The organism is Pseudophaeobacter leonis (assembly GCF_002087335.1).
Classification (GTDB): Bacteria; Pseudomonadota; Alphaproteobacteria; order Rhodobacterales; family Rhodobacteraceae; genus Pseudophaeobacter; species Pseudophaeobacter leonis.
Window position 1 is genome coordinate 1 of sequence record NZ_MWVJ01000054.1, and the last position, 57,401, is coordinate 57,401.

Annotated in this window: 50 protein-coding genes and 6 pseudogenes (1 of these 56 running past the window's edge); 22 read left to right on the forward strand and 34 right to left on the reverse strand. The window is 58.2% G+C overall.

Annotation, left to right across the window (positions count from 1 at the left end):
• Positions 1–998, reverse strand: a 998-nt coding sequence (locus B4968_RS12735; RefSeq protein ID WP_083099486.1) for a M48 family metallopeptidase, incomplete at its 3' end; no start/stop codon positions are given.
• Here B4968_RS12735 and B4968_RS12740 point away from each other — a divergent pair.
• The 3 genes and pseudogenes from B4968_RS12740 (at position 997) to B4968_RS12750 (ending at position 6,265) form a co-directional block, all read left to right on the forward strand.
• A pseudogene (locus B4968_RS12740) lies at positions 997–2,141 on the forward strand (pyridoxal phosphate-dependent aminotransferase). The gene B4968_RS12735 and the pseudogene B4968_RS12740 sit on opposite strands and share 2 nt — an antisense overlap.
• A gap of 158 nt (positions 2,142–2,299) precedes the next feature.
• On the forward strand, positions 2,300–3,538 hold the full coding sequence (locus B4968_RS12745; protein WP_083099488.1) for an N-acetylmuramoyl-L-alanine amidase: 1,239 nt from the start codon (positions 2,300–2,302) through the stop codon (positions 3,536–3,538).
• 221 nt (positions 3,539–3,759) lie between these two features.
• A pseudogene (locus B4968_RS12750) lies at positions 3,760–6,265 on the forward strand (penicillin-binding protein 1A).
• Positions 6,266–6,343: 78 nt separating this feature from the next.
• On the opposite strand, the gene B4968_RS12755 reads toward B4968_RS12750, so the two are convergent.
• A complete protein-coding gene (locus B4968_RS12755) occupies positions 6,344–8,122 on the reverse strand; it encodes a Hint domain-containing protein (RefSeq protein WP_083099489.1) in 1,779 nt (592 codons plus the stop codon).
• A 290-nt stretch (positions 8,123–8,412) separates the two neighbouring features.
• Between B4968_RS12755 and prfB the strand changes: the two genes are divergently transcribed.
• From prfB to B4968_RS12770, 3 genes are all read left to right on the forward strand, one after another.
• Positions 8,413–9,538, forward strand: a protein-coding gene (gene prfB, locus B4968_RS12760; protein ID WP_139792800.1) for a peptide chain release factor 2 whose coding sequence is annotated in 2 segments (ribosomal slippage) — positions 8,413–9,198 and positions 9,200–9,538 — 1,125 coding nt in all. Because the reading frame shifts where the segments join, the coding sequence is not laid out codon by codon here.
• A gap of 248 nt (positions 9,539–9,786) precedes the next feature.
• Entirely contained in the window at positions 9,787–11,184 is a 1,398-nt protein-coding gene (locus B4968_RS12765) for an amidase (protein ID WP_083099491.1), read from the forward strand.
• Between the two features lie 83 nt (positions 11,185–11,267).
• Positions 11,268–12,032, forward strand: coding sequence for a DUF2189 domain-containing protein (locus B4968_RS12770; RefSeq protein WP_083099493.1), 765 nt, complete (start codon positions 11,268–11,270; stop codon positions 12,030–12,032).
• Between the two features lie 68 nt (positions 12,033–12,100).
• Here the strand turns inward: B4968_RS12770 and B4968_RS12775 are convergent, their stop codons facing one another.
• Positions 12,101–12,859, reverse strand: a complete 759-nt coding sequence (locus B4968_RS12775) for a helix-turn-helix domain-containing protein (RefSeq protein WP_083099567.1) — start codon at positions 12,857–12,859, stop codon at positions 12,101–12,103.
• 272 nt (positions 12,860–13,131) lie between these two features.
• Between B4968_RS12775 and B4968_RS12780 the strand changes: the two genes are divergently transcribed.
• Entirely contained in the window at positions 13,132–13,629 is a 498-nt protein-coding gene (locus B4968_RS12780) for a hypothetical protein (RefSeq protein WP_083099494.1), read from the forward strand.
• Between the two features lie 201 nt (positions 13,630–13,830).
• Here B4968_RS12780 and ilvN read toward each other — a convergent pair whose 3' ends face one another.
• From ilvN to B4968_RS12800, 4 genes and pseudogenes are all read right to left on the reverse strand, one after another.
• Entirely contained in the window at positions 13,831–14,391 is a 561-nt protein-coding gene (gene ilvN / locus B4968_RS12785; protein ID WP_083099496.1) for an acetolactate synthase small subunit, read from the reverse strand.
• Between the two features lie 78 nt (positions 14,392–14,469).
• A pseudogene (locus tag B4968_RS12790) lies at positions 14,470–16,219 on the reverse strand (acetolactate synthase 3 large subunit).
• 419 nt (positions 16,220–16,638) lie between these two features.
• Complete coding sequence (locus B4968_RS12795) at positions 16,639–17,283, reverse strand: response regulator transcription factor (protein WP_083099498.1); 645 nt, start codon at positions 17,281–17,283, stop codon at positions 16,639–16,641.
• 59 nt (positions 17,284–17,342) lie between these two features.
• Positions 17,343–18,779 (reverse strand): cache domain-containing protein, encoded by a 1,437-nt coding sequence (locus B4968_RS12800; RefSeq protein WP_083099500.1) that lies wholly within the window; start codon positions 18,777–18,779, stop codon positions 17,343–17,345.
• Between the two features lie 248 nt (positions 18,780–19,027).
• On the opposite strand from B4968_RS12800, the gene B4968_RS12805 reads away from it, so the two are divergent.
• From B4968_RS12805 to B4968_RS12815, 3 genes and pseudogenes are all read left to right on the forward strand, one after another.
• Entirely contained in the window at positions 19,028–20,110 is a 1,083-nt protein-coding gene (locus tag B4968_RS12805; RefSeq protein ID WP_083099502.1) for a TRAP transporter substrate-binding protein, read from the forward strand.
• A gap of 154 nt (positions 20,111–20,264) precedes the next feature.
• The gene (locus B4968_RS12810; RefSeq protein WP_083099504.1) at positions 20,265–21,191 is read left to right on the forward strand and encodes a TRAP transporter small permease subunit; all 927 of its coding nucleotides are present in this window, start codon (positions 20,265–20,267) and stop codon (positions 21,189–21,191) included.
• A 17-nt stretch (positions 21,192–21,208) separates the two neighbouring features.
• Positions 21,209–23,562 (forward strand): annotated as a pseudogene (locus B4968_RS12815) (TRAP transporter large permease).
• 488 nt (positions 23,563–24,050) lie between these two features.
• Here B4968_RS12815 and B4968_RS12820 read toward each other — a convergent pair.
• The 17 genes from B4968_RS12820 to B4968_RS12900 form a co-directional block, all read right to left on the reverse strand.
• Positions 24,051–24,875, reverse strand: coding sequence for an arginyltransferase (locus tag B4968_RS12820; RefSeq protein WP_083099506.1), 825 nt, complete (start codon positions 24,873–24,875; stop codon positions 24,051–24,053).
• A 203-nt stretch (positions 24,876–25,078) separates the two neighbouring features.
• On the reverse strand, positions 25,079–25,510 hold the full coding sequence (locus tag B4968_RS12825; RefSeq protein WP_083099508.1) for an RDD family protein: 432 nt from the start codon (positions 25,508–25,510) through the stop codon (positions 25,079–25,081).
• A gap of 90 nt (positions 25,511–25,600) precedes the next feature.
• On the reverse strand, positions 25,601–26,047 hold the full coding sequence (locus B4968_RS12830) for a DUF2852 domain-containing protein (protein ID WP_083099509.1): 447 nt from the start codon (positions 26,045–26,047) through the stop codon (positions 25,601–25,603).
• 551 nt (positions 26,048–26,598) lie between these two features.
• The gene (locus tag B4968_RS12835) at positions 26,599–27,405 is read right to left on the reverse strand and encodes a hypothetical protein (RefSeq protein ID WP_083099511.1); all 807 of its coding nucleotides are present in this window, start codon (positions 27,403–27,405) and stop codon (positions 26,599–26,601) included.
• Between the two features lie 240 nt (positions 27,406–27,645).
• Positions 27,646–28,428 (reverse strand): DNA cytosine methyltransferase, encoded by a 783-nt coding sequence (locus B4968_RS12840; protein ID WP_241525728.1) that lies wholly within the window; start codon positions 28,426–28,428, stop codon positions 27,646–27,648.
• An 89-nt stretch (positions 28,429–28,517) separates the two neighbouring features.
• Positions 28,518–28,733 carry a Com family DNA-binding transcriptional regulator gene (locus tag B4968_RS26155; protein WP_083099513.1) on the reverse strand — a complete coding sequence of 72 codons (216 nt, stop codon included), beginning with the start codon at positions 28,731–28,733 and terminating at the stop codon, positions 28,518–28,520.
• A 142-nt stretch (positions 28,734–28,875) separates the two neighbouring features.
• On the reverse strand, positions 28,876–29,391 hold the full coding sequence (locus B4968_RS12850; protein ID WP_083099514.1) for a hypothetical protein: 516 nt from the start codon (positions 29,389–29,391) through the stop codon (positions 28,876–28,878).
• A 71-nt stretch (positions 29,392–29,462) separates the two neighbouring features.
• A complete protein-coding gene (locus B4968_RS12855; protein ID WP_083099516.1) occupies positions 29,463–29,906 on the reverse strand; it encodes a discoidin domain-containing protein in 444 nt (147 codons plus the stop codon).
• Complete coding sequence (locus B4968_RS12860; RefSeq protein WP_083099517.1) at positions 29,903–30,499, reverse strand: hypothetical protein; 597 nt, start codon at positions 30,497–30,499, stop codon at positions 29,903–29,905. The genes B4968_RS12855 and B4968_RS12860 overlap by 4 nt, the downstream gene beginning before the upstream one ends.
• Positions 30,496–31,032, reverse strand: a complete 537-nt coding sequence (locus B4968_RS12865; RefSeq protein ID WP_083099518.1) for a hypothetical protein — start codon at positions 31,030–31,032, stop codon at positions 30,496–30,498. The genes B4968_RS12860 and B4968_RS12865 overlap by 4 nt, the downstream gene beginning before the upstream one ends.
• 70 nt (positions 31,033–31,102) lie before the next feature.
• Positions 31,103–31,531, reverse strand: coding sequence for a tail fiber assembly protein (locus tag B4968_RS12870; protein WP_206601100.1), 429 nt, complete (start codon positions 31,529–31,531; stop codon positions 31,103–31,105).
• Entirely contained in the window at positions 31,528–32,355 is an 828-nt protein-coding gene (locus B4968_RS12875; RefSeq protein WP_083099520.1) for a phage tail tip fiber protein, read from the reverse strand. The genes B4968_RS12870 and B4968_RS12875 overlap by 4 nt, the downstream gene beginning before the upstream one ends.
• A gap of 29 nt (positions 32,356–32,384) precedes the next feature.
• Positions 32,385–33,158, reverse strand: coding sequence for a capsid protein (locus B4968_RS12880; protein ID WP_139792804.1), 774 nt, complete (start codon positions 33,156–33,158; stop codon positions 32,385–32,387).
• Positions 33,159–33,177: 19 nt separating this feature from the next.
• Positions 33,178–33,558, reverse strand: a complete 381-nt coding sequence (locus B4968_RS12885; protein ID WP_083099523.1) for a capsid cement protein — start codon at positions 33,556–33,558, stop codon at positions 33,178–33,180.
• Entirely contained in the window at positions 33,555–33,812 is a 258-nt protein-coding gene (locus B4968_RS12890; RefSeq protein WP_083099525.1) for a hypothetical protein, read from the reverse strand. The genes B4968_RS12885 and B4968_RS12890 overlap by 4 nt, the downstream gene beginning before the upstream one ends.
• Positions 33,809–34,417 carry a phage protease gene (locus B4968_RS12895; protein WP_241525726.1) on the reverse strand — a complete coding sequence of 203 codons (609 nt, stop codon included), beginning with the start codon at positions 34,415–34,417 and terminating at the stop codon, positions 33,809–33,811. Before B4968_RS12895 ends, B4968_RS12890 begins: the two co-directional genes overlap by 4 nt.
• Before the next feature lie 430 nt (positions 34,418–34,847).
• Complete coding sequence (locus B4968_RS12900; RefSeq protein ID WP_083099528.1) at positions 34,848–35,096, reverse strand: hypothetical protein; 249 nt, start codon at positions 35,094–35,096, stop codon at positions 34,848–34,850.
• A gap of 12 nt (positions 35,097–35,108) precedes the next feature.
• On the opposite strand from B4968_RS12900, the gene B4968_RS26160 reads away from it, so the two are divergent.
• The gene (locus B4968_RS26160; protein ID WP_083099530.1) at positions 35,109–35,288 is read left to right on the forward strand and encodes an AtuA-related protein; all 180 of its coding nucleotides are present in this window, start codon (positions 35,109–35,111) and stop codon (positions 35,286–35,288) included.
• A 113-nt stretch (positions 35,289–35,401) separates the two neighbouring features.
• Here the strand turns inward: B4968_RS26160 and B4968_RS12910 are convergent, their stop codons facing one another.
• The 6 genes and pseudogenes from B4968_RS12910 to B4968_RS12930 form a co-directional block, all read right to left on the reverse strand.
• Complete coding sequence (locus tag B4968_RS12910; protein ID WP_083099531.1) at positions 35,402–35,584, reverse strand: helix-turn-helix domain-containing protein; 183 nt, start codon at positions 35,582–35,584, stop codon at positions 35,402–35,404.
• Positions 35,585–35,986: 402 nt separating this feature from the next.
• Positions 35,987–36,913, reverse strand: coding sequence for a DUF1097 domain-containing protein (locus B4968_RS24495; protein WP_241525727.1), 927 nt, complete (start codon positions 36,911–36,913; stop codon positions 35,987–35,989).
• Positions 36,914–37,483: 570 nt separating this feature from the next.
• Positions 37,484–37,657 (reverse strand): hypothetical protein, encoded by a 174-nt coding sequence (locus B4968_RS23520; RefSeq protein WP_161492587.1) that lies wholly within the window; start codon positions 37,655–37,657, stop codon positions 37,484–37,486.
• A complete protein-coding gene (locus tag B4968_RS26165; RefSeq protein WP_083099575.1) occupies positions 37,617–38,054 on the reverse strand; it encodes a calcium-binding protein in 438 nt (145 codons plus the stop codon). The genes B4968_RS23520 and B4968_RS26165 overlap by 41 nt, the downstream gene beginning before the upstream one ends.
• 38 nt (positions 38,055–38,092) lie before the next feature.
• Positions 38,093–38,383, reverse strand: a pseudogene (locus B4968_RS26170) (calcium-binding protein); the annotation flags it as partial.
• 230 nt (positions 38,384–38,613) lie between these two features.
• Complete coding sequence (locus B4968_RS12930) at positions 38,614–41,118, reverse strand: DUF4347 domain-containing protein (RefSeq protein ID WP_083099534.1); 2,505 nt, start codon at positions 41,116–41,118, stop codon at positions 38,614–38,616.
• A gap of 543 nt (positions 41,119–41,661) precedes the next feature.
• Here B4968_RS12930 and B4968_RS12935 point away from each other — a divergent pair.
• Complete coding sequence (locus B4968_RS12935; RefSeq protein ID WP_083099535.1) at positions 41,662–43,614, forward strand: TonB-dependent receptor plug domain-containing protein; 1,953 nt, start codon at positions 41,662–41,664, stop codon at positions 43,612–43,614.
• A gap of 39 nt (positions 43,615–43,653) precedes the next feature.
• Here B4968_RS12935 and B4968_RS12940 read toward each other — a convergent pair whose 3' ends face one another.
• Positions 43,654–44,133, reverse strand: a complete 480-nt coding sequence (locus B4968_RS12940) for a MarR family winged helix-turn-helix transcriptional regulator (protein WP_083099537.1) — start codon at positions 44,131–44,133, stop codon at positions 43,654–43,656.
• Between the two features lie 122 nt (positions 44,134–44,255).
• On the opposite strand from B4968_RS12940, the gene B4968_RS12945 reads away from it, so the two are divergent.
• The 6 genes from B4968_RS12945 to B4968_RS12970 all read left to right on the forward strand — a co-directional run bounded on the left by B4968_RS12945 (position 44,256) and on the right by B4968_RS12970 (position 49,336).
• On the forward strand, positions 44,256–44,549 hold the full coding sequence (locus B4968_RS12945; RefSeq protein ID WP_161492588.1) for a DUF2218 domain-containing protein: 294 nt from the start codon (positions 44,256–44,258) through the stop codon (positions 44,547–44,549).
• A gap of 121 nt (positions 44,550–44,670) precedes the next feature.
• Positions 44,671–45,582, forward strand: a complete 912-nt coding sequence (locus B4968_RS12950) for a siderophore ABC transporter substrate-binding protein (RefSeq protein ID WP_083099577.1) — start codon at positions 44,671–44,673, stop codon at positions 45,580–45,582.
• 3 nt (positions 45,583–45,585) lie between these two features.
• Positions 45,586–46,542, forward strand: a complete 957-nt coding sequence (locus B4968_RS12955; protein WP_083099540.1) for an ABC transporter permease — start codon at positions 45,586–45,588, stop codon at positions 46,540–46,542.
• Positions 46,535–47,479: an iron chelate uptake ABC transporter family permease subunit gene (locus B4968_RS12960; protein WP_083099542.1), complete on the forward strand. Its 945-nt coding sequence runs from the start codon at positions 46,535–46,537 to the stop codon at positions 47,477–47,479. Before B4968_RS12955 ends, B4968_RS12960 begins: the two co-directional genes overlap by 8 nt.
• The gene (locus tag B4968_RS12965; RefSeq protein WP_083099543.1) at positions 47,476–48,228 is read left to right on the forward strand and encodes an iron ABC transporter ATP-binding protein; all 753 of its coding nucleotides are present in this window, start codon (positions 47,476–47,478) and stop codon (positions 48,226–48,228) included. Before B4968_RS12960 ends, B4968_RS12965 begins: the two co-directional genes overlap by 4 nt.
• Positions 48,229–48,667: 439 nt before the next feature.
• Positions 48,668–49,336 carry a hypothetical protein gene (locus tag B4968_RS12970; RefSeq protein ID WP_083099545.1) on the forward strand — a complete coding sequence of 223 codons (669 nt, stop codon included), beginning with the start codon at positions 48,668–48,670 and terminating at the stop codon, positions 49,334–49,336.
• Here the strand turns inward: B4968_RS12970 and B4968_RS12975 are convergent.
• Positions 49,274–50,011 carry a hypothetical protein gene (locus B4968_RS12975; protein WP_083099547.1) on the reverse strand — a complete coding sequence of 246 codons (738 nt, stop codon included), beginning with the start codon at positions 50,009–50,011 and terminating at the stop codon, positions 49,274–49,276. The genes B4968_RS12970 and B4968_RS12975 overlap by 63 nt on opposite strands.
• A 175-nt stretch (positions 50,012–50,186) precedes the next feature.
• On the opposite strand from B4968_RS12975, the gene B4968_RS12980 reads away from it, so the two are divergent.
• From B4968_RS12980 to B4968_RS12995, 4 genes are all read left to right on the forward strand, one after another.
• On the forward strand, positions 50,187–50,624 hold the full coding sequence (locus B4968_RS12980; RefSeq protein ID WP_083099549.1) for a hypothetical protein: 438 nt from the start codon (positions 50,187–50,189) through the stop codon (positions 50,622–50,624).
• Positions 50,625–50,946: 322 nt separating this feature from the next.
• Complete coding sequence (locus tag B4968_RS12985; protein WP_083099551.1) at positions 50,947–52,746, forward strand: ABC transporter transmembrane domain-containing protein; 1,800 nt, start codon at positions 50,947–50,949, stop codon at positions 52,744–52,746.
• Positions 52,747–52,958: 212 nt separating this feature from the next.
• Positions 52,959–54,866: an acyl-CoA synthetase gene (locus B4968_RS12990; RefSeq protein WP_083099553.1), complete on the forward strand. Its 1,908-nt coding sequence runs from the start codon at positions 52,959–52,961 to the stop codon at positions 54,864–54,866.
• A gap of 165 nt (positions 54,867–55,031) precedes the next feature.
• The gene (locus B4968_RS12995) at positions 55,032–55,973 is read left to right on the forward strand and encodes an alpha/beta hydrolase (RefSeq protein WP_083099554.1); all 942 of its coding nucleotides are present in this window, start codon (positions 55,032–55,034) and stop codon (positions 55,971–55,973) included.
• Between the two features lie 176 nt (positions 55,974–56,149).
• Here B4968_RS12995 and B4968_RS13005 read toward each other — a convergent pair whose 3' ends face one another.
• Together B4968_RS13005 and B4968_RS13015 are read right to left on the reverse strand one after the other, a co-directional pair.
• Complete coding sequence (locus B4968_RS13005; protein WP_083099580.1) at positions 56,150–57,013, reverse strand: alkaline phosphatase family protein; 864 nt, start codon at positions 57,011–57,013, stop codon at positions 56,150–56,152.
• A gap of 243 nt (positions 57,014–57,256) precedes the next feature.
• Positions 57,257–57,401: pseudogene (locus B4968_RS13015) on the reverse strand (ABC transporter ATP-binding protein) (it continues 1,495 nt past the right edge of the window).

Here is a 57,401-nt window from a genome sequence, read left to right on the forward strand (position 1 = left end):
CAGCGGCGGTTCTCAAACAGGATCTGGCCCTTGAGGTCATGATAAAAGGCATCCTTTGGCCGGATGGCCAAGGCGCCGTTGACTGCGGTAAGGGCTTTTTTCAAATCATTGCGCCGGTGGTAGGCGATGGCCTGCCGCATCAGGCGGATATCTTTGTGTGTCTCTTCAGTGGCGCGGCGCAGGCTCCACTTTGGCGAGCGGGTAAAGGCAGAGAGCTTGCCGCGTACCCGCGCGAACCAATACTGGTCCTGCGGGTCGGGTGTGCTGTTGTCGCCATAGGCGGCCACAAAGGCTTCGGCGGCGCGGATCCGGTCGCGGCTCAGCGGGTGTGAGCGCATGTAGGGGTCCTGGTTGGCCGTGCTCAACGCTTCCTGACCAGCAAAAATGCGGTGCAGGTCGACCAGCCCCTGCGGGCTGATGCCCGCGGATTTCAGCGAGCCTGCGGCGGTGCGGTCGGCCGATGATTCTTCGGCGCGGGTATGGGACAGGAACCCCCGGACAGCCGAGGTTTGGCTGCCAATGGCAATGCCCCCGGCGGCTTCACTGGCACCTGCGGCGGCGGCAAGAACCGCGAGGGCCAGTCCCAGACCGGCAGCGGTGCCTGCGGATTGCAGTTTTTGCATCCGCCGCGCCAGATGGCCATTGGTGATATGGGCCGCCTCATGGGCGATCACCGCCTGCAGCATCTCGGGGCTGGTGACCTTCAGGATCAGCCCGTAGTTGATAAAGATTGTTCTGCTGTCCACAACGAAGGCGTTAAAGTGGGAATCATTCACCAGCAGAACCCGCACATGTTTGGCATTCAGACCTGCGGCACGCAGCACGGGCGCGGCCAGCCGGGACAGGCCCTGTTCGATATCCGCATCCCGCAACAGCGTTATGGATGCCGCCTGCACGCAGGTGACCGTATAGGCAAGAATGCAAAACACCAGAGCTGGGATTGACGCCAGCCGGGAGAAACGGTCAAAAGTCATGCGCGCACCATGGGAGATCAGCATGCGAAACTCAAGCAGGTCAAACGTCGATCCCTTCATTGTGATGGATGTAATGGAGGCTGCCCGTCTGGCCGAAGAAAATGGCCGTCACATTATTCACATGGAGGTGGGACAGCCCTCAACCGGCGCCCCGATGGCGGCACGGCGCGCTCTGGCGGATGCGTTGGAGAACAACACCCTGGGCTATACAGTGGCGCTGGGGCTGCCCGCCCTGCGCAAACGCATCGCCAGGCTTTATGGCGAATGGTACAATGTCGACCTCAACCCGGACCGCGTGGTGGTGACGCCGGGGTCTTCGGGGGCCTTCCTGCTTAGCTTTACCGCGCTGTTTGACAGCGGAGACCGGGTGGGGATTGGCGCGCCGGGTTATCCGTCTTATCGCCAGATCCTCAAGGCGCTGGGGCTGACGCCGGTGGATATTGAGACCGCGACGGACAACCGGCTGCAGCCGATTGTTGCGGATTTGGCAGGTCTTGATCTGGCCGGGCTGATGGTGGCCTCTCCCAACAATCCCACCGGCACCATGCTGGATCATGCGGCGCTGGGGGATTTGATCGCGGCAACGCAGGCGCAGGGCGCGGCCTTTATCTCGGATGAGATCTATCACGGGCTGGAATATGAGGCCAAGGCCGTCACGGCGCTTGAGCTCACCGATGACTGCTATGTGATCAATTCCTTTTCCAACTTCTTTTCCATGACCGGCTGGCGGGCAGGTGGATGGTGGTGCCCGAAGACCACATCCGCGTCATTGAGCGTCTGGCGCAGAACATGTTCATCTGTGCGCCGCATGCCAGTCAGGTCGCGGCGCTGGCGGCATTAGAGTGTCAGGATGAGATGCGCGAAAACCTTGCGGTTTATGCGCGCAATCGACAGCTTATGCTGGAGGGGCTGACGCAGGCAGGCTTTGACAAGATTGCGCCGCCGGATGGCGCCTTTTATGTCTATGCGGATGTATCGGATCTGACCTCTGACAGCCGCAGCTTTGCCGCCGAGATCCTTGAAAAGGCGGGCGTTGCCGTCACGCCGGGGTTGGATTTTGACCCCATGCGCGGTGCCACGACGCTGCGGTTTTCCTATGCGGGCGCAACAGAGGACATCATCGAAGGGCTGGCGCGTCTCAAGACCTTTATGGCTGCGCGCGGCTGAAATTCGCTGCCAGAGCAGCCAAGGCAGTCAGGGCATTTGATTTCTCCCAAGGGGGACGTCTAGGCTGCACACAAGACCTCTCTTGCCGTGTGAGCTGCCTGTTTGGCTGCTCTGCGATGCAGAGGGCAACACGAGCACGGAACAGGGGCAGCAACTCTATGGGCAGATTGAATGCGGTGATGACGGCGCTATGGCTGAGCGCCGGATGCCTGATGGCACCTGTTGTGATGGCGCAGGAGTTTAGCGGTCTGGCCCGTGTGGATACTGAGACCTCGCTGATCAGTGACGTGGGTGGCGGCGCGGATATACGCCTTGGTCTCAGCCAGGGCGTGCCCTACCGGCTGTTTACCCTTGAGGGGCCGCCCCGACTGGTGCTGGATTTTCAGGAGGTTGATTGGCAGGGACTGAAGACAGAGGATTTCCTGACCGGCGACAGCATCACCTCGGTGCAATTTGGCACCTACATTCCGGGCTGGTCGCGCATGGTGCTTGAGCTTTCAGATCCTATGACAGTGCAGGCCGCAGAGCTTGAAACTGATCCGGTGAGCGCAGGTGCTGTGTTGAAGGTCGCCCTGCGAGGTACAGATCCTGAGCAATTCAAACGCTCAGCCGGGGCGCCGCAGGATCCCCGTTGGGATCTGCCTGCGCCGCAGCTGTTAAAGATTGCCCCGGAGCGGGATGAAAATGCCCCCCTTCTGGTGGTGCTGGATCCGGGCCATGGCGGCATTGATCCAGGCGCCGAGGCAGAAGGCGGCATCACGGAAAAAGATCTGATGCTGCAATTTGCTCTTGAGCTGGGCGAGGTTCTGGTGCGCTCGGGGCAGTTTGAGGTGCAGGTCACCCGCGATGGCGACTATTTTGTCTCGCTGGAACGCCGTACAGCGCTGGCGCATCAGGCCGGAGCGGATCTGTTTATCTCGTTGCATGCGGATTCATTGTCGCAGGGCCATGCGCATGGTTCTACTGTCTATACCCTGTCGCAAGAGGCGTCCGATGCGGCCTCGGCCAGCCTAGCCGAGCGGCAGGACCGCGCCGATCTGCTGTCGGGCACCGATCTGAGTCATACCGATGATCTTGTCACCGGGGTTATGCTGGATCTGGCCCGCCAGGAAACCCAGCCGCGCAATGTGGCGCTGGCCCGCGCGCTGGTGGCGGGGGTAAAGGCCGAAGCCGGCCCAATCAATCGCAAGCCGCTTTGCGATCGGCCCGGGTTTTCGGTGTTGAAATCGGCGGATATCCCGTCGGTTTTGGTCGAAATCGGGTTTCTCTCCAGCGCGCGTGATCTGGCCAATTTGCAAGATCGCAACTGGCGGCATCAGACTGCAAGAGGGCTGCTCAAAGGACTGATAGATTGGCGGATCCCTGATGAGGGGCAACGGTCCCTGGTCCGACAGTGAGCTGTACCTGGTGCGACAGTGAGCTGTACCAGGAGCTGTACCTGCGGATTTCAAAACCGGCGTTTTGGGGCGGCTCAGCGAGCAGAAGCTGTCAACAAGAGCCGGGCGGGGCGCGACAGGGTGATTTCCCCCCTTTGAAGGCATTTTTTCGCCGCTTCCTGTTTTGACCCGGCGCGTTGCCCCCCCTATATAGACGGCACCCTGCGAGAAAGGCCGCATCCGTGCTCAGGTTTATTCTATCCTTCTTTGGTTCCATCTTCAGTACGATCACGCTTGGCATTGCCATGATTGCGCTGACCCTTGGGGCGGTGTTCTGGATCTATGGGCGCGATCTGCCCAGCCACGAATCCCTGTCGCAATATCAGCCGCCAACCATCAGCCGGATTTATTCCGGCGAGGGGCGTATGATTGATGAATTCGCCAAGGAGCGGCGCCTGTTTACCTCATCCGAGGACATTCCGGATCTGGTGAAGCAGGCGTTCATTTCGGCAGAGGACAAGAATTTCTACTCGCACAATGGCTATGACGCCCGTGGTATTGCGGCGGCGGCAGTTGAGGCGGTGCGCTCTCGCGGTGACAACGTGCGCGGGGCCTCGACCATTACCCAGCAGGTGATGAAGAACTTTTTGCTGTTCGGGGATCGCAAAGCTGCGCGTAAGATCAAAGAGATCATCCTCGCCACCCGGCTTGAGGAAACTCTGGATAAAGACAGGATTCTGGAACTCTATCTCAACGAGATCTTCCTCGGGCAAAACTCCTATGGTGTGACGGCCGCAGCGCAGAGCTATTTTAACAAAACCCTGGGTGAGCTGGCGCCGCATGAGGCCGCAACTCTGGCATCAATGCCCAAGGCGCCGGGAAAATTTCACCCGGTGCGTGGCAAGGAACGCCTGACCGAGCGGCGTGACTATGTTCTGCGCGAGATGTTTGAGAACGGCTATATTTCCGAGGCGGTGTACAAGGTCGAGGTGGCTCAGCCGCTGCGCTCGGTGCAAAACGGTGATTTTGAAAGCTTCCGCACCACATTGCCACCGCGGGACTATTTCTCTGACGAAATCCGCCGCCAGTTGTCGGATGATTTCGGCGAGGGCGAGTTCTTTACCGGGGGTCTTTCGGTGCGCGCCACCATTGATGCCGAGATGCAGACCGAAGCAGCCGATGCCCTGCGCACCGGCCTGCAGAAATATGACCGCTCACGCGGGATCTGGACCGGCACGGGAGTAACACTAGAGGCGGAAGACCTTGCGGACGAGGCGCGCTGGCAAGAGGCGCTTGCTGCGGCAGACGTGCCGCGCGACATCACGCTGGGCGGTAAATGGCTGCCCGCCGTGGCGCTTGAGGTCGGAGACAAAAGCCTGACCGTTGCTGTCGAGGGGCAGGCGGGAGTCGGATCGGTGCCGCGCGCCGACATCAAGTGGCTGAAGGGCAGTTTCAAAGACAATATCAGTCGCGGGGATGGGGTGCTGGTGCGGGCCGAGCTGAACGAGGGGGGCACGTTCCAACATTGGTCGCTGCGCCAGGTGCCAGAGGTGCAGGGTGGCTTTGTTGCGATGGCCGTGAACTCGGGCCGTGTTCTGGCGATGCAGGGCGGCTTTTCCTACCAGCATTCGGTGTTCAACCGCGCCACCCAGGCACAGCGTCAGCCGGGTTCCAGCTTTAAGCCCTTTGTCTATGCCGCCGCTTTGGACAGTGGCTATAGCCCGGCGACCATCGTGGTGGATGCCCCGATCGAGATCAACACACCACAGGGGCTGTGGCGTCCCAAGAACTCGTCAAACAAATTCTATGGTCCAACGCCGCTGCGCACCGGGATTGAACAGTCGCGGAACCTGATGACCATTCGTCTGGCCCAGGAGGTCGGCATGCCGGTGGTCGCGGGCTACGCTGAACGGTTTGGGGTCTATGACAATATGGGCGCCTTTCTGGCTAACTCGCTGGGCGCCGAGGAGACCACGCTGTACAAGATGGTGGCATCCTATGCGATGTTTGCCAATGGCGGTGAGCGGGTACAGCCCACATTGGTCGACCGGGTGCAGGACCGCTATGGCCGCACGATCTATCGCCACGATGATCGCGACTGTGTCGACTGCTCAGCACCCGGTCTGGCGCCAGGAAAATCGCCCCGGATCGAGACGGACCGGGAACAGGTGATGGATCCGATTACTGCCTACCAGCCTTAGCTCAATGATGCGTGGCGTGGTTGAACGTGGCACGGCCTCAAGCGTGATCAACCTGCCGGTGCCCACAGCAGGCAAGACCGGGACCACCAATGATTCCCGCGATGTTTGGTTTGTTGGCTTTACCTCAAATATTGTGGCTGGCTGCTATATGGGGTTTGACCAGCCGCGCCCGATGGGGCGGGGGGCCTATGGCGGCACCATGTGTGGGCCAGTGTTCCAGCAGTTCATGAAAGTGGCGACCGAGAAATTCGGCGGCGGTCCTTTTGACGTGCCTGAAGGGGGACATTTTATCAAGATCGACCGTTACACTGGCGCCCGTCTGCCCGATAGCGCCTCGCGCGCCTATGTGGTGGCCGAGTATTTCCGCGACGGCGCCGAGCCGATCTTTGGTCTCGCCTTTGATGGTGGTTTTGCCATGGGATCGGATCTGCCTTTGCTGGAAGAAGTGCAGCAATCCGGACGGCAGGTCACCACCTCAACCGGTGGAACCGCGGTGCTGGGACCCAAGGCAACCTTTGGGACCATTACCTCGGGTGGCCAGTACTAGGCCTGCGCACGCTTGCCGATCGCCAAACCGGTCTTTTTGTTCTGCGCGCGGCGGGCTGCTGCGCACAATGCTTTTGGCCTATGCGCGCAGCGCCAGTGTTTCGGGCCGGTTGAGACAGTAGCGCGCTGTTGGGCCAAAGCCCTCGGGATGATCCCGCAGATGCGGCATGCAATTGAAAAGACTATAAAGAGCGGCACCGCTCAGAGCTTCCAGTGCCTGGTCGCCGGGAAAGAAGCTTTCGCTGGGGCAATCTTCGGCAAAGATGACCTCATGCTGGTTCAGCAGAAGATGCATATAGGTGACCATGCCGCCGGGTTGGCGACGGATGCTGTGGTCATTGATCAAAAAACGCGCTGCCGAGAGCACTTCGCGGCTGCCAAACAGGAACCGGGCATTTGCGTCCGTCAGCAGCATACGGTGCTGCGGCGAGACCAACAGATCGCGGCTGGTGCCCAGAGTGCCGGCCTCAATGCGGATCGGCGCCCAATGCCCCTGGGCCGGGACCGTGGTTGAGCCGAGCCATTGCACCGGCAGAAAGCCGTTGTCGCGGGTCAGAACCAAATCTCCGGGCACCAGCTCTTCGATTGGCACCGCGCCATTGGCGGTGGAAATTCTGGTACCCGCGACAAAGCAGATGATGTTTTCGATATTGGAAAATTTGAGGCTGGATCCATCCAGCATGGTGGCGGTGCCGCTCATAGTGCCATTGCTGGTGCTGGTCACTTCAAGGGTCGAGCGATCCACCAGGCCACCCAGGTCGAGCGTATCCCAATCCTTGCCGCCTTCCTCGCCGTCGACCGAGATGTCCGCGCGGCCTGCCTCTCCCAGATCGGTGAGGCGGAAGGTGTCCTTGTCATCGCCGCCGGTCGCGACATCGCCTTCAGAGACCTCGAAATGGTCGTTGCCGCGCCCCCCGGACATGGTGTCGTGGCCGGTGCCTCCCATCAGGCGGTCTGCGCCGTCACCACCAGACAGCTTATCGTCGCCTGATCCCCCGATCAGGGTGTCATCGCCTGTGTCGCCATAGAGCGAGTCGCTGCCGCCCTTGCCGTCAAGGTAGTCATCGCCAGCGCCGCCGTGGAAATCATTGGTGTAGGTATCATGAGGATCTGAATCCTCCTGGTTAAAGCCAATGATGGTATCGTTTTGAGCCGAGCCCAGGACGCCATCGATGCCGCTGTAGGTATCGCCCTCGGCCTCGCCACCAGAGCCGGTTTCGGTCGTCAGGTTGACGTTCACGGCCCTGTCAGAATCCGAATAGTCGGCGTAATCAAGCCCCTTGCCGCCATGCAGCCTGTCCGCGCCTGCGCCGCCCTCAAGGGTGTCGTCGCCATCTGAACCAGACAGATGGTCATTGCCACTGCCACCTGAAATGGAATCGTCGCCGCAGCCGCCATTGACTGTGTCGTTGCCTGCGCCTGCCAGCACAGTGTCGCCATTTCCTGCAGGCCCGCTGCCGATGCCGTCGTTCATGCGGTCTCCGTCAGCATCCGTATAGGTCGCATGAATGTAGTCATCAGCCGCAGTGCCATCCACAACCCCATCCCCGGCCCCACCAGACGCTCCACCAGACGATGCACCAGCAAACCCATAGGCGGGGGGATTGGGTGCAGAGCCTGCGGTGAGCGTGTCCACCGGGCCCAGATCCGGGGTGAAATAGACGTGGCCATCGGTGCCCAGAGCATATGAGCCGGTCTCTACCTGGTCGCTGCAACTTTTGTTGTCGACAGTGCCAGTCCATGTCCAGTGACCCGACCCAATGACATGATCCGTTATGAACGAGGTGTAGCTGCCGGAAATGCCATCTCCGGTGTTCAGGGCGGCATCACCAAGTGATACAAGATATCCAAATGGCATTTTGTCTTTCCATCGTTTGAATAAGGCGCGCCTGTGGAGGCTCTCCCTTTGCTTGCGGCCCTGAACAACGTCGCAAGGCGGGCCGGTGGATAACAACACAGGCCCGTTTGTATGTGGCAAAGCTTTCGCGACAGTTTGCGAACCAGAGAAAAACTAGTTCTAGTTTGATGCAGGCGATTTTGATGCAGACGATGGCAGAGGTCCGCTGTGGCTTTGTCAGCGCCGTAGCTTGCTCGCAGCCCCGGGGTGGTCTATCACCCTTGCTTGATACGTAAGTTCAAGGAAAAAACATGCGCGCCGAGATCCAAAACTCCGTAGCCGATATCGAGAAGTCGCTGGAGCTTCTGGCCCAGCGTTTGAACTGGGAGACGGCTGAATACCGTTTGGAAGAGTTCAACGCGCGTGTTGAAGATCCCGATCTGTGGAATGACCCGGAGGCGGCGCAAAAACTGATGCGCGAACGCCAAAACCTGTTGGATGCAATCGGGGTCTACAAAGGGATCAAGCAGGACCTTGCCGACAATATCGAGCTGATTGAGCTGGGCGAGATGGAAGATGACCAGGAGGTCATTACGGATGCCGAAGAGGCGCTGAAAGCGCTGAAGGTGACCGCGGCCGAAAAAGAGCTTGAGGCTTTGCTTGACGGTGAGGCCGACAGCAATGACACCTTTCTTGAGATCAACTCGGGCGCTGGCGGCACTGAAAGCTGCGACTGGGCCTCTATGCTGGCGCGGATGTATGTGCGCTGGGCCGAGAAAAAGGGCTACAAGGTTGAGCTGCAGTCCGAAAGTGCCGGCGAAGAAGCGGGCATTAAATCAGCATCCTATAAGATCACCGGTCACAATGCCTATGGCTGGCTGAAATCCGAATCCGGGGTGCACCGCCTGGTGCGGATCTCGCCCTATGATTCGGCCGCCAAACGGCACACCTCATTCAGCTCTGTCTGGGTCTACCCGGTGGTGGATGACAATATTGATATCGAGGTGAACCCGGCGGATATCCGCATCGATACCTATCGCTCCTCTGGTGCTGGTGGGCAGCACGTGAACACCACCGACTCGGCGGTGCGTATTTCCCCACCATCCCACCGGCATCGTGGTGACCAGCTCTGAGAAATCACAGCACCAGAACCGCGACATCGCCATGAAGGCGCTGAAATCGCGGCTGTATCAGCAAGAGCTGGACCGTCGCAATGCCGCCATCAATGAAGCGCATGAAAACAAGGGCGATGCGGGCTGGGGCAACCAGATCCGGTCCTACGTGCTGCAGCCCTACCAGATGGTCAAGGATCTGCGCACCAGCTATGAGACCTCGGACACCAAAGGTGTGCTCGACGGCGATCTCGATGGGTTTATGGCGGCAACCCTGGCGATGAATGTTGCCGGCAAAAGCCGCTCTGAGGCCCAGGGCGACTAACCCACATCCGCGATTGGGTGGGGTTTTCAGGATGTAACGGGTGCAGAGGCAGTTCTGCGCCCGTTTTTTATGCTTCCGCTAAGAAAACTATGCTGGGGGGATGTGTGCGTTTGGCGCGCGCATCAGCTGGTCACTTTCAAAGAACACAAGTTGCCCGAGGTATTTATAACATGCAGCTGGGGTGCAGCTTTTCAGCGGAGGGTTCCAGCGCTAGGCTAACGAGCAATTGGTGCAGGAGAAGCCGTCAGATGTATGAGCCCTATGGATCCGCGCAGGCGCTGGTTACACAACTGCGCAGTGGCGCGCTGAGTGCGACAGAGGTGATGCAGGCCACGCTGGACCGTATCGCGGCACTTAATCCCCGATTGAATGCCATTGTGGCGCTGCGCGATCGCGATGCCCTGATGGCAGAGGCCGCCGCCGCAGATAAGGCCAAGAGTCGCGGCGCATTGCATGGTTTGCCAATGGCGATCAAGGATCTGGCCGATGTCAAAGGCATTGCCTCGACCCAGGGCTCACCGCTGTTCAAGGATTTCGTGCCCAGCAAGGATGAGCTGTTTGTAGCCCGGCTGCGCGCGGCGGGCGCCATTTTGATCGGCAAGACCAATACGCCGGAATTTGGCCTCGGCTCGCATACTTTTAATCCGGTTTATGGCGCGACGGGCAATCCGTATGATCCGCATCGCACCTGCGGCGGCTCCTCAGGCGGCGCGGCCGTGGCGCTTTCTGCCGGGGTGCTGGCTTTGGCGGATGGCTCCGACATGATGGGCTCTTTGCGCAACCCGGCCGGATGGTGCAATGTTTACGGCTTTCGGCCAACCTGGGGGTGGGTGCCGTCCGAACCAAAGGGCGATTTGTTCCTGCATCAACTCTCCACCCTGGGGCCAATGGCGCGCAGTCCTGAAGATATTGCTTTGCTGTTGGATGTGATGACGGGCGCTGATCCGCGTCAGCCACTTGCAAGCGGCGGCGCAGCCACCCTGCCATTGCCACAGACCACGCCGATGCGGATCGGCTGGCTGGGTGACTGGGGTGGCGCCTTTGCGATGGAACCCGGTATTCTGGACACCTGCGAGGCTGCTGTGGCGCAGTTTTCCGATATGGGGCATCAGGTAGGAACTGTGGCGCCGCCCTTTTCGGCCGAGCAGATCTGGGAGTCCTGGATCACCCTGCGGTCTTTTGCCGTGGCGGGTGGGCTGCGGGCCTTTGATGAAAACCGCGCGGCGTTAAAAGATACTGCAATCTGGGAACTGGAGCGCGGACTTGCCCTGAGCGGGCGCGAGATACAGGCGGCCTCGGATATTCGCTCCAACTGGCAGCGCAGGGCCGCCGAGGGATTCCAGAGTTTTGATGCGCTGATCCTGCCCACGGCACAGTGCTGGCCCTTTCCGCTGGAGCAGGACTATCCGCACAGCATCAATGGAGTTGCGATGGACAGCTATCACCGCTGGATGCAGGCGGTGACCCCGGTGAGCCTGCTGGGACTGCCCTGCCTTGCGGTGCCTGCCGGGTTTGGCGACGCGGGCCTGCCAATGGGCCTGCAGATTTTTGGCGCACAGGGGCAGGACCAAAATCTGCTGGCGCTGGGCCAAAGCTATCATCAGGCAACACAGTGGCCACAAAAATCTCCGCCATCCGAAGGGTGAGGCCGAAGGGTAAGGTCGAAGCGTGAGAGAGAATGCACAAGGCATTGATTTTTGAATAGATTTTTCTGGGGAGGAGAATTTGCATGAGTGAAAAACCATTTGGGCTGCCCACGTTGCGGCCCATGAGCGTTGCAATCCTGAAACAAGCTTTGAGAAGCGGCTGGCAGGATTTTTGCCGCAAACCTGGATATGGGCTGTTCTTTGCAGGGTTTTACGTCTTGGCAGGCTGGCTGATGACCTGGATTACCCTGCAAACAGGGACGACATTCTGGTTGGTGCTGGCGGCTATTGGCTTTCCTTTGATCGGCCCCTTTGCCGCCGTCGGACTATATGAGGGGTCGCATCGTCTGGAACAGGAAGAGCCAATGACTGCGGCGGATATTCTCGGGGTGATCCTGCATCAGAGCCGTCGGCAGTTGCCGTCGATCTGTGCCATCATCATTGTGGTTTTTTTGTTCTGGTTCTTCCTGGGCCACATGATTTTTGCCCTGGTTCTGGGGCTGTCCACGATGACCAATGTCTCAAGCTCGTTGGAGGTTTTTCTCACGTCCAATGGCATGATGATGCTGGCGGCCGGAAGCGTGGTGGGCGCGCTGTTTGCGCTGCTGCTGTATATGATCACGGTGATTTCTCTGCCGCTGCTGCTGGATCGGGAGGTGGATTTTGTCACGGCAATGATCGCCAGCTTCAGCTATGTGCAGGCAAATTTTGTGTTGATGATGCTGTGGGCTGCCGGGATCGCGGCGCTGACATTTGCGGCGCTTTTGCCTGGATTTACCGGTCTCTTTCTGGTTCTGCCCCTGCTGGGACATGCCACCTGGCACATCTACCGGCAAATCGCCCATTGAGTGCGCATCGCTCGGCAGTCGCTTTGGGTGTCTGCGATCGGATCCCGGTTCAGGGTGACGTTGGCGGGTTAGCGAAAGGGCTCATCGGGCCGCAACAGGTGACGGTGATAAGGCAACAAATCCTCGGCGCTGGAAAAACCAGCGCTACGTGCCGTTCTCAACGCACGCCCCATGTCATGCCCGAGGTGCTCATAGACCATGCGGGTGACGCGCTCACCACTGCCATCGCGCACGGTGCGCGCCACATATCCAACCCAGAAATTGTTCTCTAACGAGCCGATACGCGCCAGGTAGTTGAACGAATATGTCATGGCGTGGCGCCGCGAGATCACAAAGGCGACGCCATCCTCATGTGAGGTCAGAACACCCCGAAACTCTCGCATCCTGGCGCTGTCAGGGAGGCCTTGATAATGCATCGCCACACGGGCCTCGTAGCCCTTGATAAAGGTGGCTGTGGTGCCCGAGCGAAAGACATAGACAAGGCCGACAATAAACTGGTCGCTGTTCACAAAACTCCGGCGAGTAAAGCGGTAAAATCCGGATGGAAACATCGTCTCGTCAAGCTGGCGAATGCCGTAGCCGAGAAAATCGGCAAGAAACGGGCTGTTGAGAACCTGTCCCTGTCGGCCCATTGTTTCAACCGGTTCCAGCAAAATGCGGGCATCAACTTCGAAAAAGCTGCAGATACGATCGAGAATGTCGGGTCTGGGAAAGCTCTCGCCTGACATGTATCGGTTGAATTGCGTTCTGTTTATGCCAAGGCGGCGCGAAAGTTCGGAAATCGAAGGGTATGCTTGGGCCAAGTGACGCAGATTGGTGCCAAACATATTGCGCAACTGTGCAGGGGAGCGGGGTCGTTTTGCCGGCGTTGGGTCTTTTGCGTCCTGAATGTCCGACATTTAGAGCTGCCTATCCTATTGTTGTCGCCCAAAAAGCTTTGAAACTCCGGCGGAGACGCTAAATTGTGTCATGCTGTAGCCATCTAACGTCAAATTATTTGTTATTCAGACACAAAATGCAATGGGTCGACGCTTCTTTCACAATGTTGAAATCGGTTAGGATAGATCAAACTCTATAGGTCTTAGATACGAGGTCCGCTATGATTGGAATAGTTCTTTGGCGTGACATTGCCGTCGGCAAGGCGGTAATCTGGTGTGAAGATCAGGGGGATCTGGCTTTTTATACTCACCCTGGCACCTTTGACACGTTTGAAATCTGTGTTGGAGACTGGGTTCTGTTCGACTTGGAGTTGAATGGGGGCTTGCGGTTGGCGCTGGACGTTCGCGTCCTGCCAGAGCCTGCCTGTCCCGGTTTGGTCGACGACATTGTTGGTGCAGCAGGCATGCCGCCGATAAAGTTTTCCCCGCAGTTGGTTGAGGCTGCGCACGAAAATGAAAAGGTGTCACCGGGTAACGGTGAGGCCGGTCAGCGTGCAGGCGAAAGTGCAAGCTGCATGACCCAGACAGAGGCGGCCCGTGCAAAAGTGAAAGAGCGTCTCGCAAACCCCGAAACGTGTTTAACGGCGGCAGTGGAAGGGGCGGGAAAAAACATCATTCTCTTTCCTCTGGGGCAATCCGGTAGTCGCCGCAGCGCCTGAGCCTGTGTCAGGGCCTCTTAAACAGAGTGCCTGAATTAGAGGGCCTGAAACAGGGGGCCTGAAGCCGCGACGCACTGACCAGATATAACGCTAACCAGACATAACGCTAACCAGACATAACGCTAACCAGACATAACGCTAAAAGGCCGGTCCCAAGACCGGCCTTTTATTTATTTGGCATCCTAGAGGGCGCAGCCCCGCTCAGACGCCACGCAACAGGGCTGCGACGCCAGTCCTTGCGACTTCGGCTAGTCCCAGAGGGCGCATGAGGTCCGCAAAGGCATCGATCTTTTCAGGTGCTCCGGTGATCTCAAAGATAAAGCTGGTCAGGGTGCTGTCGACAACATTGGCGCGGAAGATATCGGCCAATCGCAGGGCCTCGACGCGTTGGTTGCCTTCGCCAACAACCTTGAAAATCGCCAGCTCGCGCTCGACCGAGGAGCCCTCAACAGTGAGGTCATGCACCTCATAGACCGAAACAATTCGGCCTAACTGGGCTTTGATTTGTTCGATCACCTGAGGCGTGCCGGTGGTCACCACAGTGATGCGCGACAAATGGCCCGTGTGATCAACTTCGGCGACGGTCAGGCTTTCGATGTTATAGCCGCGGCCTGCGAACAAGCCGATGACACGCGCGAGAACGCCGGGATCGTTTTCCACCAGCAGCGCCAGGGTGTGCTTTTCCTGAACATCCGAAAATGTCGGGCGCAGGTTATAGGCAGAGTGGCCGGTGGAGCCTTCTTTGATATGGAGGGCAGACATGTATGTCCCTTTCTGAAATTCGGGCCAAAATTTGGGGCAGGGCGCAACCGCCCTGCAAATTCCGTTCCTGCGCTGGGTCTAGACCATGACCGCGCCGCTTGCCTGGATGACACCCTGGGTGTCGGCCTCGCCCATCAGCATTTCGTTGTGGGCCTTGCCCGATGGGATCATCGGGAAGCAGTTTTCGTGCTTTTCCACCAGGCAGTCAAAGATCACCGGTCCATCGTAGGTGATCATCTCCTTTGGCGTCATCCAGATCTGCCGGATCAGAGCACAGGATCCCCTTGGCGCCAAAGGCTTCGGCGAGTTTGACAAAATCGGGCAGCGATTCCGACCAGGAGTGGCTGTAGCGTTCCCCATGCAGCAGTTCCTGCCACTGGCGCACCATGCCAAGGCGCTCGTTGTTGAGGATGAATTGCTTCACCGGCAGGCGGTACTGGGCGGCTGTGCCCATCTCCTGCATGTTCATCAACCAGGAGGCCTCACCAGCGACGTTGATCACCAGCGACTCTGGATGCGCCACCTGCACCCCGATAGAGGCAGGAAAGCCATAGCCCATGGTGCCAAGGCCGCCGGAAGTCATCCAGCGATTGGGGTCTTCAAAGCCAAGATACTGCGCTGCCCACATCTGGTGCTGGCCGACCTCAGTTGTGATGTAGCGATCGTGATCCTTGGTCAGGGCTTCGAGCCGCTCCAGCGCGTGTTGTGGTTTGATGGTCTTTTGCGAGCTGGTATAGGCGAGGCAGTTCACTTTGCGCCATTCGCCAACCTGCTGCTGCCACTTGGCAATCGCCTCCCGGTTCACCTTGCGACCGCGCGATTTCCACACCTTGAGCAGATCCTCAAGAACGTGCCCCACGTCACCGACAATTGGAATGTCGATGCGGATCACTTTGTTGATCGAGGAGGGATCAATATCGATATGGGCTTTTTTCGAGTTCGGGCTGAAGGCATCGATACGGCCGGTGATGCGGTCATCAAAGCGCGCACCGATATTGATCATCAGATCGCAGTCATGCATGGCAAGGTTGGCCTCATAGAGGCCATGCATCCCCAACATCCCCAGCCAGTTTTCTCCCGAGGCCGGGTAGGCCCCAAGGCCCATCAGGGTTGAGGTGATAGGAATGCCGGTGGCATCCACCAGTTCACGCAGCAACTGACAGGCCGCCGGGCCAGAGTTGATGACGCCGCCGCCGGTGTAAAACAACGGGCGTTTAGCGGTCTCAATGGCGGCGACCAGCTCGGTGATCTCTGCCATGTCGCCTTTGACAATGGGCTGATAGCGCGAGGCCGCTGGCTTTGCCGGCTCATAGGTGCCGGTGGCAAACTGCACATCCTTGGGGATATCAATCAGGACCGGGCCAGGGCGGCCCGAGGTTGCCACATGAAAGCCTTCGTGCAGGGTTGCGGCCAGTTTGTCGGTGTCTTTGACCAGCCAGTTATGTTTTGTGCAGGGACGGGTGATGCCGACAGTGTCTGCCTCCTGAAAGGCATCCGAGCCAATCATGAAGGTGGGCACCTGACCGGTGAGAACCACCAGCGGAATGGAATCCAGCAGCGCATCCGTCAGCCCGGTCACCGCATTGGTGGCACCGGGGCCCGAGGTCACCAGAACAACACCGGGTTTGCCCGTGGAGCGCGCATAGCCTTCGGCGGCATGGACCGCGCCCTGCTCGTGACGCACCAGAATGTGGCGGATATCGTTCTGCAGGAAAATTTCGTCATAGATCGGAAGCACGGCGCCACCTGGGTATCCGAATATTGTGTCAACGCCCTGTTCCTTCAGGGCCTCAACAACCATTTTTGCGCCGGTCATTTCACGTGTCATCTGCTTTTGCTCCAATTGGCCGCATCGTCCATTACGCATAAAAAAAGCCTCCGCTTGTTCAGGGGAGGCGCATGGGTTTGACTGTGGTCTACCGTTACCGGCCCATGCGCTTGGTTCCTACAATTACGACTAGGCTGGTCATCGCCAGGCTCTCCTTTACTGCGTTGCAGCGGACACTATGTCTGTGCGGCGGGGGCGTCAACAGGCAAAGGGGTTGAATTTCAGTTGAATTTGGACATTTTCTTGCGCGCGGCGCGCATTTGGCGACATTATCGTAAAAATAACCGGGCCATTTGCGGTCGAATGCACCCCAGGGCGGCCTTTGGCGGAAAATTCTCCCTCCTTCTTGGGACCATTTCGGCCCGTATCGCGTCAGCAAAGGGGGCCTGCACCTGCAAAGGGATCTGCGCGCCGGGGCTTTAGAATTCGTGGCCCGTGCCCTGCAACACGCCATGTTCCAGCGCATAGCGGGTAAGGCCCGCGGTCGAGGAAATCCCCAGCTTGCGTTTGATGTTCTTGCGGTGTGTCTCGACTGTGCGCACCGAGATATCCAGCGTCAGCGCAACCGCCTTGTTCGACTTGCCCTGCGCCAGCTCCAGCAAAATGGTCTGCTCGCGCCCGGTGAGCGCTTCGCGGGTTTCGCCATCTTTTGGCTGCAACGAGCCTTTGGCCCCTGTGCACAGGTAGCGTTCACCGCGCATAACCGCATCAATCGCCTGTTTGATCTCTTCGGTGGGCACGTCCTTGAGGATATAGCCCATGGCGCCATGATTGAGCGCGGTTGAGATATACTCGGGGCTATCATGCATCGACAGGATGACGATCCGGGTCTCTGGCAGGCGTTCTAGGATCATCTCGGTGGCGCTCAACCCGCCCAGACGGGGCATGTTGAGATCCATCAGGATCACATTCGGCGCCAGGCTCACAGCCTGTTCCACCGCTTCCACGCCATCGTGCAGGCAGGCGAGAACCGTGATGTCATCATAGCTTTCAAGGATCGACTGGATCCCTTCGGCTACCATCGGGTGATCATCAACGATCAAAACGCGCACTGTGTTGTTCATGTCTTACCTCTTGGCCTCAAGCAGCGGTGTAATCCGGCGCCAGACCCCGGGCCTTTGCGTCAGGAGATTTTGACCCGTTGGTCTTCGCCCGGTGTCTCACCCGGGGCCAGAAGGTGGCTCAGAGGCAAGATGGCTTCGATCACGGTGCCGCTTTGGGTGCCACGTGATGACAGAATGCGTAAGGTGCCGTCAAGCTGCTCAATACGCTCTTGCATGTTGCGCAGGCCAATGCCGGGCCCGGTGCGGTCCTGTTCCGGCGGCAGCCCGCAGCCATTATCGGAAATCCGCATGGTGGCGCCTTTGGCGTGACCGCGCAAATCCATGGTCATCACCGTGGCCCCAGAGTGGCGCTCAATATTCATCAGCGCTTCCTGGGCAATGCGATAGAGCGCGATCTTGGCTTCTGAATCGAGGCGGTTGCGAAACACCACGGTGCTAAAGTTGGCTTCAATCCCGGTACGGGCGGCAAAATCATCCGTAAGCGCCTTGAGCGCCGGGCCAAGGCCAAGGTCATCCAAAACTCCGGGGCGCAGGTCGCGGCTGATCCGGCGCACCTCGGTTATGGCGCCAGCCAGATTGTCGATGCCCTTATCGAGTGGGGGCAGGGCGCGGTCCACCTCACCGCGTTTCAGCAGGCGCCTGGCATTGTCCAGCGCATAGCGGACCCCGACCAGCAATTGGCTGATGCCATCGTGCAGCTCCCGCGCCACCCGCCCGCGCTCGTCCTCCTGGGCATCAAATACCCGCTGGGTCAGCTCTTTTAGTTTGGCATCCGCCAGACGACGTTCGCGAATATTAAGCACCATACCCGAGGCAAAGACCACGATCAGGGCCGCAAGGGTGATGACGCCAATATAGAGAAAGGTGCGCTGAACCCGGGCTTCGACCTCGGCGCGGGCTGTGGCGACCGAGGCCAGCACGTCGTCAATAAAGACACCGGTGCCCACGGCCCATTGCCAGTCCTGCAGGCCCACAACATAGGCGACCATGCGGGCTTCTTCGCCGGTAGAGGGCTTTTGCCACATAAAGGTGTGCCATCCGGCCCCCTGACGCGCCAGGCTGATGAACTCATCCACCACCGGGGTGCCCTGACTGTCTGTCAGACCGCTCCAGTTGCGGGTGATGAATTCTGTCTGACGCGGGCTCACCAGATTGGTGCCGTTATAGTCGTAGACAAAGAAGAAGCCGTCGGTGCCATAAATCATCGACGACAGGATCTGCGCCACCTGTTGTTTGGCCTCCGTGTCATCCGGGGCGGCGCGGCCATAGATAAAGGAAAACCCGTTGCGGGCCTGGGTCACATAGTTGCGCAGCTCTGCCTTTTTTGCCTCCAGCAGCTGATGTTTCAGCGCCTGGATTTCACGCTCGGCCGAGGCGCGCGACTGGTAGGCGACCAAAAGGGCAATCGCGGCAACTGCAACAACAAGCGGCAGCGTCGCCAGAATCGACAGCTTCTGTGCGTAGTTCGGACGAAAAAGGGAGCGGAAAATGGCCATGTGCCGAATCGTTACGCAATCTTGCAAGCGAATCAAAGGCCGGGGAGGCGGTTTTGCGTACTCCGGGGAAAAGATTTCTGCCGGATTCGGGAAAATGATGCGGCTTCTCAAGGGATTCGGCGAATTTTCGACCCTCCTACGCAGTAGTAGGTATTCACAAGTTCCATCGCCTCGCTAGGCTGACGCCACTCGAAAGATCCGTTCGGCAAAAGCCGGACACCGGAACTACTAATGGGAGGAGCACTATAATGGATCGTCGTTCTTTTTTGAAAACCTCTGCGCTGGGCGGAACCGCCGCAGCTGCAACCACTCTGGCCGCACCGGCCTATGCAACGGGCAAGCGTACCCTGACAATGGTTACCACCTGGGGCCGTGGTCTGGCTGGCGTTTTTGACGCCGCACAGCGCGTTGCAGACAATATCTCGACCATGTCTGATGGTCAGCTGACCGTAGACATCAAGGCCGCTGGTGAGCTGGTTGGCGCCTTTGAGGTGTTTGACGCGGTATCCTCCGGTCAGGCCGACATGTACCACGGCGCCGACTACTACTTTGTTGGTCAGCACCCAGGCTATGCCTTCTTCACAGCTGTGCCTTTCGGCATGGCCGCGACCGAGCTGTCCAACTGGTACTACCAGGATGGCGGCATGGAGCTGCACGACGAGCTGGGTCAGATCTTTGGTCTGAAATCCTTCCTCGGCGGCAACACCGGCGCGCAGGCTGGCGGCTGGTTCTCGAAAGAGATCAACAGCCCCGAAGACTTTAACGGTCTGAAGTTCCGTATGCCTGGCCTCGGCGGCAAAGCTCTGGGTAAACTGGGCGCCTCTGTTCAGAACATCCCTGGCTCCGAAGTGTATCAGGCGCTGTCGTCTGGTGCCATCGACGGCACCGAGTGGATCGGCCCCTGGGCGGATGAAAAAGCCGGTTTCCAGGAAATCACCAAGCCCTACTCCACTGCCGGCTTCCACGAGCCAGGCGCGGGTCTGTCGGTTGCCACCAACCGTGACGTCTTTGAGAGCCTGACCGCAGGTCAGCAGAAGATGATCGAAATCGCCTCCGGCGAATGCCACCAGTGGAACCTCTCACAGTTCCTGGCCAACAATGGTGCCGCTCTGCAGCGTCTGCAGGCCGGTGGCGTAAAAGTCATGGAATTCCCTGACGCTGTCTGGGATGCCTTTGGTGCCGCGTCGAAAGAAGTCATGGACGAGAACATGGGCGACGACCTGTTCAAGAAAATCCACGACAGTGCGATGACCTCGATGAAGTCTTCCTCGGGCTGGCAGAATATGTCGTCTGGCGTCTACACCGCACAGCGCGACCGCGTTCTGGGTTAATCCAACCCCTAGCGTTTTTTGGATCCCCCGCCGGGTGCGGGGGATCCGTTTTTCATTTTTGCCGCAGGCCAGAAGGTCGAGGTCGCTCCTCTCACTGAGGTAGGGGCGAGACCGCGCTTTCACTCCCCGCTGCATGCAATAATCCGAGGGAAAAATGCAGGAAGACACAGGCATTTCCTTTCTGGGCGCCCTGTTCAACGGCCTGATCTGGCTGGTTCAGAACATCGCTGGCGCCTTTTACAATTTCGGCTATGCCGTAACCCACCCGCAGCTCTGGCTTGACTGGTCTGACAAGACCTCGATCATGCGCTTTGTCTATTATGGCGGCTCAAAAGAGTTCTTCTTTGTCGTCTTTACCCTGTTCCTGATCCTGACGGCGATTGGCATCTACAAACGCCAGATCATGTGGGGCATGGTGCGCGGCCTTGAGGGGTTTGCCAACGGGATCGGGCGCTTCTTTGCCTGGGCCGGCCTCCTCATGGTGATCCAGCAGATCATCATTGTGTTCATGCAGCGGATCTTTGCCCGCCCGGACATGAGCTTTGGTCTGGGGATCGCGCTGGAAAAAGACATCAGCTGGTTTGCCGAAGAGCTGAAGCTCTACAACGCCTTGGTGGTCTGCCTCTGTGTGAGCTACACCTTTGTGCAGGGCGGCCATGTGCGGGTTGACCTGATCTATTCCGGCGTCAGCTTCCGCGCCAAGCGCGTCATCGACATGGTAGGATCGCTGATCTTCATGATGCCGGCGGCCGTGCTGACCTGGATGTATGGCTGGTTCTTCCTGTGGCGCCATCTCATCGTGCCAAAGCCTTCGGCCTCTGACAGCCTGGAGCGCCTGGTGATGAAAGCCCGTGCGCTGCGCTGGAACGGCGAGACCATCGGGTTTAGTCCCAATGGCTTTAACGGATACTTCCTGTTCAAGATCTTGCTGGTAACCTTTGCCGCCATTGTCTTTGTGCATGCCATCGCCTTCTTCTACCGCTCTATGTTGGAGTTCATCGAAGGCCAGGGCAGTGAAAATAAATACCTCGACAAGGATACCCTTGGAGAGGGCGAAGAAGCCTATGAAGGCGCTCATTAACCTAAGGGACAGCTGATATGCTTTTCTGTCTTGATGGCGTCGAACTCGGCCTGCTCATCGTATTCTTATGCCTTTTCGGAGGCATCCTCTCCGGTTTCCCGGTGGCTTTTGCCATCGGTGGTGCCGGTGTCATCTCCTTTGGGATCATCGCGGCACTGGACAGTGCCGGTCTGCTGATCCACCAGGCCATCGATACCTCGTCGCTCTCTACCAGAATCTGATCGAGAGCGGGGTGAAACCCGATGCCATTTCCACCTTCAGATATCCGGAACTGCAGCGGATTGCCGAGCCTGTGTTTGTCCAGGGTTGGGAACACGCGATGGATCGCAATGTCTCATTCATTGTGAACCGGATGAACGAGCGGGTTCTGGCTGGGGCGTCGATTGAAACGCTGCTGGCGGTGTTGATGTTCGTTCTGATGGGGATCACCCTGGAACGTTCTAAGATCGCCAATGTCCTTTTGACCACCATGGCGCGGGTCTTTGGTCCGCTGCCGGGTGGCCTGGCCGTGTCCATTGTTGTGGTTGGTGCCTTCCTTGCGGCCTCAACCGGGATTGTTGGCGCCACTGTTGTCACCATGGGCCTGCTGGCCCTGCCCACCATGCTGCGCAACAACTACTCGCCAGAGCTGGCGACCGGTGTGATCGCAGCCGCGGGCACATTGGGGCAGATCATTCCGCCTTCGATCGTGATCGTGTTGCTCGGCACTCTGGCGGGGGATCTCTATTCCACCGCGCAGGAAAACCGGGCAATGGAAGCAGGCTGTTCCGACGCTTTGACCTATCTGGGTGAGCCTGCGGTGGTTTCGGTCGGCACATTGTTCCAGGCAGCACTGCTGCCGGGGATCATGCTGGCGCTGCTCTATGCGCTTTATGCCTTTGGCTATGCGATGCTGAACCCGGAGAAGGCCCCAGCGGTCGCTCCCGAGCCCAGCACCAACGAGCCGGTCACCCGCAATGAAGCGCTGCTGTGGTTCCTTGGTGCCCCGGCTGCCATTCTTGCAGGTGCGATGCTTTTGGGCTCTGTTGGCGTCATCGGTTCGCAAAACATTACTGTTTCGGCCTTCTCGGATGCCGGGCAGACAGCCTCGCTGCGTACCTCGGTTGGTGAGCAGTGTCAGGCGGCAATGATCGATCTGCACGGGCAGGACGCCTGGGACGCAGCTGTTGCGGAACAGACCGCGATTGAAGCGGCGGGCGGTGTTGCGCAGGCAACCAAGCTGAGCGAAGAAGACTTTGCTCAGGCCCAGATCGACAAGATCGAGGCGGCAGCACCGATTGGCACCGGTCTTACCATTCTTGTGGTGATGCTGGCGCTGGTGCTGGCAATTGGACGCGGTGTTGCACCCTCACGGGATGTGAAGCCGTTGATCATTGGCGCTATTGGCCTGTTGCTGGTGCTATTGGTTGATGTGCTGGTCATTGCGCCAACCACATCACCAGGGGTGACAGTTCTGCTGATTGCCCTGCCATTTCTGCTGGCGCTTTACGGCGCCCGGGAAGCGGCGGCGCGCTGTGCACGCAATGATCTGATCCGGGTGGTCTTCCCACCGCTGGTTCTGATCGTCGCGGTGCTTGGCTCGATCCTTGGGGGCATTACCAACCCAACGCCGGCAGCGGCGCTTGGTGCGGGTGGCGCGATCATGCTGGCCGCGTATCGCCGTCTGCAGGATGAGGGCCGCTCTGGTAAGATCATCATCTGGGCAACGCTTTCTGTGATGATTGCGATCCTTATCGGTGTGAACTTTGACCTTCGGATCAACCAGTCCAATGTCAGCGTTGAAAGCTGGATCGCTTTTGGCTTTGCCTATGCCGCCTATCTCTATGCGCTGTTTGGCCTGCTCTATGGCTGCTGGGTGCTGTTCAAGGGCGGCGTGCTGACCCCGGTGGTGCGTGAAACCGCCAAGGTCACTTCGATGGTCTTTACCATCCTGATTGGCTCGCAGCTGCTGAACCTGGTGGTGATCTCCTTTGGTGGTGAGCACTATATCCAGCAGTTCCTGAGGAGCTTTGACAATGAGATGACGGTCTTTTTGATCGTGATGATTGTTCTGTTCTTCCTGGGCTTTGTGCTCGACTTCCTCGAGATCATCTACATCGTGATCCCGATTGTTGGCCCGGTCATCTATGGCGGCTCTTTTGATCCGAAATGGGTGACCATCATGGTTGCGGTGAACCTGCAGACCTCCTTTTTGACTCCTCCCTTTGGCTTTGCGCTGTTCTATCTGCGCGGGGTGGCTCCAAAAGAAGTGACCACGGCGCATATCTACCGAGGGGTTTTGCCCTTCGTGCTGATCCAGGTCGCTGGTCTGGCACTGCTGTGGGCGTTCCCGTCCATTGTGACCATTGTACCGGCTTTGATCCCCAACTGATCCAGCCGACACAGCAAAACGTTCTGAAAAGGGGCCCCAATTTGGGGTCCCTTTTTTCATACCCGCCGAGGTTCCCGCTGAGGTCATTGCGCTGCGCTTGAGGGGGGCAACGCTCTTAGAGGTCAGTGATAGACAAGCGTCGGCATCTCATGAGGGCGCGCGCCCATAATTGCCTATGCCAGTGCCACGCTTTCGCAGCTCTTTGGAACAAGAGGGTGACATTGCTGAATTGTGCGGGTCAGAATTACACAGGCCATTATTGCACTGGCCATTGATACACAGGCCAGTATTGCACAGGCCTATATTTCACAGGCCTAAATTCACTGGGGGAGACAGTATCGCCTGGCTGCAACGCCCTAGCAGGTGTTCGCAAAGCTTCAGGCTGACGGCCGGTGCTTTATCCATATTGTGGTCTGCAGCCTGGGAGGCGGGCCTGGAGAACGGGCCTGGAGATCGGGCCTGGCCATAGCTGATCTGCTCAGCAGGCCTTATCGGCGCCGATGCACTGGTGGTTCCGGCAGGTGGATATTTGCGACCTGCTCGGCAATTGGATCTGTGGACAGAGGATGGCTGCTTTCAGAAAACTCAGCCGGATCCTGCATTTTTTTCCAGGCGCCCTGATGAAAAATTTCGAGCCCTGTGAACTTTTCCTTATAGCTCATCTTTGGACTGCCTGGCACCCAGTAGCCAAGATAGACATAGGGGAGCCCGGACTCGCGGGCGATTTCGATATGATCAAGGATCATATAGGTGCCAATGGAGTTTTTCGGCTGATCCGGGTCATAAAACGAGTAAACCATGCTCAAGCCGTCTTCGAGCACATCCGTCAGCGAGACCGCAACAAGGCCGCTGAACTGCGGTTCGGTATATTCCACCACCCGGCTGCGCACCGGGGTTTCTTCGATCATCGCGGCGTATTCAAAGACATCCATATCCGCCATGCCGCCCTCAGAGTGCCGTCCGTCGAGATAGCGGCGGAACAGAGCGTATTGATCTTCTGTGGCCCAGGGAGAGGTCGCCCTGCGGACCAGGTAGTCATTGCGCTTCAGGATACGCCTCTGGCTGCGTTTCATCTCAAAGGCACTGACATCAATGCGCGCGGACATACAGGCAGAGCAGTCCGAACAGGAGGGCCGGTACAGGACATTTTGTGAGCGCCGAAAACCCTGATGCGACAGACTGTTGTTCAACTGTTCCGCACCATCTCCCTGCAGCGAGGTAAACAGCTTCCTCTCCATCCGGTTTTCCAGATAGGGGCAGGGCTGGGGAGCCGTCACATAGAACTGTGGAGCAATGGGCAGTGTGTGGCGCATTTGTTGCTGATCTTGGAAAGGGTTATTCGGATAATAGAAGTCCTATTTAGGATAGCAATGGGGAAGCGCCGCGCCAAGCGGCCATTGAGACATGGTTAAGGCAGGCTGCTCTCTGGGGCGCCTGCCGCGCGGGGCATCAATTGCAATGGTTTAGCCAAAGGGTAAGGGGAACCTTTCCTCTTACCCTCCTGTGGCACTCCAGATCAGGAGCGCCGGTTGATCATCACGGTCCCAAGCAGAGAATCGTTCAGCCCCTGACCCTTGTGCGTGGTCAACATCATGATGATTGAGATCAGCTGCAGGATTGGGACGCTCAGACAGACTGTATAAAGTGCCGTATGCCATGTCGCCTGACCTGCATCGAGGCGCCGCCCGGACAGATCCCGCAGCTCGATACCGCAAAACCGCATCCCCAGGGTCGCAGAGCCATTGGCAAGGGTAACAGTGCGGTAGACAAACCCGATCACCAGATAGAGCAGGGGCCAGATAAGCAGCCCAACAAAGGCCGTCAGCAGAACCGCCAACAGGCTGAGCCCAACGATAAGGATACTGTCGACAACCCAGGCCATCAGGCGCTTGGGGGCCACGGAGTCATAGAATTCAGCCTGATATTCGCGGTCGGGGAGGCCGGTCATTGGGGTTCCTTTTTGATGCATGGCTCGTCTCTAATTCGAATCCCGCGCTCAGCCAAACGGGGCATGAGCGCGGGGCAGGGTCAGCGCGCGTTACTGCGCCTTTTGGCTGAGGTCTTCTTCGCTGACATCCTGTTGCGGCGCGGCATTGCGCTCTTGCATAAAGTCGTCAAACTCGGCCTTGTCCTTGGCATCGCGCAGCCGCTGCAGGAAGGTTTCAAAATCATTCTGCTCTTGCTCCAGCCGACGCAGAGTGTCCTCTTTGTAGGCGTCAAATGCTGAGTTCCCGGAGGGTTTCATCGCCGACATCCCATGTTTAGCCCAGGGCGTGCGATTTTGGCTGCGGCAGGATTTATTGAACATACGTTTGCTCCAGATCATGTAAAACAGAAGGGCGAGGCCGATGGGCCAGAAAAAGACAAAGCCCAAGACCATTGCAGCGATCCAGGCGCCTTTCCCTTTTCGGTCCAGCCAGGCTTCGCTGCGTGAGAACCAACCCTGCTGGCTATGGGGTGAGGTCGGGGAGGTCATAGCTGTCATTTTCCGTCTCCAGGTTTTTGCGTCATGCGACGTGATGTGTGGTTTGTGCGGAATGTAAATACCGTTCACATTAACACATATTGGAGTTGGTCCCCTGACCTTCAAGTCCTTATGTGAATCTTTTTTACATGCGTGAGGAAAGGCTGTAGCGGGACACTTCGCGTTGCAGTAAAAGACACTGTAGCGGGACTGTAGCGGGACTGTAGCGGGACACTTCCGTTTGCAGTAAAAGACACTTCCCATTGCAGCAACTTTTTTTGCAAATCCCCCTGTTTTTAGGCTCCTAACGCGCGCCTGGCTGCCCCTTGTTGTGGATTTCCCGTTGAGACGGCCGGGGCACTTTTGGGACACTTCCCGTTGCAAACTCAAGATTGAGGCCCCCCGAACCGCCCAAAATCGCGGGCGGTGGAGAGTTTTAAAGGGTGCTTAAAGGCTTTTTGAAGCATTTGGGGGCGTGACGGTTGCGGACATTTGCCTGGTAATGCACCGAGGTCTGCTGGGCGGATTTAGTTGCTGTTCATTGCGCCCGCGCAGTTCTAGGTTAGGAGCTATCAATCACGCTGTGAGCGTACGTCTCCTGTTTTTTGCTCTAGGCCGGGCACCAGCTGTATCTGTCCGTCGCAGTGTTTACAGATAATTTGAGATCCTGCCTGCCAGTTGCGGCACAGCGTGGTTTGTCTCTTGCCGCAGTGAATGCAGTTGAACCATTTGTGGCCATCTGCGAGGCGCCATCCTTCAGGGCCTTCCAGCGGTAGGAAGTGACCATCGCAGCTTGGGCAGATGACTAATTTCTTAGCCTCAACATCAGCCGCACGCACCTTTAGTAGAAAACCGCATCGGCACCTCCAATTCATTTGATCATTGATGTGCGTGTTCCAAATTCGAGACGATAAGACGTTTTCTATTTCAGGGATAATTTCACTAATTTTGGCAGCAATCTTTGTCCCTTCTTCTGCTGTCCCTTCTCTGTGGTCGTGAATAGTAGGGGTGTGCACGAACCTCCCGAGAGCGCTGTAGCGAGTTCTTATCCAAGATATCTTTAGCCGTTTGTCTGTACCAAGCTTTATTGGAATTCCCGTGTTTTCTGGGGTGATAGTAAGGCTTCGATCCACTTCCACCGTCTCATCGAATTTCATCAGCTCTTGTAGGATTTGAGCCGGTTGCCAGCGTTTCGAGAGTATGAGTTCACGAGTCTCTCTATCCGGGAATGATTGCAGGCTTTCATAGGCCAGGCACTCCAAAGCCATCCTCACTTCAAGGCACGTTGCAGCCAACAGTTTGTCGTCCGAGAGTAGCTCGCGGGCCCTATCTAGGTGTTGCTTGGCGAAAGTACGAAACGGTATTTTGTCACTTGTCATGCGGGTATCTTTCTCAGGCCGAGGCTAACCTCCACATCGGCGCGCCTTCCATTTTGGTTCCTGCGGCCAACCCGTGTAGGTCGCACAGCGCGCGAGCGGCGCGTTCTCTTATGGGCTTCGGTTTACGCATTACCGCATTCCTTTTCTGAGATTCCCGGTGCGATAGAGGGTCGGATATTTTGGCCACAAATGGAAGCGCGCAGGCAGCGGGGCCGGTTTCTCGGCCCCACCAGGCTAGGCTCAGAACTCCTTTTTCAGCTCAACAAACGCGCGCGCTGCAGCCATTGGGACCACCCCGTTACCGGCTGCAGCGGATCGGTCCACCCTGGAGGCCATCCCATCATCCAGTCGCTGAAGGCAGGGTTGGGCTGAAACAGAGCTTTTCCCTTTGAGTGCGCGTCCCCAGCCTGCAAAGTCACCAGGCATCGGGGGGAAGAGGTCAGTGGGCCGGGTTTCCATCCCGTTGCTATCAACAGCTCCCACATGACTGTCCAGCAGCTCGCTGCGTTTCTGAGGGACACTTGACCGCCGGTCTGGTTCTGATCCGCCACAAACAGAAAACTGTCGGGAGCCATGCGGATGGATGTCCTGTTGCCCCCCTGTTTGACCGTCGGCGTGGGCCAGAATGAAGAGCCTTTGCCTGATATGAGACCCGCCAACTTCAGCCGCCGATTGCACGCGCGCTGCAACCCGGTAGCCCATGCCTTGAAGGTCTCCGACGACGTCCTGCAGGCCAAGGGTGAGATGGCCTGCGACGTTTTCGAAGAAGCACCAGGTGGGTTGCACTTCGCTGATGATCCGGGCGACGTCTGGCCAGAGGTGGCGGTGATCGTCTTCTCCCGTTCGGACACCGGAAAGGGTGAAGGGCTGGCAGGGATAACCGGCAGAGATGAGATGAACGCGGCCGCGCCATGGTTTGCCATCAAAGGAGTTTGAGATCGTCCCATATAGGAGCCGGAACCAGGGACGTGTCTGCCATCCGCGCCACGAGAGTGGCCGCGGCGAAACTGTTTCGCTCGACATAACACACAGTTCGATATCCGGGTTCTGCGAGGTGTAAGCCAAGGTCAAGTCCTCCGACACCGGCACAAAGGCTGATGCCGAGAAGGTCGTTAGATCGGTTGGGGGTATGAAGAGCCACACTGTGGATCCTTTCCATCGCGCTCATTGGAGTGTTCCGGGCGCTTTGGTGAAGGGCTCTGTGGCCTCAAGGTATTGTGTGCCTTGCATCTTGGGCACTTGATGGCGAGCGCGCCACATAATGCGCCGGGCTCGATTTTAAATAGCAATCTGCGGCATTCACCGCAACGCTGGTCTTGCAGCTTCAAGTGGAATCACCTCATGAAGGCCGGGTCCTCGAGGACAGGGAGCGGCCATGAAGCTTTGCTGGTCGGTGGGGTTGGATGTGAGAATTTGGCCCCAAGTTAAAGGGTGTTACAGCACCCTTTAACCTCCCGTTTAAGGGAGGTTTTAGAAGGTCGCGGCCAGGGTCGCGGCCGCGTCTGGGACCGCCGGCCAATTGGCATCGTCGGACAGGTCTGCACCGGTGTCGACCAGCCCCGCCCATGTGCCGCGCATCTGCGTGATCCACTCAAGGCCCGCGATGTATGCCGCCATCTGCTCCGCACTCAGCAAACCGGCACCAGCCGCCGCCGCAAGATTGATCTGGGCCATCTCATCAACCACCGCAAAGATGCGGCGGCGGCATTCCAGACGCCCGGCGTCCTGGGCGGCGTCATGCTCCTGCGCCAGCACTTCGGTAGTCTTTTCGCGAAACGACCAGGAGCGTACCGGAAGCCCGTCAACGTCGATCAGGGGGCCGGGGGAGATGATGCGGTTTGGGTGATCGTCAGGCCGCTCTGCAATCGTCACCTCATGCAGCCCAAACGCCGCAAGCTGTGCGGCGGGAATGGCCGCGTTTTTGTCTTTGCAAAACTGCGCCGGGGTTTTTACGGTCCAGACGCCATCAACTAGCTGTGCTCGCATTTTCAAGATTCCTTATATGTTGTCGTGACGGAAAACCCCGCAAATGGGTGAACACCTGCGGGGCTTTCCGTTTACTGCACTGTCAAAACAAGGGTAGTTTCGGCGGCCATTTCTGCGATGCTGTGCGTGCTTACAACATCCCAAGCCACTCCATCCGCCGAACCTTCAATAGTGAACACGTGCGGCGTCTGGCTGGTCACGCCAGACCGGCTTCTCAATTGAATCTCCATCACTGATAATGGCGAGGGAAGCTCATAGGCCAGCCACTCTGGAACACCATTCGTTGCCCAGAAGGTAGCGGCGTGGCCATCAAAAGCGTTTGCTGCTGCGCCATATGCTGCGTTGCTAGTAGTTGCTGTCCCACCTATTGCAGCTTGCGCCCCACCATATGAGGAACGCAATTCAAGTTCGGCCAGCGCTATGCTGCTACCTGACGTAACCCCAGATACATTCATACGCCAGTGTGGGTAGCTAGCCGCAGCAGCCCGGCGCATCATTGCACGGCGGCGGTTCATACTGTTTTCCGCCAGGACAGGGATGCGCGGACAGTCGAGCCGCCCTCGCCCCGAAAGGCGATTTCCAGAATATCACCGGCAGTCGCAAGCGGATCAGGCAGGCCATCGTCGCCCCAATCCCAATTGGCCGGGAAGGTGACAGCATCGGCCCCGCCTGCGGTGATCACCAAGGTGCGGACCCATGCGGCGGCGGGCGCATTTGACTGCGTGAGCGTCACGGCACCGGCTGTGGTGAGGGTGAACAGGGTGGCAGCGCTCAGATCCATATCGGGCGTGGCACCGGCCAGGGCCGCCAGGGTTTCCGACACGGCCAGAGCTTTCACCGGGCCGGTGAAATCCCCCCCGGCCTTGGGCATGGCCGCGTCTGCCTTTGCGCCCTGTGCCGCTGTGGCACCGGCAACAGGGGCCGCAATGAATAGCTCAAAGCTGGCGGCATCGGTGAGTGCCGTGCCAGCGGGCACCGATGCCAGAATGGGCACATACAGGTGGCCGGTTGCATCGTCGCGCACAATATCGGTGGGCGTGTAAGCGGCCCCGGCGTCATAGCCACCGGCAAACCGCATCCGAATTCTGCCAAGGTTTAGCTGGGTCATAGTCCTATCTCCAAAAGCAATTCGCCATCGGCGGAAATGCTGAAATCCTCAGCACCAACCGCCCCGGCAGGGGCATAGAAAAAGAGGATCAATTCGCCCGCAGGATTGACCTCAAATTGAGCAAACTGCGCGCCGCCGCCACCCGCTCCACCGCCGCTGGCAGGGGCGAAATTCGCCTCATCAAGGGAGGGATCAAGGGTTGAGCCGGAATGCCCGAGCGTGGCGCGATAGGTGAGGAAATCTAGCGGCGACCAGACGTTTTCCCCATAGGCATACTGGCCCCCGCTAACCCATTCCGTGGCATTGGAGGCGAGAGAGGCAGCATTTGCATGGCTGGCGGCTTCTGGAGCAGAGGCAACCGCCGAGGCCGATGCGGTTTCAGCATCACCAAGCATGTCTTGGGTCGCCGCGCGGTCGGCAGCCGCAGCGGCTGCGCTATCACCCGCCGCGTTCGCACTGGTTGCCGCCGCGCTGGCGTGCCCCTGCCGCTTGCTGCTGTGACCATGATCCAGCCGACATGCTGGCGCATCCAATTTACGCCAACCCCAGTGACGGCATCGCTGCCCTGGGCAATCGTGACTGTTCCTGTGCGTTGCCAGGCCATTATGTTTCCTCACTGTTTGGGCTGATGGGCCAAGAGACGTTTTGCGGGTCGGTGATTGTGTCCATCAGGTCGCGCAATTGCTGCCGGTAGGCGCGCCAGGCGGCCCGATCAATGGGCGCATCTGGGGCCTGCGTCCAATCGCAAGCGCTCAGGCGTTTGTTGCGCTCAACGCGGATTTCACGCAGCAGGCGGGCGCTATCGACCGGCGCGACATAAGCCACAAAACCGCCATCCGGGCCGACTCTTTGCGTAGCCGGATCAATCTCCGCATCCATGCTGATTTCGGTGAACACCTCGCCCGGTTGAAGGTTCTTTTTGGCCATGCTTTCGGGGATCACAAGCACCTGAGAAATCACGCCCGTGTCCTGGTCGTGAAACACAAACCTCTTGTGAGGCGGCGCCTTTTTCTTGGGTTTGGGCTTGGTCATTTTTGCCTCTGAAAGATGATGAGATCGAGCTGAGAAACATTGTCTCCGATGCCAGTCGCGCGAATGTAGCGGGTGACGCCAGCAGCGAGCGTGGTGATCGTCGCGGCTGTGCCCGTCAGGAAAACAGTGTTTTGAGCCGGCGACGTATCCGGCCCGGTTTCGCTCAAAGTGGTAAGCAGCGTATCTTTTCCGCCCGAGGAGATTGCCTTGTATATATGGCACCCCGCCTCTGGTTCCGCCGCCGTGTCTTGCGCGCGAACAAAGGCCAGAATGATCAGATCTATCGAGACGCCTGTGGTGTTTTGGATGGCGATTTGCTTATTGCCACCGCCACCAATAGCCGAGTGGGCCGTTGTGGCGGCTTGGTTTCCCAGCTTGCTGGTTTCGACGGCTTCCCCGGCAATGTGCAGGGTCTCTACAGCGAGGTTTTTGATATGCGCGGATTTTATCGCCGCGTTCTTGATGTGAGTGGACCCAATGGATGCGGAGCCGATAACCGCCTCATTCAGATAGACAACGCCAGCTGTGACCGTGAATGGGGCCATTGCTGCGCTGCCATCCAGTTTGGCGATAACAAACTGATCAACATCAAACGCCATGGTCGTGGTGGCTCCCCCATCACCGGCCAGCTCAGAGACCAGACCGAAACCACGCACCACGCCGTTATTGTTGACGCGAACGCCATAGGTGCCCATCACCCCGTCCACTGAGGACTGCACCACGTCAACCGATGTAGAAAGGCCGTTCAGATCGGTTTCAACCGTAGCTGTCGCCGCCGCCAGGGCAGAGGTTTCATTCGCCAGAGTGAGCAGGCTTTGGTTCACTGAGGCGGTAGACGCATTGTAGCTCGATGTCAGGTTGGCGAGGGCGGCAGACAGGCGCGCTGCAGGTTTGCCGCCCGACCGGGTTTGGCCGCGTTGAAATAGGCGTCGCCGATCAAAAGCCGCTTGATGCCTTCACCTGCAAATAGCTCCAGAAACTGCTGGCGGGCGACAATGCCTTCGCTGGTCAGGTTGCCTTTGACGGCATTGACGATCTTTGGGTTGGACGAAATAGCCGTCCAGACCTTGCGGCCCATCACGATGGTGTTGGCGGGCATAATAAAGACGTTCTCAATGCCGGTTTTGAGGACGCCAATTGGATCGGCATTCGCATAGTCCGAGAACTGGTCCGACCCTGAAAGGGTCACTTTGCGACCGGCCGAATAGTTGTCGGCGTTGTGGACGATGCGCGCGACCCGGACTTCGCGGATGTTTTCGATGGTTTCCGAGATCATTTCGACCGCGTGTCCTGCGGGGTCATACTTTGACAGACCAGCCTTGCGGGCGGCAGCGGCTGAATTGATATCGGAGGTCGGGACCGGGGCGTCCAGGCCGTAGTCTTCAACTTCGGCAGTTTTCTGGGTGCCGCCGAATTCAAGCTGGCTGACACGGCCTTTGCGACCAACGCGGGCGTCGGGGATGTTGAACGCTTCCTCGGCGGGGTATTCAGTCCAGCCGAACTTTTCAGTGGGCACCGTATGGCGTGGCATGACCTCGTCCGCGATGCGTGAGGCTTCCGGGTTTCTGTAGCCAATCGCAATCGCTGTCAAAGCTGCGTCGGATTGGAAGGGGCGATTAGGAGCCATGTAACTGTCCTTTCAGGGATCAGGCTTCGTGCAGAAAGCCGGGCGAGAGGAAGGTTTCGCAGAGGTCACCGGCAATGCCGGGCTCGTCTGCAAAGCCAATGATGCGGATAGAGGTTCCGGCGGCAGCGACGGCCTTGATGGCAGCGCCTGAGGCGTCGGAAGTCAGAGGGTCGCCAGCCTCTACGGTGCCGCCCAGAATGACAGGCAAAAGCCCGGCACGGTGCACGTCACACATGCCGCCTGCTGGGGCTCCCATGCTGTCGCAGACCCCAAGCGAGGCCTCGGTGTTGCTGGCAGCGGTCGTGATTGTTGACCCGTTTGCACGGTCGGCAAAGGCGACGATGCGGCGGCCTTCGATCTTGGCGGCGGCCTCATAGGAACGAATGAAGGTCGGGATCATGCTCCGTCCTCCTGTACGGCCTGCACCGCCTCGGTGATGGACATCTCAATCCCGGCCTCGGCCTGTTTCGCCACAAGCGCGGTGGCCTTGGCCGAAAGCTCCTGGGCGTTAAGAGCCAGATTGCTGTCGCCGTTGCCTGGCGGCAGGTCGGTCAGCATCTCGCCCTTGATTTTGGGCATTGCGCCGATCAGCGCCTCAACGCCTGCCGGGTCGGCCTGGTGCATGGTGATGTATTGATCGCGGGCGGGTTTCACACCGACGCGGCCTTCGCGGATTGCGCCATCGACAAAGAGTTCGGCCAGAGATTCTTGCTGTCGCTTTGCAGAGACGTGACCGTTGCGGACAGATCTTTGACCGACGCCTGCAAGGCGGTGATGGTTTCGTCTTTGCCCGCCGACACACTTTGAGCCGCCGTCAAAATTGCCTCGGCGCTGGCGTCGGCTTCACAGCCGAGCGCGGTTCCGATCTCGCCGAGCTGCGATTGCAGCGCGTCTTCACCGGTATCAAGCCGGGCGTTCAGCGCAGTGGTGATATCGCCCTCGCTTGCGTCGGCTTTGAGGCCGAGCAGTTTGGCGATGTTTTCCTGAAACATTGTGTCTGTCTCCTGATTGAGTGAGTTCAACCCGCGCAGATTTGGCCGGTTGACGAGGCTGGCGCGCCGGATGGCGACGATGTCTTTGCCTGGGGTTGCGAGGTGGCCGATTACCGGGGAAATTCCGCTGTAGGCGCGGTCTTCCAGGAGGTCGCGCCCGGATTTGGTCCACTCGACGCGGCCCCAGATCCCGTCTTGCCGCGCCTGCATTGCCACGATCCAGCCGCGCGCCGGAGCCGGGCGGCCGTCTTTGGCCGCCAGGTCCATTGCATGATCCTGGTCGATGGGCATGCGGCGGCGGGCGGGTTTGAATGCGTGAGCGTCACGGCACCGGCTGTTGTGAGGGTGAACAGGGTTGCGGTGCTCAGGTCCATATCGGGTGTGGCACCGGCCAGAGCCGCCAGGGTTTCCGACACGGCCACGGCTTTCACCGGGCCGGTGAAGTCACCCCCTGCCTTTGGCATCGCGGCATCCGCCTTTGCGCCCTGTGCCGCTGTGGCACCGGCAACAGGGGCCGCAATGAATAGCTCAAAGCTGGCGGCATCGGTGAGTGCCGTGCCAGCGGGCACCGATGCCAGAATGGGCACATACAGGTGGCCGGTTGTATCGTCGCGGATAATATCGGTCGGCACGTATGCGGCCCCGGCGTCATAGCCACCGGCAAACCGCATCCGAATTCTGCCAAGGTTTAGCTGGGTCATAGTCCTATCTCCAAAAGCAATTCGCCATCGGCGGAAATGCTGAAATCCTCAGCACCAACCGCCCCGGCAGGGGCATAGAAAAAGAGGATCAATTCGCCCGCAGGATTGACCTCAAATTGAGCAAACTGCGCGCCGCCGCCACGCTCAGATGCCACCGGCGTATCTGTAAGGTCATTGTAGCTGCCAGAAGTAGCGACCGGGTGCAGATCCGCGATATCAGCCGCCACCGGGGCAAGCCGGACCATGACACGGGCAAAATGGGTGGACAGCCAGCCAGTGCGGTGACACGCTACGTACTGCCTCAGCTTTGTGCGATGAATTTTGTTCTTAAAGGTGCCCTCAAAGGGGGGGGCACAAGATCCTTGGAATTGGACGCCCATGGCAAATGCCTATCTTCAGTCCTTCTTGAAATGTCGGTGACAACCGACCGTTCGTAGGCCCCCACGTTTGAGGCACATGTAGGACAAGCTTGATGCCAGACTTCTTGAGGAAGAGGGCCGTTGTTCCTCTGGGTATATACAGCGTCGTCATAGCGATCAGAGCTTATGTATCAGTGTTCACTGCTGGACGGAAACATCAATTGCCCCGCTACCCAGTGACCGTAGTAGGAGGGGTCTAGCCCCGCCTCTTTGGAGAAACCCCGCAAAGAAATTCCCAGCTTTTCACGGCGCTCTTCGCATAATGCGACCATGCGCTCGCGCTCTGCCCTGTTTTTCTTCTGCTCTGTCATCATGTTCCACAGCTACGCTTCGACAAATAAGTTTAGCTTGTGCATCACATAGCGATGCACAGGAGGTATTGAAAACATGAAGAAAACCACTCTTAATCGACCCGATGTGCAGCAAAACCAGGTGTCCACTGGTTGGCGAGATTGTGCAAATGATGAGGAAGTTCAAAGGCTTGAGGTTTTGGATGGCCGGATTGAACGACAAAGGGCGATTTTGAGGGATACGGTAATAGACAGAATGTCGATCGGCTCAGCCCCGCGGCCTCCGCGCGACCTGGTTCCCAGTTCAGCCTTTGGCCCCAAAATCTCTGACGGGGGACAAGGTGAGGACCAGGAGCGGACATCCAACGACGAAAGCCCTCCGCCAGCGGCAGAGGGCTTGCGTTTTTCGTATAGAGCCACTTTGGACTATGAGCCTTGTGGCCAGACAAATTCCGGGCGCAGCCCATCATATACCGGGCGACCATCGCTGGGTCGGGCATATCCTTTTATGTCTTCATAAAAGGCATGGTAGTCGGCCGGCATGGCGTCGCTTTCCATTCCCATCAGGTTGGGTACAATCGCGCGGATGCGTTTTTCTTTGTCGTCCAGCATGATAGGTGCGCCGCAATCTTTGCAGGTACAAAGCTCGAGCGGACCATTGGGGTTGTCAGCGTTGAATGGCTGGCGGTTCAGATTGCCCTCATTCGTGACCTTAAGGTCTCCATGTTTGAAGAAAACCACATGGGTTGTCAGCTGACCGGTCACGTTCTTACACACGTTGCAGTGGCAGGTGTGATTGTCGATTGGCTCGGCAATAGACAGAGTCTGGACGTGCGCGCAGCCCCCGGAATATTTGGACTTTTTGGTAAGCGCCCCAACAATTTCATTGGAAATATAGCCCAATACGTTACCGATCACCATCGAAACGGCGATGGCGACACCAACCATGACGATGCCATTGGGCCCTTCACCATATGCCGCGCCCCCCAACAGGAACAGGGCCGCAGTCGAAGCATATCCGTAAACGCTCGCCGGGATTGCGCCCAAAAGCGGGATATTGGCACCGAGGATCATGATCAGAACCGTAACACCGACGCAGATGCCCGCATTCAGCGCAGTGACCCCCATACTGGTCAGCGCGATAAAGGCAGCAACGGCCATGATAGCGCCCCAGATGTTGGCCGGGATCGATGCCTTCGCACCCTCTGTTCCACCGCCACAATGAAAATAGCTTCCCCAGGCAATAAAGATCGCCCAGATTAGAACGAACGGGCTTCCCAACGAAACAGCCGCCCAGGTGGCAATGCCTCCCATCACGCCGATAACCAACGCCAAAGCTTGCACGAGTTTCATATTCTCTCTCCCTTTGTTGTTTTGCTTTCGGGCAATTGTATCCTCGCCCTAAAGCTGCGGTATTGGGTCTCGGAACCTTCTCTAGGTCAATCTGGGCTTAAGTCTGGGTTCGGGCGCCAAGCGACGAGCTTAAAGCGCCACCTGTTTTGACTGATCGGATGTCAAAAAATCGAAAAACACGCGAAAACTGTCGCTGTGGATTAAGAAGATGTGGCCTGCTGGTCTCCAAGAGGATCCAGCATTCTTGGCCTTGCGAAAAGGGATGCGTCTTGGCTCGGAAACAGCCCTTCGCTGCAGGCCGCCCGGACCAGCTTTTCAAAGCGCACTCCCAGCTCTCGTTGCTCAATGCGGCCTGCAGAACGGCGTTCACTTCTGGCGAGTTGCACTGCCACATAGGCGCGCCGTCCATTTTGGCATTAGCGGGCAGGCGGTTCGGGTCGCAAAGAGCGCGGGCAGCACGTTCCCATATGGGCCTAAGTTTTGCCAACTGCTCTCTGAGACAGGCACAAACCCTCGAATTCTTTGAGCGTCATGAGCGAGAGGGGACCGCGCGCTTTCAAAGCTTTGAGGCTAGAACAGCACGTTGGTTTCTGTGAGGTCGGAGAGATCGACATCGCGCAGCAAAAGGCTGTCGCCGCTGCCAAGGCTGAAGACCAGATCATCGCCATTTTGCGCGGCAGATCCCAGCGCGTCGGCCAGATCGTCAAAGCCAAAATCGCTCAGATCCAGACGATCTCGCCGCATCGAAATCCTTGATCTCATCGGCACCACCGGCGCTTGCAAAGATGAAGGTGTCGCTTCCTGCGCCGCCGTAGAGCAGATCGTCCTCGCTGCCGCCGTTCAGGGTATCAGCACCTGCGCCGCCATAGAGCGTGTCGGACCCGGCACCGCCCGCCAATGTGTCATCTCCCGTGCCACCATAAAGCGTGTCGTCGCCAGCTTCCCCGTCCAGAGCGTCATTGCCGGTGCCGCCCCCGAGCGCATCATCTCCAGTGCCACCAAACAGAGTGTCATCTCCGGCCTCACCAAAGGCGCGATCATTGCCTGCACCGCCAAAAATAAAGTCATCTCCAGTACCGCCTGCTGCCCTGTCGTCACCGGCACCGCCAAACAGGGTGTCGTCTCCGGCACCGGCGCGGATACTGTCGTTGCCTGCGCCACCGCCCCAAGCCGATCATTGCCACCGCGCGCAATGATGGTATCATTTCCCTCACCGCCAAAGGCGCCATTGTTGCCGGTGCCGCCAAAAATCGTGTCGTCCCCCGCGCCGCCGGAGAGAAAGTCGTTGTCCGCGCCGCCAAAGAGCTGGTCATCTCCGTCGCCTCCCGAGAGGGTATCCGCCCCCGAGTTGCCGTAGATGATATCATTGCCGCCCTGGCCCTGCACACTATCGTCGCCGGTACCCGCGCCCAGGGTGTCATTTCCGCCGGCACCAGTCAGTGTGTCGTCGCCCTCGCTCTGACCAAGCATGCGCTTGATTGGCTCATCCACCGGAGGTGTCGGCGTGGGCGTAGGTGCCGGAGTGGGATCCACATTGATCGTCACGCTCGCCAGATCCGAGATCGCGCCATCCGCCTCGACCAGGGTCACGCCAAGTACCCTGTTGCCATTCGTCGGGCTGCCGGTGGCGGCATTATCATATTGGATGGCACGCAACAGGGTTTGCAGTTGCGCGGCGGTTGACCCGGTGAGGAGGTTGATCACCAGATCCTCGCCCGACCAGCGGTTCCGGTGGCGTTGATGGTGCCGACAGTATTACCGCCGACCGAAACAACTGAGCCATTAGCCAGCCCTGCCGTCAGGCTGACATCACCGCTGGTATCAATGACGATCCTGTCTTCGGCCTCCATGCCGCTTTCATAGGATATGGTCAGGGTTCCCAGCTCAAAATCCGCAGAATCCACGTCTGTGACGGTCAGATCGCCGCCAACGTCAATTGCGGTGGCGCTGTCGCCCTCGTCAAAGGTAAAGCTGTCGCCGTCCAGATTTGCAATCACGGGCAGTGCCGAGGTCACCTGAATGTCGAAACTGCCGGTCACATCATAATCCCCCCCATGTGACGAGCCGTCGCCATCTGACAAAGTCAGATCAAAGCTGCTCACGCCGGGGCCGCTGGGCGCAGAATAGGTCAGGGATTGCAGAAATGTCTCAACCGCCGCCTTTGTCGCATCTGTGCTCGTGAAGGATATTAGCAGCGGAATCCCGTTCTGGCCATCCAAACCAGATACTTGTCCGACGGTCAGGCCACCGACCTGGATGAAATCGAGATTTGAGATCGTTGTATCACCACCAGAGGTCACGGTGGTCCCGCCCAGCCCCCAGGACCCGTTTGCCGTACCGCTACTTTGTACGATTATCAGCTCACCACCGCTGAAATCCGAGGAATCGACATCTGACAGGGCAGCGTCATTCAGAGCAGTGACATCCTGCGCACCGCCGCCCACGGCAATAGAGCTGCTGTTATCGCCATAGACGTTGTCCAGCACCGGCGCATCGTTCACTGAAAAAATATCAATGTTAAACGTGGCAAGCGTGACATCGCCGCTGCCATCGCCATCATTGGCGCTGATTGTGACAACTGCCACGTTATCGCCATTGGCATTTGCAGGGCCGGTATAGGTGATATTGCTGGCAGTGTTGAGGTAGCTGTCGATGTCCGCAGGCGCGCCCACCAGCGTGATCGAGGTTGCACTGACCAGTGTTTCCGTCACGCCGCCGCCAACCGCTGCGCCATCCGCCGGGGTGCCAAATGTGCCTGTGTCGACCGAAAGCGTCACAGTAACAGAAGCGCTGTCGACGTCACCAAAGGTTGCTGACGACAGGTCAAGGTTTCCAACCTGGTCTTCGTAGCCTGTTTCATCGCTCGGAGGCGCTACTGAGAAAGCCGGCGCATCGTTCACATCTGTGACGCTGATCGACACCGTATCTGCCGTCCCATCCGCGGTGCCATCATTGGGCGTCACGGTCAGTGTCGCCGTGGTGGTGTCATCGCTGGCGGTGTTGAACTCAATGACCTCAGAATCGCTGAGATAGCTATTGAGGTCGGCAACTGAGCCTTGCAGCGTCATCGAGGCGGTGCCCGAATTGGCCACCGTCACCCCGGACGTGACGCCATCGCCATCGGTGGAGGCAATCGTGCCGCGATCCACCGCTAGGGTCAGGGTGATGCTATCGCCCTGTCGGATGCCGAGGGCGTAGGCAGAGAGATCAATCGCTGCCGCGACATCCTCGGTCACCACATCATCCGCAGGCGTGCCCGTCAGGACGGGGGCATAGTTGGAAAGGGTGAAATTAATATTGTCGATACCTAAGCGCGTGTTTCCAGTCCCGGTGTAAGAAAATGTAAAGCTTGTGATGCCGATCCAATCACCCGGGTATAGTGTCGCGATGGCCCCGACGATACTGCCAGAATTATCTGCAATAGTAACCGCGGATCCACTATTCGGAGTGAAGACGTAATTCGCACCTTCTTCGAGGTTGCTGAATTCACCGATTACAAAACTGGAAATATCAACCGCGTGATTAAAGGAAGCGGTGTAGGTTACTGTTGGTGCTTTCACGCCGGGGTCCATAAAGCCCGAACTGATCCATACACCGTCTCCAACTGAAATCGTGACTGATATTGTAACGCCGTCAACTGTTTCGGTCAGCGGCGAAGCGGCAACATCATCAAAGTTGTAATTAGTATCGGTAAACCCGAAGACCCCCAGAGAATGCGGATAGGCGGCCCGTACCAGGGCGTTTATGGCGACTTCGGACAGTACATGACCAACCGTCGCGCCCAGCTCCCAATCGCCGCCAGCCCCCGTCAGATTGCGTGAGGCGGCAATGCTGGCCCCTGTCGCATCGGCCAAAGCCGCGATAAAGCGTTCACCGGTTTCAGAGGCCGCGACATTACAGCCATAAAGCAAAATATCAGCATCTTCGCCCAGGGCGGCTGCAATGGTGGCAAGAGCAGTGGCAGACCCGCCTAGGCTTGCCTCAGTGACCAGACCATCCCCGAGATACAGCACCCCATCGCTGCCATGCGAGACGATATGCAGCGCCGCCAGATCGCGCTCCGCGGCTAGTGCGTCGGCAATTTGAATTAGGCCATCTTGCTGTGCCGACAGCACCAGCACCTTGGCATCCTCTGGCAGGCCAGACAGCAAGGACTGAAGATCAGGAACGGCTGAATCAAATACAAAATATGGTGTGCAAATCATTGGGGGCTCTCTGTCTTCGTTTGTAAAATTGAATGGTCGGCGCTATTTTCAGCCAAAACCCAGCTACAACTATAAGGATTAACCGCCAGTTACTCTCTTGTTTGCAAATAATATATTCAATACTCTGACTGTGAGCGCTGGGTGCACATCTTGTGCGAATGACGAAATCTGGCAGGCAAACCTTTGGCGTGCAGGAACAGGGAAAATGTCCCCCAAAAGTCTGCTACGCCATGTTTCGCCTGCGTGTCGTGTCGGTTGATTTGCCATCAAACCGTGGCATCAAGCAGCTGCAAGATCCCAGGCAAGACCCCAGGCAAGGCATCAGGCAAGACATCAGGCAAGCCCCCTGAAATGAGAGAGCGCAGCGGTGAGCCTGCCATGGGGCGGGAGCACCATTAAACTGTGGATTTCGCAGCAACGCGGCGCAAAATTCATTGCATGCACTTGCATGTCTGCGGACGTCACCATAAAAATGCCGTCGAAAAAGCCTCGCCAGCCCCGATTCAGGGCAAGCCAGCACCAACCTGAATCTTGAGGAAAACCATGTCTAGTAAAACTGCTGCATTGCGCACCCGCCTTTTGTGCGGGACCGCTCTTACTGTTTTGACCGCGCTGCCCGCTGCTGCGCAGGATTTTGAAGCAAATGTTATCTCATTGGACCCGATCGAAGTGCGTGGCCAGGATCCCATGGGCGCCGCCGCTGACCGGGCAACGGCTGTCTATGTGGCGGATGCCGAGCTTGAACGCTCTCGCATGGGGGATTTGAAGGACCTGTTTGCAGGGATCGCTTCGGTTTCTGTCGGCGGCGCCATTCCCGTTGCGCAGAAGATTTTTGTCAACGGTGTTGATATGCTGAACCTGACAATTGCGCTCGACGGGGCCTTGCAGAATAACCGCGCATTTCACCATGCCACCGCCAATGCCTTTGATCCTGGCGTTCTGAAGTTTGTCCGGGTCGACCCCGGTGTTGCGGCGGCTGACACGGGGCCAAATGCGGTGGCCGGGGCTGTGATTATGGAAACGGTTGATGCCGAAGATATCCTCGACGACGGGGATAATTTTGGCGGCACGGCGCGGCTCAGCTATGGTGACAACGGCCAGACCTTTGGTCGCTCCCTGACGCTTGCCGGGCGCTCAGAAGGGTTTGAGGCCCTCGCCTATGTAAAATCGGCCACCGGCGAAGACTATGAGGATGGCAATGGCAATGTTGTCAAAGGCACCGCCGCAGAATTGCAAAGCCTGCTGCTGAAGCTGGCCTATGAATCGCTGGAAGGCCATCGGCTGGAATTCTCGGGGCAGCAGATTAGCGATGATGGCGCGCGCCCCTATCGGGCAAATATCGGTGCGATCATCGGGGGCCGCCCGGTGCCCGAGACACGGATCTACGACACCACCAGAACCAGCTATAGCCTGCGCTATGAAAACACGCTCAACACCGGGCTTTGGGATCCGGAGGTGGTGATTGGCTATTCCGAAAGCGATATTCGGGTTCCCGATCCGTCTCTCAGCGTGGGGATCTCAAACACGCTGTCGGCAAAGCTGCAAAACACCTTTCACCTGTCGGACACAAACACCATCACGGCTGGTCTCGACTATTATGATCGTAAATCTGAGTATTCCGACCCGTCCCTTGGCCTGCTTGAAGAAAGCTCCGACAATATCGGGATCTTTGCGCAGGGACGGTTTGAGCCGACGCAGAAATGGACGATTTCGGCCGGTTTGCGCTATGACTGGCAGGATTTTACCGGCCTTGGTGGCTTTCAGGACAGCGTTTCGGGGGCCAGCGGCAATGCTTCGGCTACCTATAACGTCACCGAGGCCTTTTCGCTGCGGGCCGGCTACTCCAACGTCTTTGGCGGCATCCAGCTGGAAGACAACTATGAATTCTGGCGGGGCTGGGGCTATGCCAACCTCAAGGAATCACGGGCCGAAAACTACAACCTTGGCTTTGACTGGATCGGCAGCAAACTGTCTGTCGGCGGTGAGATCTTCCTGACCGAGATCAAAGATGCCCGGGGTGGGGACGTAAATTTCGACTTTGAAAGCAAAGGTTTCAACCTGGGCGCAACCTACGGCTGGGACAGCGGTTTTGCGCGTCTGACCTTCTCGGATACCGAGATCAAAGTGAATGGGGCGTCGTCAGGCAGCTATCAGGCGCTGGATTTTGGCGCGCCGATTGGCCAGATCATCGCCCTGCAGGTGCAGCAGCAATTGCCGCAGTATAACCTGTTGGTTGGCGGTAGCCTCGACATGGCGCTGGATTATGATGAAACCGCTGCCACCTCGGATCTCGGCCTGCCTGGCTATCAGGTGGTCAATCTGTTTGCGGAATACACGCCGCCGGCGTTTTCGGCTGTGACCCTGCGGGCGTCAGTGAACAACCTGTTTGACGAAGACTACGCGGATCGCGCCACCTATGGCGCGGATTATAGCTCTGTTGTGGCCCTCCGAGAGCCGGGCCGGACCTTTGTCATCGAGGCCGTTGCCCGCTTTTAAGCAATACGCAGTTTGGGGCTCCGGCGGCGCGCCGGGGCCTCAGGGCAGCAGTTTGATCAGCAGGCGGGACAGGGTATAGGCCTCATCCGTCGTCATATGAGGGCCGATTTCTTCCTGAATTGCCTTCCAGTAGATTGGCCAGATCTGCCCATGCAGACCCTCACCTTTGGCGGTCAGAAACAGGATTTGTTTGCGACGTCCGTCTGCGACATATTCGCGGCGCAACAGACCTTCTTTTTCCAGCCGCCCCACATGACGAGACAGCGCGTATTGGGCGACAAACAGCTTTTTCTCAAGGGCTGCCATGGGTTGCCCCTGCGGCCCTGCACGATCAACTTCCAGCAGGATTTCATACCAGATCGGGTCATTGATGCCGCAGGTTTTGAGCGCTTTGGCAATGCGGGGGAAGAACTTGCGTTGTGTCCGCATGATGTTGAACCAGACGCGGTTGTAGGAGACGACCGGGTCGGCATCGCCAAAATTATCGCCGCCGCTGGAATGCTCTTTGCTAGCTGTCATTGGTGTAACCTGTCTGGCTGCTCTGGCGTCATTCTACCCGGCTACAGGGGCATAGCACAACAGCTGTGACGGGCATAAAATCTGGGAATGCCAAAATGTTAGCGACTTTAAGATGGAAAATCATGAGACATAAAACAGAGACGGAATTCCACTGTGCGCGCAGCCGTGGCTACCTGGCGACACTGGTCAGCCATTTCGGCAGAAAGATCCAGGTCGAGGAGACAGACGACACCGCGCGGCTGCAGTTCAGTTGCGGTCTGGCCGAGCTCTGCGTGATCGAAGGGGGGCTACAGCTGCGCATTGAGGCGGCAACACCAGAGCAGATGCTGCAGACCTGCGAGGTGGTCGAAAGCCACCTGCTGCGCTTTGCCTTTCGGGAAGACCCGCAACCGCTTGTCTGGCGGGCCCCCAGCTGACTGCGGCCTCATGGCCTGGCGCAAGGGTTACACTGGACAGGCCATTTACTATCCAATACGCATACCACAAATACCCGCAAAGCCAGCTTCGGTCAGCCATGCAATTTTGATGGAGAAATCAATGTTGAAAGCGCTGTCCGTCTTTACGGCTCTGGCCTGTGGCTCCCTCTGTGGCACTGCCGGTTTTGCCGAACCTGTCGATGTTCGAACCTTCCGTGGCGTGCAACGCGTCGAGGCGCTGCCCGAAAAGGTCGCAGTGTTTGATGTGGCCGCGCTGGATACGCTTGCGGCACTGGGGGTAAAGCCCGCAGGCGTCATCAGCACGCTGTTTGTTGACTATCTGGATGAGGCAACACAGGGCGCCGAGATCGTAGGCTCGCTGTTTGAGCCTGATTTCGAGGCCATCAATGCGCTGGCGCCAGATCTGATCCTTGCGGGCGGCCGCTCGTCCACCCAGGTTGAGGCCCTTGCGGATTTTGCCCCGACGCTGGATATGACAATCCTCAGCGACGATCTGGTCGCGCATGCGCTGGAACGGTTGCAAGACTACGGCACGCTGTTTGGCAAAGAGGCTGAGGCAAAAGGGCTAAGAACGGCGTTTTTGGCCAAGCTTGAGCAGGCAAAAAAACTGGCCCGTGGCAAGGGTAATGCGCTGATTATCATGACAAATGGCCCCAAGATGTCTGCCTTTGGCGCGCAGGGACGTTTTGGTTGGCTGCACACGGCGCTAGAGCTGCCTCAGGCGTCCAAGAACCTTGGGGAAAACGCGCACGGCGAGGCCATCTCGGCAGAGTTTATTCGCGAGAGTAATCCAGACTATTTGCTGGTGGTCGACAGGCTGGCGGCCATTGGCCAGAACGGCGAGGATGCCAAGGCAACGCTGGACAATGATCTGGTGCGCCAAACCACAGCCTGGCAGAGAGGGCAGGTGGTCTATCTGGATGCTGCAAGGCTCTATGTCTCAGGCGGCGGCATTCAGTCGATGACCCATATCCTGGATCAGATGATCGCAGCCTTTGAGGCCAATGGATAGACCATGCCGCGTCTCTGGTTGCTGAGCACTGTTGGGCTGATCCTCATCCTGTCGCTGGTCTCTGTTTTTGTCGGTGTCATTGATCTGTCTTGGGCCGGGATTTTGCGCGACCCGGAGGCGCTGCAGCTGCTGGCTGTCAGCCGGCTACCGCGCACAGCCGCAGCCCTGTTGACCGGCTGTTCCATGGCGGGGAGCGGCCAGATCATGCAGATCCTGGTGCGCAACAAGTTCGTAGAACCCATCAGTGCGGGCACGGGGCAGGCTGCTGCTTTGGGCCTATTGCTTTCGGTGTTGCTGTTTCCCGCTGCGGAGCTGGCGGTAAAGATGAGCCTTGCTGCCGGAACGGCCCTGCTGGGCACGCTTGGGTTTCTGACGCTGGTGCGGCGACTGCCGCCAACAGAGCCCTTGCTGGTGCCGCTGGTAGGGCTGGTCTATGGCGGGATTTTGGGGGCTGTTATGGTGTTTATCGCCTTTCAGGCCGACCTGATCCAATATGTCGAAGTCTGGATGTTGGGCGAGTTCTCGGGCGTCATGCGCGGCCGCTACGAGCTGTTGTGGCTGGCGGGGGGGGCGGCCTTCATCAGCTATCTCATTGCGGGTCAGTTTGCCATTTTGGGCCTTGGGCGCGACATCAGCCTTAGTCTGGGGCTCAAGCATCGTCAGGTCATGGCGGCGGGGCTGTTGTGCGGCTCGGTGGGGTCTGCGCTCACGGTGGTCGCCGTAGGGATGCTGCCCTTTATCGGATTGGTTATCCCAAATCTGGTCAGCCGCCGGCTGGGAGACAACCTGCGCACAACTTTGCCAATCACTGCCCTGCTGGGCGGGGTCTTTGTTTTGGGCTGCGATATCCTGGCACGGATGCTGCGCCACCCCTTTGAGGTGCCGGTGGGCACAATTTTTGGCGTCCTGGGCTCTATCGCCTTTTTGTGGCTGATCTATACGAGGCCACGCAATGCTTAGGCGCAGGTTTTTCTGGCTGGTTTTGGCCCTGATTGTTGTCTCTGTCTTGTTCCTGACCCTTGGCGCCAAGGGCAGCTGGAGCTTTACTCTTTGGTTTCGCGGCCAGAAACTTGCTAGCCTTGTGTTGATTGGCGGCGCGATCTCTACTGCAACCATTCTGTTTCAGACCATAACGCATAACCGCATTTTGACCCCGTCGATCATGGGGTTTGATGCGCTCTACGTTTTGATCCTGACGGTGATGATCTTTATGATGGGCGCCAGCGGCTATGCGCAGTTTCTCAAGGTGGAACTCTTTCTCATCAATCTGGTTTTGCTGACACTGGCCTCGGTGGCACTGTTCACTGTGCTGCTAAAAGATCAGAGCAGTGATCTGATGCGGATGGTTCTTACCGGTATTATTTTGGGATCCTTGTTCAGATCTCTGGTGCAGATGATCCAGCGCCTTATTGATCCCAGTGAGTTTTCCGTTCTGCAATCGGTCTCTTTTGCGCGGTTCAACAAGGTCGATGCGGATCTGTTGCTGGTCAGCGCCGTTTTGGTGGGGCTGACCTGGGCTGTGATCTGGAAGATGCGTCACCGGCTGGATATTCTGGCGCTGGGAGTGGTGCTGCCGGTCAGCCTTGGAGCGGATCCCAATCGCGGCCAGCTGCTGGTGCTGGTGCTGATTTCCATCCTGGTCTCTGTGTCCACTGCTCTGGTGGGGCCTGTGGCCTTTCTGGGGCTTTTGGTCAGCAGCCTGACCTATCGTCTCATTCCCAGCTGGCACCATGGCCATATCCTGCCTGCCGCCATTTTGATTGGCGGCATAACGCTGGTGGGTGGTCAGATGGTGCTTGAGCGCATTTTGCACCTGGAGACACCCCTCGCCGTTGTGGTTGAGTGCCTTGGCGGTTTGGTCTTTTTGTTTTTGATACTGCGAAAGGGCAGCGCATGATCCGCATCACGGATATCAGCCACCAGATCGCTGGGCAGGAAATCCTGCACAGGGTGAACCTTGACATCCCGCAGGGCGGGCTCACAGCGCTTGTTGGTCCTAACGGGGCGGGGAAATCAACGCTGCTGTCCCTGGTCGCGCGCTTGTTAAAGGCCCAATCCGGGCGGATCGAGATCAACGGCAAGGATCTGAGCCAATACAGCCATGCGGATCTGGCAAAGCTGCTGGCGATCCTGCCGCAGGTTTTGACCAGCACCCATCGCATCAGTGTCAAAGATCTGGTGGGCTTTGGGCGATACCCCTACAGCCGGGGGCGGCTGGGGCCTCAGGACCGCAAGGTGGTGGCACAGGTGCTGCAGAGCTTTGAGCTGCAGCAGATCCAGGACCGGTTTCTTGATACCCTGTCAGGTGGCCAGAGGCAGCGCGCCTATACGGCCATGGCCTGGGCGCAGGATACCGAGTATTTGTTGCTGGATGAGCCGCTGAACAATCTGGATATCGCCGCCTCCCGCAGCCTGATGGCGCGCCTGAAGACACTGGCCAAGCAAGAACAGCGCACAATTGTCATTGTGCTGCACGACATCAACTATGCGGCGGGCTACGCCGACCATATTGTTGCGCTGAAAGCGGGACAGATTGTGGCGGCCGGCTCGCCTCAGGAGATCGTCTCAGAGGGTTTTTTGCGTGATGTCTTTGAAACCGATGCCAAGGTGGTTCTTGCCGGGGAAAGGCCGCTTGTGGTCGTGTAACGGCAAAGCGTGCACATCTATGATGTTGCGGTTGCCAGTAAAATAACTGGCAGCCCTTAGGGATGAGAATGCCTGCGCTTGGCTCACCCATCGTGCTGACCTTTTGCCAGCAAAACCCATGCGCCGAACTGGCCATAAACGCACAGGGCACCGCCAGATACTGCGGTGTTTTCAGGCCGCGTGGCGACACGCCTGCAGGCAGCATCAGCGCAAAACTGTCCTCAGCACCGCTCCGGCGGCCTTGCGCGTTGTCCTGCTGCCAGGCCTGCGCCAGCCCGGAGCGCGGGCAGCATATGACAGAGTCCTCACCAATCAGAGTTCCGGACTGTGAGAGCGTTCTCCCCAAGCTTGTGCGTGCCTCAAGCAATAAACGTGAGAAGATCCTTGGTGCACATCAGCGAAATGATGTGCGTTCTAACATCCTAGAAAGGGATTGAAGATGACCAATGATCACGTTTTGCTTCACATGAAAGCTATCAAAGAAAGAATGGCAGCGGCGGGTCTTACGCTGTCCACACGCAGCGAACAAAGCAGCGGAGACGAAGGGCTGCAGCAAGTCGGCAAGATGCGGGTTCATCCCCTGTCGGAGGTGCATGAGGATGAGCTGGCAGATGGGCGGGGCTTTTGGCTGTTCCTGGAGAGAGAAGGCCGCTGCATATCGTGCATTTCAGCGCGGTTGGTTTGCCTGGAAGGCGAGGATTTTGGAAGTCATTTCAGGTCGCTGGCTGAATCCAGATATGCAGGAAGATGCGGTGTCGTCTCAGACGTCTCGCAGCCTCTGGTGGATGACCTGAAAGGCAGGCTGATCTACTTTGGCGGCATTGAGGTCGCGCCCGGTGAACGGGGCGGCATTCGCCAGCTGAGCGATTTCGCACAATACGCCAAGCTCCTGGCCGCGACCAGATGGGAGTTCGACTGGATGTACACCATCATTGCGTATCGCCACCGGCGTCTGGCGGATGACTATGGTTTCACCGGAAAATACCGCAATGCCGTAACCTGGAGCACACCGGTTCCGGAGGGGCTGTCGAATGATCAGATGTTCCTAGGCCTCAACTCGATCCACTTCAGCCACATCCTCAACAGTGTTGAGCCAGGTCAGCTTTGAAAAAATAGCCGTGATCGGCCCCTGTGCGGGGTCGGTCACCCTCATTGTGACCTTGCGGTAGCCTCCGGTGACCCGCTGTCCTTTGGTGAACACATCTATCGTTTCGTCGGACACAAAGTAGGGCACACTGTCCAGCATCTTGTGTGAATGCATGGCGCGCTCGATCACTTTTTCGCCAAACGAGCCGACGACCTTATAGAAATCGCTTTTCTCAGCCAGCATGAGGCGCTCTGCTGTGGTGCTTCTGGAGCCGATGCGAATGGGGTGCATGATGGCATCCGTATCCTTGATGGGCTGGTAGAGATCCACCTGGTCGGCAAACCATTCCCAGTTTCGCAGCTGGCCACCTTCGCGGCGATACCAGTCAAGAATGTGGTCCGTTGTCACATGAAAGCCCGCCCTGGAACAGGCGGCACGATCTGCGTTGGCGATCTCTGCGGCCTGCCATTTGTTTTGCGGCGCGATCTGCGAGGCCATCTCGCTTTCGGTTTCTGTGAAGAATTCAATCGGGATTTGCAGCACCACAGAGAGCTTGTGCACAGTGTCAAACGGGATTGGCCGTTCGTGTTTTATCTGACTGTACAGGGTTCCATATGAGATATTTGCCAGCTCGCAGGCTGGTTTCAGTTTGAGATTGGCCAGCTTGCAGGCGGCCTGGATCTTCGTCGCAATCATCGGGGATTTCCAAATTCACATATGTGTATTTTTCTTCTAACAGTTGACATGTGAAAATCAAGCGTCCAACAGTTTTTGGGTATATCTATTTTGAGGCAGGCATTCTTTGAGACGTGAAAATGACACCCAAACTCAAGATCCTGCTTTGAATTCTCAAACAGCGCTATCTGGAGACGTGCGCAACCTCCTAGAGCTCGCAGGCGATGCCACGGGGTTGAGCGTGGATTTCTGGGCTGGTCTCACCGAAGGGCTTGATCGCAACGCGGTTGCTTTGCTGGTGATGCGGGCAGAAATGATGAGCGCGGAAATGCACCGCGGGGTGCCAAGAGATGCACGGCTCGGTCGTTTTGTCCGCCAAATCAGCTCCGGGTCCGCCTTGCCCGGAATTCTGACCTGCGGTTTTGAGGCGGCAGAGCTGTCCAATAGCGATGCGGATCTCCCCAAAGGCATTTCTACTGAAAAGAAGCTGGCTGTCGGGGATGTGCTGAAGGCGTTTGACGTCATCTACCCAGAGGAAACGGGTGATGTCAGCGATGTGCTTGGCCTGTGGGTTGGCCTGGATGAGGGCGACAAGCGTATGGTTTCCGATATGGTCAAGCGCCTATCCTCCTGAAAGGACCTAACCAGAGCGCGCCTTTCCCCGACCGCGCCTTTTGGCGCGTCCTTGCCCTTTGGCCCGTCCTCACTTTTTTAAAAGCTCCTTCCTTAGCCGGGAGGGGCCTGGGCTGCGTCCAAAGGGGTGAGCCCGCGCAACTGCTATCGGACCACTGGGTTGCGTCTTTTTGACCGGGGAGGAGCCTTGTCAGGCCTTGTGCATGGGTTTGTTCCAGAACTGGTGGCGAGAGCTGCTTGACCTGCGGAGCTGGTGGGCCATGAACCTTTCTGGACCGCAGGGCACCAGGCCCATGTAGGGATAACTGTCAAAAGGATCCGGTATGGCGCGAAATCAGGCTGCTCCGACAACGCAAGACGAACGCGAAAGCTCTCGTGAAATTGGTGTGCTCGGCGCCCTCTGGCCTTTCTTGCGCCCCTACCGTCTGCTGATGTTTGCAGCCATCTGCGCGCTGATACTGACGGCTGGGCTGTCGCTGACCCTGCCTTTGGCCGTGCGACGGGTGGTGGATAATTTCCGCATTTCAGAGAGCGCCTTGCTCAACCAGTATTTCATGGCGGCTCTGGTGATTGCAGCCTTGCTGGCGGCAGGAACCGGGCTGCGCTACGCGCTGGTGACCCGTTTGGGCGAGCGGGTGGTTTCGGATATCCGCAAAGCGGTGTTTGATCGTGTCATCGGCATGAGCCCGGCATTCTTTGAAAAAATCATGACCGGCGAGGTGCTGAGCCGGATCACCACGGATACCACGCTGATCCAATCGGTTCTGGGCTCATCGGTGTCTATCGCCCTGCGCAACCTGCTGATTTTTGCCGGCGGCATGGTCCTGATGTTGCTGACCTCGGCCAAACTTACAGGGTTGGTGCTGTTGATCGTGCCGGCTGTCATTGTGCCGATCATGGTTCTGGGGCGGCGCCTGCGTGGCATCAGCCGGGAAAATCAGGACTGGATCGCCGCCTCATCGGGCAATGCCGGCGAAGCGCTTGGCGCGGTGCAGACGGTGCAGGCCTTTACCCATGAGACCGCCAGCCGGGCCCAGTTTTCCAAAATGACCGAGACCGCCTTTGCTGTCTCGGTCAAGCGCATTCAAACGCGGGCCTATCTGACGGTTATTGTTATCTTTCTGGTGTTCTCAGGCATCGTCGGCGTGCTGTGGATGGGCGCCAATGACGTCCGGGCCGGATTGATGAGCGAAGGCACCCTGATCCAGTTTGTGATCTACGCGGTGCTGGTTGCGGGCTCTGTTGCGGCTCTGTCCGAAATCTGGAGCGAGTTGCAGCGCGCCGCCGGGGCGACGGAACGCATCATCGAGTTGCTCAATGCGACCGACACCGTAAAAGATCCCCGTGCGGCCAAGTCGCTGCCAACGCCGGTGCGCGGTGAGATCAGGTTTGACGCGGTCTCCTTTGCCTATCCGTCACGGCCCGGCGTGCAGGCGCTGGATGCGGTCAACCTGACCGTACAGCCCGGTGAGACAGTGGCCTTTGTTGGCCCCTCGGGCGCGGGCCAGACCACCATTATTCAGATGATCCAGCGGTTTTATGACCCTGACGCGGGTGCCATCCTGCTGGATGGTGTGGCGCTGACGGATTTGCAGCGGAGTGATTTTCGCCAGCACCTTGCCATGGTGCCGCAGGATCCGGTGATCTTTGCCACATCCGCGCGCGAAAACATTCGCTTTGGTCGCCCCGGTGCCTCGGACGCCGAGGTCGAAGCTGCTGCCGCTGCCGCTGCTGCCCATGATTTTAGCTCGGCATTGCCCGAAGGTTATGACAGCTTTGTCGGAGAACGCGGCGTGATGCTGTCGGGCGGGCAGAAGCAACGCATCGCCATTGCCCGCGCCATCCTGCGCGACGCGCCGGTCTTGCTGCTGGACGAGGCCACCTCAGCGCTGGATGCCGAAAGCGAACGTCTGGTGCAGGCGGCGGTGGATGAGCTGAGCCAGAGCCGCACGGCCCTGATTGTGGCGCATCGTCTGGCGACGGTCAAAAAGGCCGACCGGATCGTGGTGATGGAAGAGGGACGGGTGGTTGCAACGGGCACCCATGACGCGCTGGTTGCCGAAGGCGGGCTGTATGCGCGGCTGGCCCGGCTGCAGTTTACCGACGGGCTAGCGGCAGAATAACACCGTGAATGCATGCGGCCGCCTTGTTGGGCGGTCGCAAAACAGCGCAAAAACAGGTGTCAGCCCTGGCTGTCCGCTTGTGTCGCCACGTCATATTGCGCCCTTGCCTTGACGTGATCCTGTCCATTCGCTTGCACGATCCGCTTTTTGCACTCAGATTGAGTGTAAAGAGGAAATGCTCCGGCTAGGGTCGGGGCCAGGGGAGGATAGCAATGGCATTTGCCACGATAGAAGACTGCATCGCGATGGAGAAGGAAGCCAGCTGGGAGGAGCGGGATAACCCGGTGACGCTTTACCAGCTGTTATCGCGCACAGCAGGCAAGTTTCCTGACAACAATGCCGTTAGCTATCAGATCTTTTCGGGTCCCACCGATAAGGCGGAAACCCTGACCTGGCGCCAGCTGAAGGATCAGGTCACGCAGGCTGCCAATATGCTGCGCGAACTGGGCATCGGCGAAAAGGACGTGGTGGCCTATGTGCTGCCCAACTGTAACGAGACCCTGGTGACCATGCTGGCCGGTGCCGTTGCGGGGATCGTGAACCCGATCAACCCGCTTTTGGAGCCGGAACAGATTGCCTCTATTCTGCGCGAGACCAAGGCCAAGGTTGTGGTGACACTGAAACCCTTCCCAAAGACCGATGTTGCGCAAAAGGTTGTCGAGGCGGTTCGCCATGCGCCCAGCGTCAACACGGTGCTTGAGGTGGATCTGAACCGCTATCTGACGCCGCCAAAATCCTGGATCGTGCCGCTGGTCCGCCCGAAACTGGAAAACAAAGACAAGGTTGCGCATGCGGATTACAAATCCTTCCGCCGCGAGATGTTAAAACAACCAACCACGCTCACCTTTGCGGACAGTACCACTGACCGTGTCGCCTGTTACTTCCATACCGGTGGCACCACCGGCATGCCGAAGGTGGCGCAGCACAAATACTCTGGCCTGATCTATAATGGCTGGATTGGCAGCACGCTGCTTTACACCGAAGAGGACAATATCATGTGTCCTCTGCCGCTTTTCCACGTGTTTGCCTGTCATGTGATTGTTATGGCCTCGCTGTCTTCTGGCGCGCATGTGGTCTTCCCGACGCCGCAGGGCTATCGCGGTGACGGCGTGTTTGATAATTTCTGGAAACTGATCGAACGCTGGAAGATCACCTTTATTATCACCGTGCCCACGGCGATCTCGGCCAAAATGCAGCGCCCGGTGGATGCGGATATCTCTACCGTGAAAACCGCCTTTTCCGGCTCTGCGCCGCTGCCGATTGAGCTCTACCGCCGGTTTCAGGACGCCACTGGCATCAATATCATCGAAGGCTATGGTCTGACCGAAGCCACCTGCCTGGTCTCGTGTAACCCGGTTGACGGCGAAAAGAAGATCGGCTCGATCGGGATCACCTTTCCCTATACGGATGTGAAGATCGTCAAAGGCACGGCCGATGGTTTGGTGGAATGTGGCGTGGATGAGGTTGGCGAGATCTGTATCTCTAACCCGGGCGTCTATGCTGGCAACACCTATACCGAGGCCGCCAAGAACGTCGATCTCTACTACAAGGATGAGTATCTGCGCACCGGCGATCTGGGACGGTTTGATGCGGACAGCTACCTGTGGATTACCGGGCGCGCCAAGGATCTGATCATTCGCGGCGGCCATAATATCGACCCGGCTGAAATCGAAGAGGCGCTGCTGGGCCACGAGGCGGTTGCCTTTGCGGGTGCGATCGGCCAGCCCGATGTGCATTCCGGCGAGCTGCCCTGTGCCTTTGTCGAACTGGTTGGCAGCGCTACTGTGACGGCAGAAGAGCTGCTGGAATACTGCCGCATCCATGTGCACGAGCGCGCCGCGATCCCCAAGCACCTTACTGTGCTGGATGAGCTGCCAAAAACCGCCGTCGGCAAAGTCTTTAAACCTGATCTGCGCAAACATGCGATTACCCGGGTTTACAACGAGGCCCTGCTTAAAGCGGCGTCTCCGGCACGGGTTGAGGCCGTGATTGATGACAAGAAACGGGGATTGGTGGCGCAGGTTGTGGCCAATGGGGCCAAGGATGAGGATATCTCAGTCGTCCTTGGTGGCTTTGTCCGCCCCTGGGAGCATATGCCCGCCGAGGCTGCTGTCAGCTAAGCTGAGCCTGAATTTTGCAGCCACCGCTTTGATGTGATCAGGGCGTTTAAGAGATCAATGGCGTGCCCGGCAATGGGTGCGCCATTTTTTGACTATTGCCCATTCCCTTGACCCGACTCTCTGGCCTAGGCTGGCGCCGGGACGTATCGCAAGGGGGGTCCGGGAATGGACTATGAACGGCTGATCGACGAAGAAACCTGGGCCTTCATTCGCAAAACCGGGGAATGCTACCCGGAGGATGCGGTTGCCCTCGACATTGCGGGACAACGCGCCGTCTACAACGAAATGGCCCGCGCGTTTCGCGCGCCCCGCCCGGATTTGGTGGGCTGCGAGGACTTGCAGGCCAATGGGGTGCCGGTGCGGGTCTATACCGCAGGCGATCCCAGTCGCACGGTGTTGTTTTGTCATGGCGGCGGCTTTGTGGTTGGCGATCTGGACAGCCACGATGATGTCTTCGCCGAAATCTGTGTGCAAACCGGCTATCGGGTGGTGGCGGTCGACTATCGGTTGGCGCCGGAGCACCAGCACCCGGCCATGTTCAACGATGCCTGGAGCGCGCTCAACTGGGTGATCACCACCTATGGCGCAGGCGTTGTGTTGATGGGAGACAGTGCCGGCGCCAATCTGTGCGCCGCACTGGCGCATGCCTCCCGTGCTGAGCCACCTGTTTCAGAAGCTCTTTTGGGACAGGTGCTGATCTATGGCGCCTTTGGCGGTGATATTGATACCGGCTCGGATATTGAGCACGCTCAGGCGCCAATGCTGACCCGCGATGAGATCCTGTTCTATATTGATATACGCCGACCACGCGGCGCCGCTGAGCCTACCGAGAAAGACCCCAGCTATGCGCCACTGCCGGACAGTGATTTTTCTCAGTTGCCGCCGACTGTGCTGATCTCGGCTGACTGCGACCCGGTGCGCGACGACAGTAGGGACTACCGAGACCAGATCGTCGCCGCAGGCGGCAAGGCCTGGTGGATAAACGAGCCGGGGCTGGTGCATGGCTACCTGCGGGCGCGTCATTCGGTGGCACGGGCCCGCGATAGTTTCGAGCGGATATCGGCGGCAGTAGAGGCGCTGGGGCAGGGGATCTGGCCCTATGACTGATCAGACCTGACAGGCATCACTGGCCCAAAATCGGTGCCGCGGCCAGACCGGAAAGCAAAAGACCGGAAAGCAAAAGACTGGTTCGCAAAAGATCGTGGCACAGGCAACGCACAGGCAGCAGCTAGGCAGCGCACAGGCATGAAAACCTCCAGACAGGCTGCGGCAGCTGCATTTTGTCACGCGCTGCCGCAGCCGGGGAGGATCATTTCAAAAAAGGATTTGGCCTTCATGGTCTCGGCAACCGGCGCGCCGAGGCGGCTGAGGATGGTTGGGGCCAGCTGGCGCGGATCAATGACATCTCCCTCGGCAGGCCCTTCTGCGTCGCCAAAATAATACAGCGCGGTTTCTTGTTGCAACGGGCTGCGGCCGCCATGATGGCCGCGCTCATCCTGGCCATGGTCGGCCGTCACAATGACCTCATAGCCCAGCTTGCGCCCCTGGGTGATAAAGGGGGCCAGCATCTCATCCATGACGAAACAGGCGTGGTCCATTTCCTGGCAGTCGTGAAAAAACCGATGCCCCATACTGTCCAGCGTGCAGGTGTGCAGCATGCCGTAGTTCACGCCAAAGCGCAGGCACAGATTGGTCAGGGTGCCAAACAGATCCACGTCCGACGGCGTCATCTGGTTGGCCTGACCATAACCCGTCATGGTGTGAAACCGGCCGTGGTTGATGCTGCTGCTGTCGGGTTCATCATATTCGATGTCGCGCACATAGTCGAAGGGGTGGCGGTTGAAGAACTGCGACCAGAAGCTATGGGCGACAGCCGCCGTGGTGCCGCCGCCTTCGCGCACCTGGCTAAAGACGTCCTTGTGCGACAGTTTGAAAACATTGCCATTGCCGGTACAGCCGTGTTCCGCCGGGGCGACGCCGGTGTGGATCGAGGCATAGCAACTGGCCGAAATCGAAGGCAGCACCGCGCGCAGTTTCCAGACGCGGGCGTCACCGCTGTCGACCCAGCCTTCGAGATTGCCAAAGAGACGGCGGAAATTGCGCCAGGGCACCCCGTCCAGAATGATGAGAAGCACCTTATTGTCCATGATCCGAATCCTTTTGCCCGCGGGGCTGTTTGACCTCATCATTGCCATCAAAACCTGAATTGCCATTCAAAAACGGCCCATGAGGACGCTGACCTCGCGTTTTTGACACCCTGTTCAGCGGCGGCAGGCCAATAGTGAAATGATCTGCAAGTCTGCATGGCGCGATAGGGGCCAAAACGACGCCAGGCCCGCGCGATCTGCACGGGCCTGGATTGATCTGTCACATATGGGCCGAAGGCGGCGTCAGTTGCCGGCACTCTCCATCTTGCGGTTGGCGATCACCTCTTCCAGCCAGCCCAGACGCATCTCGGGGACCGAGCTGAGCAGAAGGTGTCGGTATAGTCATCAAAGGGCGGGCTCAGCACCTTGGTTTTGCCGCCATAGCGCT

What these genes read in the sequence shown, in the direction of transcription:
- B4968_RS12745 (WP_083099488.1), top strand. Translation starts at nt 2,300, where the DNA reads ATGGGCAGATTGAATGCGGTGATGACGGCGCTATGGCTGAGCGCCGGA.
- B4968_RS12755 (WP_083099489.1), bottom strand. Translation starts at nt 8,122, where the DNA reads ATGCCATTTGGATATCTTGTATCACTTGGTGATGCCGCCCTGAACACC.
- B4968_RS12765 (WP_083099491.1), top strand. Translation starts at nt 9,787, where the DNA reads ATGTATGAGCCCTATGGATCCGCGCAGGCGCTGGTTACACAACTGCGC.
- B4968_RS12770 (WP_083099493.1), top strand. Translation starts at nt 11,268, where the DNA reads ATGAGTGAAAAACCATTTGGGCTGCCCACGTTGCGGCCCATGAGCGTT.
- B4968_RS12775 (WP_083099567.1), bottom strand. Translation starts at nt 12,859, where the DNA reads ATGTTTGGCACCAATCTGCGTCACTTGGCCCAAGCATACCCTTCGATT.
- B4968_RS12780 (WP_083099494.1), top strand. Translation starts at nt 13,132, where the DNA reads ATGATTGGAATAGTTCTTTGGCGTGACATTGCCGTCGGCAAGGCGGTA.
- ilvN (WP_083099496.1), bottom strand. Translation starts at nt 14,391, where the DNA reads ATGTCTGCCCTCCATATCAAAGAAGGCTCCACCGGCCACTCTGCCTAT.
- B4968_RS12795 (WP_083099498.1), bottom strand. Translation starts at nt 17,283, where the DNA reads ATGAACAACACAGTGCGCGTTTTGATCGTTGATGATCACCCGATGGTA.
- B4968_RS12800 (WP_083099500.1), bottom strand. Translation starts at nt 18,779, where the DNA reads ATGGCCATTTTCCGCTCCCTTTTTCGTCCGAACTACGCACAGAAGCTG.
- B4968_RS12805 (WP_083099502.1), top strand. Translation starts at nt 19,028, where the DNA reads ATGGATCGTCGTTCTTTTTTGAAAACCTCTGCGCTGGGCGGAACCGCC.
- B4968_RS12810 (WP_083099504.1), top strand. Translation starts at nt 20,265, where the DNA reads ATGCAGGAAGACACAGGCATTTCCTTTCTGGGCGCCCTGTTCAACGGC.
- B4968_RS12820 (WP_083099506.1), bottom strand. Translation starts at nt 24,875, where the DNA reads ATGCGCCACACACTGCCCATTGCTCCACAGTTCTATGTGACGGCTCCC.
- B4968_RS12825 (WP_083099508.1), bottom strand. Translation starts at nt 25,510, where the DNA reads ATGACCGGCCTCCCCGACCGCGAATATCAGGCTGAATTCTATGACTCC.
- B4968_RS12830 (WP_083099509.1), bottom strand. Translation starts at nt 26,047, where the DNA reads ATGACAGCTATGACCTCCCCGACCTCACCCCATAGCCAGCAGGGTTGG.
- B4968_RS12835 (WP_083099511.1), bottom strand. Translation starts at nt 27,405, where the DNA reads ATGACAAGTGACAAAATACCGTTTCGTACTTTCGCCAAGCAACACCTA.
- B4968_RS12840 (WP_241525728.1), bottom strand. Translation starts at nt 28,428, where the DNA reads ATGTCGAGCGAAACAGTTTCGCCGCGGCCACTCTCGTGGCGCGGATGG.
- B4968_RS12850 (WP_083099514.1), bottom strand. Translation starts at nt 29,391, where the DNA reads ATGCGAGCACAGCTAGTTGATGGCGTCTGGACCGTAAAAACCCCGGCG.
- B4968_RS12855 (WP_083099516.1), bottom strand. Translation starts at nt 29,906, where the DNA reads ATGAACCGCCGCCGTGCAATGATGCGCCGGGCTGCTGCGGCTAGCTAC.
- B4968_RS12860 (WP_083099517.1), bottom strand. Translation starts at nt 30,499, where the DNA reads ATGACCCAGCTAAACCTTGGCAGAATTCGGATGCGGTTTGCCGGTGGC.
- B4968_RS12870 (WP_206601100.1), bottom strand. Translation starts at nt 31,531, where the DNA reads ATGACCAAGCCCAAACCCAAGAAAAAGGCGCCGCCTCACAAGAGGTTT.
- B4968_RS12880 (WP_139792804.1), bottom strand. Translation starts at nt 33,158, where the DNA reads ATGGCTCCTAATCGCCCCTTCCAATCCGACGCAGCTTTGACAGCGATT.
- B4968_RS12885 (WP_083099523.1), bottom strand. Translation starts at nt 33,558, where the DNA reads ATGATCCCGACCTTCATTCGTTCCTATGAGGCCGCCGCCAAGATCGAA.
- B4968_RS12895 (WP_241525726.1), bottom strand. Translation starts at nt 34,417, where the DNA reads ATGGACCTGGCGGCCAAAGACGGCCGCCCGGCTCCGGCGCGCGGCTGG.
- B4968_RS12900 (WP_083099528.1), bottom strand. Translation starts at nt 35,096, where the DNA reads ATGGTCCGGCTTGCCCCGGTGGCGGCTGATATCGCGGATCTGCACCCG.
- B4968_RS26160 (WP_083099530.1), top strand. Translation starts at nt 35,109, where the DNA reads ATGGGTGGACAGCCAGCCAGTGCGGTGACACGCTACGTACTGCCTCAG.
- B4968_RS12910 (WP_083099531.1), bottom strand. Translation starts at nt 35,584, where the DNA reads ATGATGACAGAGCAGAAGAAAAACAGGGCAGAGCGCGAGCGCATGGTC.
- B4968_RS24495 (WP_241525727.1), bottom strand. Translation starts at nt 36,913, where the DNA reads ATGAAACTCGTGCAAGCTTTGGCGTTGGTTATCGGCGTGATGGGAGGC.
- B4968_RS23520 (WP_161492587.1), bottom strand. Translation starts at nt 37,657, where the DNA reads ATGCGGCGAGATCGTCTGGATCTGAGCGATTTTGGCTTTGACGATCTG.
- B4968_RS12930 (WP_083099534.1), bottom strand. Translation starts at nt 41,118, where the DNA reads ATGATTTGCACACCATATTTTGTATTTGATTCAGCCGTTCCTGATCTT.
- B4968_RS12935 (WP_083099535.1), top strand. Translation starts at nt 41,662, where the DNA reads ATGTCTAGTAAAACTGCTGCATTGCGCACCCGCCTTTTGTGCGGGACC.
- B4968_RS12940 (WP_083099537.1), bottom strand. Translation starts at nt 44,133, where the DNA reads ATGACAGCTAGCAAAGAGCATTCCAGCGGCGGCGATAATTTTGGCGAT.
- B4968_RS12945 (WP_161492588.1), top strand. Translation starts at nt 44,256, where the DNA reads ATGAGACATAAAACAGAGACGGAATTCCACTGTGCGCGCAGCCGTGGC.
- B4968_RS12950 (WP_083099577.1), top strand. Translation starts at nt 44,671, where the DNA reads ATGTTGAAAGCGCTGTCCGTCTTTACGGCTCTGGCCTGTGGCTCCCTC.
- B4968_RS12955 (WP_083099540.1), top strand. Translation starts at nt 45,586, where the DNA reads ATGCCGCGTCTCTGGTTGCTGAGCACTGTTGGGCTGATCCTCATCCTG.
- B4968_RS12960 (WP_083099542.1), top strand. Translation starts at nt 46,535, where the DNA reads ATGCTTAGGCGCAGGTTTTTCTGGCTGGTTTTGGCCCTGATTGTTGTC.
- B4968_RS12965 (WP_083099543.1), top strand. Translation starts at nt 47,476, where the DNA reads ATGATCCGCATCACGGATATCAGCCACCAGATCGCTGGGCAGGAAATC.
- B4968_RS12970 (WP_083099545.1), top strand. Translation starts at nt 48,668, where the DNA reads ATGACCAATGATCACGTTTTGCTTCACATGAAAGCTATCAAAGAAAGA.
- B4968_RS12975 (WP_083099547.1), bottom strand. Translation starts at nt 50,011, where the DNA reads ATGATTGCGACGAAGATCCAGGCCGCCTGCAAGCTGGCCAATCTCAAA.
- B4968_RS12985 (WP_083099551.1), top strand. Translation starts at nt 50,947, where the DNA reads ATGGCGCGAAATCAGGCTGCTCCGACAACGCAAGACGAACGCGAAAGC.
- B4968_RS12990 (WP_083099553.1), top strand. Translation starts at nt 52,959, where the DNA reads ATGGCATTTGCCACGATAGAAGACTGCATCGCGATGGAGAAGGAAGCC.
- B4968_RS12995 (WP_083099554.1), top strand. Translation starts at nt 55,032, where the DNA reads ATGGACTATGAACGGCTGATCGACGAAGAAACCTGGGCCTTCATTCGC.
- B4968_RS13005 (WP_083099580.1), bottom strand. Translation starts at nt 57,013, where the DNA reads ATGGACAATAAGGTGCTTCTCATCATTCTGGACGGGGTGCCCTGGCGC.